This is a genomic window from Enterobacter cloacae complex sp. IR5412 (assembly GCF_049237385.1).
Classification (GTDB): Bacteria; Pseudomonadota; Gammaproteobacteria; order Enterobacterales; family Enterobacteriaceae; genus Enterobacter; species Enterobacter intestinihominis.
The window spans coordinates 56141-97026 of sequence record NZ_JBMKHQ010000009.1; the positions used below are offsets into that span (position 1 = coordinate 56141).

At 55.9% G+C, this 40886-nt stretch carries 40 protein-coding genes; 26 read left to right on the forward strand and 14 right to left on the reverse strand.

The genetic code is table 11. From position 1 onward, the window contains the following. The first annotated feature begins 41 nt into the window (after nucleotides 1-41). Nucleotides 42-764, forward strand: coding sequence for an esterase (gene yjfP, locus ACOTX2_RS16480; RefSeq protein ID WP_063148057.1), 723 nt, complete (start codon nucleotides 42-44; stop codon nucleotides 762-764). Here yjfP and ulaR read toward each other — a convergent pair. Continuing rightward, nucleotides 761-1516: an HTH-type transcriptional regulator UlaR gene (gene ulaR / locus ACOTX2_RS16485; RefSeq protein WP_003856014.1), complete on the reverse strand. Its 756-nt coding sequence runs from the start codon at nucleotides 1514-1516 to the stop codon at nucleotides 761-763. The two genes, yjfP and ulaR, sit on opposite strands and share 4 nt — an antisense overlap. A gap of 110 nt (nucleotides 1517-1626) precedes the next feature. Further along, nucleotides 1627-2691: an L-ascorbate 6-phosphate lactonase gene (ulaG, locus tag ACOTX2_RS16490; RefSeq protein WP_058647072.1), complete on the reverse strand. Its 1065-nt coding sequence runs from the start codon at nucleotides 2689-2691 to the stop codon at nucleotides 1627-1629. Nucleotides 2692-3050: 359 nt separating this feature from the next. Between ulaG and ulaA the strand changes: the two genes are divergently transcribed. The 6 genes from ulaA to ACOTX2_RS16520 are packed head-to-tail and all read left to right on the forward strand — an operon-like array spanning nucleotide 3051 to nucleotide 7458. Beyond that, the gene (gene ulaA / locus ACOTX2_RS16495; RefSeq protein ID WP_063148058.1) at nucleotides 3051-4451 is read left to right on the forward strand and encodes a PTS ascorbate transporter subunit IIC; all 1401 of its coding nucleotides are present in this window, start codon (nucleotides 3051-3053) and stop codon (nucleotides 4449-4451) included. A 12-nt stretch (nucleotides 4452-4463) separates the two neighbouring features. Next, nucleotides 4464-4769, forward strand: a complete 306-nt coding sequence (gene ulaB / locus ACOTX2_RS16500) for a PTS ascorbate transporter subunit IIB (protein WP_003856022.1) — start codon at nucleotides 4464-4466, stop codon at nucleotides 4767-4769. A gap of 9 nt (nucleotides 4770-4778) precedes the next feature. Then, the gene (ulaC, locus tag ACOTX2_RS16505) at nucleotides 4779-5246 is read left to right on the forward strand and encodes a PTS ascorbate transporter subunit IIA (RefSeq protein WP_003856024.1); all 468 of its coding nucleotides are present in this window, start codon (nucleotides 4779-4781) and stop codon (nucleotides 5244-5246) included. A gap of 12 nt (nucleotides 5247-5258) precedes the next feature. Continuing rightward, nucleotides 5259-5909: a 3-keto-L-gulonate-6-phosphate decarboxylase UlaD gene (gene ulaD, locus ACOTX2_RS16510; RefSeq protein ID WP_022646832.1), complete on the forward strand. Its 651-nt coding sequence runs from the start codon at nucleotides 5259-5261 to the stop codon at nucleotides 5907-5909. Nucleotides 5910-5918: 9 nt separating this feature from the next. Then, complete coding sequence (locus tag ACOTX2_RS16515; protein ID WP_063146648.1) at nucleotides 5919-6779, forward strand: L-ribulose-5-phosphate 3-epimerase; 861 nt, start codon at nucleotides 5919-5921, stop codon at nucleotides 6777-6779. Beyond that, complete coding sequence (locus tag ACOTX2_RS16520; RefSeq protein ID WP_022646834.1) at nucleotides 6772-7458, forward strand: L-ribulose-5-phosphate 4-epimerase; 687 nt, start codon at nucleotides 6772-6774, stop codon at nucleotides 7456-7458. The genes ACOTX2_RS16515 and ACOTX2_RS16520 overlap by 8 nt, the downstream gene beginning before the upstream one ends. A gap of 133 nt (nucleotides 7459-7591) precedes the next feature. Here ACOTX2_RS16520 and yjfY read toward each other — a convergent pair whose 3' ends face one another. Further along, entirely contained in the window at nucleotides 7592-7867 is a 276-nt protein-coding gene (gene yjfY, locus ACOTX2_RS16525; protein ID WP_023299144.1) for a DUF1471 family protein YjfY, read from the reverse strand. Between the two features lie 340 nt (nucleotides 7868-8207). Between yjfY and rpsF the strand changes: the two genes are divergently transcribed. From rpsF to ACOTX2_RS16550, 5 genes are all read left to right on the forward strand, one after another. Beyond that, entirely contained in the window at nucleotides 8208-8603 is a 396-nt protein-coding gene (gene rpsF, locus ACOTX2_RS16530) for a 30S ribosomal protein S6 (RefSeq protein WP_003856034.1), read from the forward strand. Between the two features lie 6 nt (nucleotides 8604-8609). Continuing rightward, nucleotides 8610-8924 carry a primosomal replication protein N gene (gene priB, locus ACOTX2_RS16535; protein ID WP_022646836.1) on the forward strand — a complete coding sequence of 105 codons (315 nt, stop codon included), beginning with the start codon at nucleotides 8610-8612 and terminating at the stop codon, nucleotides 8922-8924. 4 nt (nucleotides 8925-8928) lie between these two features. Next, nucleotides 8929-9156: a 30S ribosomal protein S18 gene (gene rpsR / locus ACOTX2_RS16540; protein WP_000135199.1), complete on the forward strand. Its 228-nt coding sequence runs from the start codon at nucleotides 8929-8931 to the stop codon at nucleotides 9154-9156. A 41-nt stretch (nucleotides 9157-9197) separates the two neighbouring features. Then, nucleotides 9198-9647 carry a 50S ribosomal protein L9 gene (gene rplI / locus ACOTX2_RS16545; protein WP_006810372.1) on the forward strand — a complete coding sequence of 150 codons (450 nt, stop codon included), beginning with the start codon at nucleotides 9198-9200 and terminating at the stop codon, nucleotides 9645-9647. A 152-nt stretch (nucleotides 9648-9799) separates the two neighbouring features. After that, nucleotides 9800-10729: a DMT family transporter gene (locus tag ACOTX2_RS16550; protein WP_023299146.1), complete on the forward strand. Its 930-nt coding sequence runs from the start codon at nucleotides 9800-9802 to the stop codon at nucleotides 10727-10729. Between the two features lie 46 nt (nucleotides 10730-10775). Here ACOTX2_RS16550 and ACOTX2_RS16555 read toward each other — a convergent pair whose 3' ends face one another. After that, nucleotides 10776-11414, reverse strand: coding sequence for an OapA family protein (locus ACOTX2_RS16555; protein ID WP_022646838.1), 639 nt, complete (start codon nucleotides 11412-11414; stop codon nucleotides 10776-10778). 231 nt (nucleotides 11415-11645) lie between these two features. On the opposite strand from ACOTX2_RS16555, the gene fklB reads away from it, so the two are divergent. Both fklB and cycA read left to right on the forward strand, forming a co-directional pair. Next, nucleotides 11646-12266 carry an FKBP-type peptidyl-prolyl cis-trans isomerase gene (gene fklB, locus ACOTX2_RS16560; protein ID WP_022646839.1) on the forward strand — a complete coding sequence of 207 codons (621 nt, stop codon included), beginning with the start codon at nucleotides 11646-11648 and terminating at the stop codon, nucleotides 12264-12266. A gap of 314 nt (nucleotides 12267-12580) precedes the next feature. After that, entirely contained in the window at nucleotides 12581-13990 is a 1410-nt protein-coding gene (gene cycA / locus ACOTX2_RS16565) for a D-serine/D-alanine/glycine transporter (protein ID WP_022646840.1), read from the forward strand. Between the two features lie 86 nt (nucleotides 13991-14076). Here the strand turns inward: cycA and ytfE are convergent, their stop codons facing one another. Next, nucleotides 14077-14739, reverse strand: coding sequence for an iron-sulfur cluster repair protein YtfE (gene ytfE / locus ACOTX2_RS16570; protein ID WP_023299148.1), 663 nt, complete (start codon nucleotides 14737-14739; stop codon nucleotides 14077-14079). Nucleotides 14740-14984: 245 nt separating this feature from the next. On the opposite strand from ytfE, the gene ACOTX2_RS16575 reads away from it, so the two are divergent. Next, complete coding sequence (locus tag ACOTX2_RS16575; RefSeq protein ID WP_022646842.1) at nucleotides 14985-16631, forward strand: methyl-accepting chemotaxis protein; 1647 nt, start codon at nucleotides 14985-14987, stop codon at nucleotides 16629-16631. 80 nt (nucleotides 16632-16711) lie between these two features. Here ACOTX2_RS16575 and ACOTX2_RS16580 read toward each other — a convergent pair whose 3' ends face one another. The 3 genes from ACOTX2_RS16580 to ACOTX2_RS16590 form a co-directional block, all read right to left on the reverse strand. Then, complete coding sequence (locus ACOTX2_RS16580) at nucleotides 16712-17677, reverse strand: DMT family transporter (protein WP_063148059.1); 966 nt, start codon at nucleotides 17675-17677, stop codon at nucleotides 16712-16714. 75 nt (nucleotides 17678-17752) lie between these two features. Then, nucleotides 17753-18577 carry an AraC family transcriptional regulator gene (locus tag ACOTX2_RS16585; RefSeq protein ID WP_032621407.1) on the reverse strand — a complete coding sequence of 275 codons (825 nt, stop codon included), beginning with the start codon at nucleotides 18575-18577 and terminating at the stop codon, nucleotides 17753-17755. A gap of 81 nt (nucleotides 18578-18658) precedes the next feature. After that, on the reverse strand, nucleotides 18659-19507 hold the full coding sequence (locus ACOTX2_RS16590) for an SDR family oxidoreductase (protein ID WP_063148060.1): 849 nt from the start codon (nucleotides 19505-19507) through the stop codon (nucleotides 18659-18661). A gap of 84 nt (nucleotides 19508-19591) precedes the next feature. On the opposite strand from ACOTX2_RS16590, the gene ACOTX2_RS16595 reads away from it, so the two are divergent. Beyond that, the gene (locus ACOTX2_RS16595; RefSeq protein WP_022646846.1) at nucleotides 19592-19978 is read left to right on the forward strand and encodes a winged helix-turn-helix transcriptional regulator; all 387 of its coding nucleotides are present in this window, start codon (nucleotides 19592-19594) and stop codon (nucleotides 19976-19978) included. Between the two features lie 93 nt (nucleotides 19979-20071). Here ACOTX2_RS16595 and ACOTX2_RS16600 read toward each other — a convergent pair whose 3' ends face one another. Then, on the reverse strand, nucleotides 20072-22015 hold the full coding sequence (locus ACOTX2_RS16600) for a bifunctional 2',3'-cyclic-nucleotide 2'-phosphodiesterase/3'-nucleotidase (RefSeq protein WP_063948706.1): 1944 nt from the start codon (nucleotides 22013-22015) through the stop codon (nucleotides 20072-20074). Between the two features lie 190 nt (nucleotides 22016-22205). Between ACOTX2_RS16600 and cysQ the strand changes: the two genes are divergently transcribed. After that, entirely contained in the window at nucleotides 22206-22946 is a 741-nt protein-coding gene (cysQ, locus tag ACOTX2_RS16605; RefSeq protein ID WP_022646848.1) for a 3'(2'),5'-bisphosphate nucleotidase CysQ, read from the forward strand. On the opposite strand, the gene ACOTX2_RS16610 is transcribed toward cysQ, so the two are convergent. Beyond that, the gene (locus ACOTX2_RS16610; protein ID WP_063148062.1) at nucleotides 22940-23497 is read right to left on the reverse strand and encodes a YtfJ family protein; all 558 of its coding nucleotides are present in this window, start codon (nucleotides 23495-23497) and stop codon (nucleotides 22940-22942) included. The genes cysQ and ACOTX2_RS16610 overlap by 7 nt on opposite strands. Nucleotides 23498-23821: 324 nt before the next feature. Here ACOTX2_RS16610 and ACOTX2_RS16615 point away from each other — a divergent pair, with 324 nt between their 5' ends. Further along, entirely contained in the window at nucleotides 23822-24028 is a 207-nt protein-coding gene (locus ACOTX2_RS16615; protein WP_003856054.1) for a DUF1107 domain-containing protein, read from the forward strand. A 76-nt stretch (nucleotides 24029-24104) separates the two neighbouring features. Here ACOTX2_RS16615 and ACOTX2_RS16620 read toward each other — a convergent pair whose 3' ends face one another. After that, a complete protein-coding gene (locus tag ACOTX2_RS16620) occupies nucleotides 24105-25442 on the reverse strand; it encodes a hemolysin family protein (protein WP_022646849.1) in 1338 nt (445 codons plus the stop codon). A 250-nt stretch (nucleotides 25443-25692) separates the two neighbouring features. After that, nucleotides 25693-26334: a peptide-methionine (S)-S-oxide reductase MsrA gene (gene msrA, locus ACOTX2_RS16625; RefSeq protein ID WP_063148063.1), complete on the reverse strand. Its 642-nt coding sequence runs from the start codon at nucleotides 26332-26334 to the stop codon at nucleotides 25693-25695. Between the two features lie 224 nt (nucleotides 26335-26558). Here msrA and tamA point away from each other — a divergent pair, with 224 nt between their 5' ends. The 3 genes from tamA to ACOTX2_RS16640 are packed head-to-tail and all read left to right on the forward strand — an operon-like array spanning nucleotide 26559 to nucleotide 32412. After that, nucleotides 26559-28292, forward strand: a complete 1734-nt coding sequence (gene tamA, locus ACOTX2_RS16630) for an autotransporter assembly complex protein TamA (protein WP_421625946.1) — start codon at nucleotides 26559-26561, stop codon at nucleotides 28290-28292. After that, nucleotides 28289-32065: an autotransporter assembly complex protein TamB gene (gene tamB, locus ACOTX2_RS16635; RefSeq protein WP_100148643.1), complete on the forward strand. Its 3777-nt coding sequence runs from the start codon at nucleotides 28289-28291 to the stop codon at nucleotides 32063-32065. The genes tamA and tamB overlap by 4 nt, the downstream gene beginning before the upstream one ends. Before the next feature lie 2 nt (nucleotides 32066-32067). Next, nucleotides 32068-32412, forward strand: a complete 345-nt coding sequence (locus ACOTX2_RS16640) for a gamma-glutamylcyclotransferase family protein (protein ID WP_022646852.1) — start codon at nucleotides 32068-32070, stop codon at nucleotides 32410-32412. Nucleotides 32413-32553: 141 nt separating this feature from the next. Here the strand turns inward: ACOTX2_RS16640 and ppa are convergent, their stop codons facing one another. After that, on the reverse strand, nucleotides 32554-33084 hold the full coding sequence (gene ppa, locus ACOTX2_RS16645) for an inorganic diphosphatase (RefSeq protein WP_006810347.1): 531 nt from the start codon (nucleotides 33082-33084) through the stop codon (nucleotides 32554-32556). A 309-nt stretch (nucleotides 33085-33393) separates the two neighbouring features. On the opposite strand from ppa, the gene ytfQ reads away from it, so the two are divergent. From ytfQ to ACOTX2_RS16670, 5 genes are all read left to right on the forward strand, one after another. Next, nucleotides 33394-34350: a galactofuranose ABC transporter substrate-binding protein YtfQ gene (ytfQ, locus tag ACOTX2_RS16650; RefSeq protein ID WP_046621030.1), complete on the forward strand. Its 957-nt coding sequence runs from the start codon at nucleotides 33394-33396 to the stop codon at nucleotides 34348-34350. Nucleotides 34351-34480: 130 nt separating this feature from the next. Beyond that, nucleotides 34481-35983 carry a galactofuranose ABC transporter, ATP-binding protein YtfR gene (gene ytfR, locus ACOTX2_RS16655; RefSeq protein WP_063148066.1) on the forward strand — a complete coding sequence of 501 codons (1503 nt, stop codon included), beginning with the start codon at nucleotides 34481-34483 and terminating at the stop codon, nucleotides 35981-35983. Between the two features lie 10 nt (nucleotides 35984-35993). Beyond that, nucleotides 35994-37019 (forward strand): galactofuranose ABC transporter, ATP-binding protein YtfT, encoded by a 1026-nt coding sequence (gene ytfT, locus ACOTX2_RS16660; protein WP_161496795.1) that lies wholly within the window; start codon nucleotides 35994-35996, stop codon nucleotides 37017-37019. Continuing rightward, the gene (gene yjfF / locus ACOTX2_RS16665; RefSeq protein WP_063148067.1) at nucleotides 37006-38007 is read left to right on the forward strand and encodes a galactofuranose ABC transporter, permease protein YjfF; all 1002 of its coding nucleotides are present in this window, start codon (nucleotides 37006-37008) and stop codon (nucleotides 38005-38007) included. The genes ytfT and yjfF overlap by 14 nt, the downstream gene beginning before the upstream one ends. A gap of 93 nt (nucleotides 38008-38100) precedes the next feature. Then, nucleotides 38101-39669 (forward strand): methyl-accepting chemotaxis protein, encoded by a 1569-nt coding sequence (locus ACOTX2_RS16670; RefSeq protein ID WP_045307825.1) that lies wholly within the window; start codon nucleotides 38101-38103, stop codon nucleotides 39667-39669. Nucleotides 39670-39708: 39 nt separating this feature from the next. Here ACOTX2_RS16670 and fbp read toward each other — a convergent pair whose 3' ends face one another. After that, nucleotides 39709-40707: a class 1 fructose-bisphosphatase gene (gene fbp, locus ACOTX2_RS16675; RefSeq protein ID WP_022646858.1), complete on the reverse strand. Its 999-nt coding sequence runs from the start codon at nucleotides 40705-40707 to the stop codon at nucleotides 39709-39711. Between the last annotated feature and the right edge of the window lie 179 nt (nucleotides 40708-40886).

A 40886-nucleotide genomic window follows, 5' to 3' on the forward strand; every position in this document is an offset into this window, starting at 1 on the left:
GCTCTCAACATTATGAATCATTCATCAGCACAGGATCGACAATGATTGAAATTGAAACTCGCCTGCTTAGTGAGCATGAAATCATCCATGCTTTTCCGGCTGGTAAAGGTGAACAGCCGCTGCCGACGGTAGTTTTCTATCATGGCTTTCTCTCCTCAAAGCTGGTCTACAGCTATTTTTCCGTCGCGCTGGCGCAGGCCGGTTTCCGGGTGGTCATGCCTGATGCGCCGAATCATGGGGCACGCTTTACGGGCGATGAACAGGCGCGGCTGGGGCTGTTCTGGCAAACGCTGCACGGCAATCTGACCGAGTTCGCCGGGCTGCGTGACGCGCTTTTACAGGCCGGGCTGGTGGAGGGGAAACGGCTGGCGGTCGCAGGCGCATCAATGGGCGGAATGACGGCGCTGGGGCTCATGGCCAGGCATCCGGAGGTGACGTCCGTGGCTTGCCTGATGGGATCGGGCTACTTAATGTCACTGGCAAAGACGCTGTTCCCGCCGCAGGCACCTCAGGAGATTGAGGCCCTGTTGTCTGAATGGGACGTCAGCCATGCGCTTTCACAGCTGGCCGATCGTCCCCTGTTGCTGTGGCATGGGGATGCCGACGATGTCGTACCGCCCGGTGAAACGTTCCGTCTGCAACAGGCGCTACAGCGTGAAGGGCTGGACAGCAATCTGACCTGCCTGTGGGGTGCCGGTGTCCGGCACCGTATTACTCCGGCTGCGCTGGAAGCCACCGTGGAGTTTTTCCGTCAGCACCTTTAAACGCGCAGCACCGTGACACCCTGATCCTCAAGCTTGCTGAGGATCTCGGGGTTGGCGTTTTTGCCGGTGATCACCATGCTGATTTGCTCGGCGCGGCTGAAAAGCATGCCGGCGCGTTCACCGACCTTGCTGCTGTCGACCAGCACCACCAGTTTACCCACCACGTTGAGCATGTTCTGCTCTGCCATTGCGGTGAGCATATCGGTTTTATACAGGCCATCCGCCGTCAGGCCTTTGCCGCTGGTAAACATCCAGTGCCCGGCGTAGAGGCTGTTTTCACTGTCCTGCGGGCTCAGGGTTATGGACTGGCTCTTGTTATACTGGCCGCCCATGATCACCACGCTTTCATGTTCCTGGTCAATGAGATAGTTGGCCAGCGGCAGATAGTTGGTAATGATTTGCACCGGCTTGCCGCACATCTCTCGGCCCAGTAAAAACGCTGTCGAGCCGCAGTTAATCACCACGCTTTCCCCGGGATTCACCAGCTGTGATGCCGCTCTGGCAATCCGCACCTTTTCATCGTGATTCTGCGCCTGGTGAATATTCATCGGCGTCCAGCGTGGACGCTGCTGGCTGATGGCCTCTGCGCCGTTGCGGACTTTTTTCAGCTTGCCGCTTTCATCCAGCTTGTTAATGTCCCGCCGCGCGGTAGCAGGGGAGATCCCTAAACGTTCGATCACTTTCTCGACGGTGATAAACCCTGTTTGCGCCAGGAGTTCCAGTAAAATTTGATGCCGTTGCGCTTCCGTCATGAGCTATTCCGAAAAGAATTGATTTGAAAAGATGATATTTGAAATAGCATGAAATTACTAAATTAAATATGACATCGCCAGACACAGTGTCTGGCGATTGGGCTGCACAATCAGAGGAAGGACTTGAACGGCAGGTCTGGCTCAATGGTGAAGCAATCATCAAAACCACGCGGGTAGTGGTACTCGAGATTGTCTTTATCCAGCGGCCAGGTGAACTTGCCGCCAACCTGCCAGATGAACGGCTTGAAACCATACTTGAGTCGGTCTTTTTTCATCTCCCACAGGACGCGGATCTCTTGCGGATCGGCCTGGAAGTTTGACCAGATATCGTGGTGGAAGGGGATCACCACTTTGGTGTTCAGCGCTTCGGCCATGCGCAGCATGTCCGCGCTGGTCATTTTGTCGGTAATCCCGCGCGGGTTTTCACCGTAAGAGCCAAGCGCCACGTCAATCTGGTGCTCGTTACCGTGCTTCGCGTAGTAGTTGGAGTAGTGAGAGTCACCGCTGTGATACAGGGAACCGCCAGGCGTTTTGAACAGGTAGTTCACTGCGCGCTCGTCCATCCCGTCTGGCAGTACGCCTGCGGCTTTTTGGTCGGAAGGCAGGGTGATCAGCGCGGTGCGATCAAAGGCATCCAGCGCGTGAATTTCAACGTCTTTGATTTTCACCACGTCGCCCGGCTTCATCACAATGCAGCGCTCTTTTGGCACGCCCCAGCCAATCCACAAATCCACGCAGGTCTGCGGCCCGATAAAGGGTACGTCGTCCGCGCAGTTTTGCATTACCGCAGCCGCCACGTTCACGTCGATATGATCGTTGTGATCGTGGGTAGAGAGAACGGCGTCGATCTGGCGAATGGCGAAAGGATCAAGCACAAAAGGCGTGGTGCGCAGGTTCGGCTGGAGCTTTTCAACGCCGGCCATACGCTGCATCTGGTGGCCTTTTTTCATCAGTGGATTGCCGTGGCTCTGTTTGCCGGTGCCGCACCAGAAATCGACACAAATGTTGGCGCCGCCTTCTGATTTCAGCCAGATCCCGGTGCATCCCAGCCACCACATCGCAAATGTGCCAGGAGCAACCTGTTCCTGCTCGATCTCTTCGTTCAGCCAGCTACCCCACTCCGGAAAGGTACTCAAAATCCATGATTCACGGGTGATGGTTTTCACTTTACTCATCGTTTGACTCCTGGTTTTAATCAAAAGTAATCATACTGTGACTTGTTGTGATTAATGCTGGCACTGTTTGAATCGATTTGCAATGGCTGATTTGCGGAAAGTTCCCCTCGCCACATCACAGAAAATACACCTCGGCGTTGTTAAGATAACCGCTACATATAATTAATATATTGAAAATTAAGAATTTATTTATCTTTCTGGATCGGTAGTGAAAATCATTACTAACTCCATGGAAATAAATTGCGTGATCCGTCACAAATAATCAAATGCAATCTTGTGGTGATTATTTGTGATTAATAGAGTGATGACACCAACCACACAGGGATTGCCCCTCGTGTTCTCATTTTCTGGAGAGAGTTATGGAGATCCTCTACAACGTCTTTACCGTTTTCTTTAATCAGGTAATGACCAACGCCCCGCTGTTGCTGGGTATCGTGACGTGCCTGGGGTACATCCTGCTGCGCAAAAGCGTCAGCGTGATTATCAAAGGCACCATCAAAACCATCATTGGTTTTATGCTGTTGCAGGCGGGGTCTGGCATTCTGACCAGCACGTTTAAGCCGGTCGTTGCCAAAATGTCTGAGGTATATGGCATTAACGGCGCCATCTCTGACACTTACGCGTCCATGATGGCCACCATCGATCGCATGGGGGATGCGTACAGCTGGGTTGGGTATGCGGTACTGCTCGCGCTGGCGCTGAACATCATTTACGTACTCCTGCGCCGCATCACCGGTATTCGCACCATCATGCTCACCGGGCACATCATGTTCCAGCAGGCGGGGCTGATTGCCGTTTCTCTCTATATCTTCGGCTACCCAATGTGGACCACGGTCATCTGCACGGCAGTGCTGGTCTCGCTTTACTGGGGCATCACCTCCAACATGATGTATAAGCCAACGCAGGACGTTACTGACGGCTGCGGCTTCTCCATCGGTCACCAGCAGCAGTTCGCCTCCTGGATTGCGTACAAAGTTGCACCGTACCTGGGTAAAAAAGAGGAGAGTGTTGAAGACCTCAAATTGCCTGGCTGGTTGAATATCTTCCACGACAACATCGTCTCCACGGCGATTGTGATGACCCTTTTCTTCGGTGCCATCCTGCTCTCCTTTGGCATTGACGTGGTGCAGGCGATGGCGGGTAAAACCAACTGGACGGTCTATATCCTGCAAACCGGTTTCTCCTTTGCCGTGGCCATTTTCATCATCACTCAGGGCGTGCGTATGTTCGTCGCCGAGCTGTCGGAAGCGTTCAACGGTATCTCTCAGCGCCTGATCCCTGGCGCGGTGCTGGCGATTGACTGTGCGGCTATCTATAGCTTTGCGCCAAACGCCGTCGTCTGGGGCTTTATGTGGGGCACCATCGGCCAGCTGATTGCGGTCGGCATCCTGGTGGGCTGTGGCTCCTCAATCCTGATTATTCCTGGCTTTATCCCGATGTTCTTCTCCAACGCCACTATCGGCGTGTTTGCTAACCACTTCGGCGGATGGCGCGCCGCGCTCAAGATCTGCCTGGTGATGGGCATGGTTGAAATCTTCGGGTGCGTGTGGGCGGTCAAGCTCACCGGCATGAGCGCCTGGATGGGCATGGCGGACTGGTCAATTCTGGCGCCGCCGATGATGCAGGGCTTTGCGTCCGTCGGGCTGGTCTTTATGGCCGTCATCATCCTGATTGCACTGACTTATATGTTCTTCGCTGGCCGTTCGCTGCGAGCTGAAGAAGATGCGGAAAAACAAACAGCAGAAGTTTCTGCTCACTAAGGAGTTTCGATTATGACCGTACGTATCCTGGCTGTGTGTGGCAATGGGCAAGGAAGCTCCATGATCATGAAAATGAAAGTGGACCAGTTTTTAACCCAGTCAAACATTGACCACACGGTGAACAGCTGCGCAGTGGGTGAATACAAAAGTGAACTGAACGGCGCGGACATCATCATCGCTTCAACGCACATTGCCGGCGAGATTAGCGTGTCGGGCAACAAATACGTGGTAGGCGTGCGCAACATGCTATCGCCTGCGGATTTTGGGCCAAAACTGCTGGAAGTGATCAAAGAGCACTTCCCACAAGACGTGAAGTAAGGATGCCACATGAAACTACGTGATTCGCTGGCTGAGAATAACTCCATCCTTTTACAGGCCGAAGCCAGTACCTGGCAGGAAGCGGTGAAGCTGAGCGTGGACCTGCTGGTTAAGGCGGACGTTGTCGAGCCGCGTTATTACCAGGCCATCCTGGATGGCGTGGCGCAGCACGGCCCCTATTTTGTGATTGCCCCGGGGCTGGCAATGCCGCATGGCCGCCCGGAAGAGGGTGTCAAGAAAACCGGTTTTGCGCTGGTGACGCTGAAAACCCCGCTGGTGTTCAACCACGAAGATAACGACCCGGTCGACATTCTGATCACCATGGCAGCTGTCGATGCCAACACCCACCAGGAGGTGGGCATCATGCAGATCGTTAACCTGTTTGATGACGAAGCTAATTTTGACCGTTTACGTGCCTGCCGTACCGCGCAGGACGTGCTGGATTTAATTGATAACGCCACTGCGGCGGCCGTTTAAGAGGAATTGAAAATGTCATTACCAATGTTGCAGGTCGCGCTGGATAACCAGACGCTGTCTCACGCTTACGAAACCACCCGTCTGATTGCGGAAGAGGTGGACATCATCGAAGTCGGCACCATTCTGTGCGTGGGCGAAGGCGTTCGTGCGGTTCGTGACCTGAAGGCGCTCTATCCGCATAAAATCGTGCTGGCGGATGCCAAAATTGCCGATGCGGGCAAAATTCTCTCTCGCATGTGCTTTGAAGCCAACGCCGACTGGGTCACCGTGATCTGCTGTGCAGATATCAACACTGCGAAAGGCGCGCTGGACGTAGCGAAAGAGTTCAACGGCGACGTGCAGATTGAACTGACCGGCTTCTGGACCTGGGAGCAGGCACAGGAGTGGCGCGAAGCGGGTATCCAGCAGGTGGTTTATCACCGCAGCCGTGATGCGCAGGCCGCAGGTGTGGCGTGGGGCGAAGCTGATATCAACGCGATCAAACGCCTGGCCGATATGGGCTTCAAAGTGACCGTGACCGGTGGTCTGGCGCTGGAAGATCTGCCGCTGTTCAAGGGTATTCCAATCCACGTCTTTATTGCCGGTCGTAGCATTCGCGATGCGGAATCTCCGGTGGAAGCTGCGCGTCAGTTTAAACGCTCAATCGCTCAGCTTTGGGGTTAAGGAGCGGGTATGTTGTCAAAACAGGTTCCGCTTGGCATCTATGAAAAGGCACTCCCTGCGGGGGAGTGCTGGCTGGAGCGGTTACAGCTGGCGAAGCAGCTGGGTTTCGATTTTGTCGAAATGTCGGTGGATGAGACGGACGAGCGTCTTTCTCGCCTGGACTGGCGCCGCGACCAGCGTCTGGCGCTGGTGAGCGCCATTGCCGAAACCGGCGTGCGCGTGCCGTCCATGTGCCTGAGCGCTCACCGTCGTTTTCCGCTTGGCAACGAAGATGATGCCGTACGCGCCGAAGGGCTGGAGATCATGCGTAAAGCCATTCGCTTTGCACAGGATGTTGGCATCCGCGTGATCCAACTGGCGGGTTACGATGTTTACTATCAGGAAGCCAACGATGAGACGCGCCGTCGTTTCCGTGACGGCCTGAAAGAGAGCGTTGAGATGGCAAGCCGTGCGCAGGTGACGCTGGCGATGGAGATCATGGATTATCCATTGATGAACTCCATCAGCAAGGCGCTGGGCTACGCGCACTATCTGAACAATCCGTGGTTCCAGCTTTATCCGGATATCGGCAACCTGTCGGCATGGGATAACGACGTACAGATGGAGCTTCAGGCGGGCATCGGGCATATCGTGGCGGTGCACGTAAAAGATACCCGTCCCGGCGTGTTTAAAAACGTACCGTTCGGCACCGGGGTGGTGGATTTCGAACGGTGCTTCCAGACGCTCAAACAGACAGGTTATTGCGGACCTTACCTGATTGAGATGTGGAGCGAAACCGCGGACGACCCGGCGGCAGAAGTGGCGAAAGCCCGGGACTGGGTGCGCGAGCGCATGGCGCGGGCAGGCTTACTGGAGGCGGAACATGCTTAAGCTGAAACAGCAGGTCTTTGAGGCCAATATGGATCTCCCGCGCTATGGACTGGTGACGTTTACCTGGGGCAACGTAAGCGCCATCGATCGCGATCGGGGGCTGGTGGTGATTAAGCCGAGCGGCGTGGCCTATGACGCCATGAAAGTGGACGATATGGTGGTGGTTGACCTGGAAGGACACGTTGTTGAAGGCAAATGGCGTCCTTCTTCAGATACGGCAACCCATCTGGCGCTGTACCAGCGTTACCCGTCCCTGGGTGGTGTTGTGCATACCCATTCCACGCACGCCACCGCCTGGGCACAGGCCGGGCTGGCGATCCCTGCTTTGGGTACGACGCACGCGGACTACTTCTTCGGCGATATTCCCTGCACGCGGGCGTTAACGCAGGCTGAGGTCGAAGGCGAGTACGAACTTAACACCGGCAGGGTCATTATCGAAACGCTGGGTGAGACGGAACCACTGCATACGCCGGGTATTGTGGTGTACCAGCATGGTCCATTCTCCTGGGGTAAAGATGCGCATGACGCCGTGCATAACGCGGTGGTGATGGAAGAGGTGGCTCGAATGGCGTGGATTGCGCGCGGCATTAACCCACAGCTTCAGGGCATTGATGATTATCTGATGAACAAGCATTTCATGCGTAAGCACGGCCCGAATGCTTATTACGGGCAGAAGTGAATAAGTGCTCTGGAATACCGAAACAGTTGTAACCGGTGGTATTCCGGAGCCATTCATAAAAAAAGCCCCCGGCAGGGGGCAATCATATATAGCTATGATTTTCGTTGGCTTTCCTGGTGCTGGCGATAAAGCGTTACTGGTAAATATCTGCACTGGCGCGCATATTGCCGTTGCTGCCGGGCTCACGTGTCAGTATGACGTGATAGTATTTTGCGCCCTGCGCATCGGTTTCTTCATTAAGCGCCTGATCTGCTTCACTTTCAGTGGCGAAGTTATGATTGATGTAAATAACGCCTAAGCTCTGCACATCATCCATGTTTCTGGCCTGTCGGCTGTCTATCTTGATGGCTGCCATCGCGTTTGCACTGAGCAAAAGCGCAGCCAAAATGGCGAATGCGATTCTTTTCATGATATGCGCTCCACGACTGCGTGCTGTGATATGGGGTAATGCTCTCCTTCTCTGCTTAAGGCTTCTGATTAAAGTGTAATCGCTACTCGGGTTGCGATGGGTGACCATTTCTGATGGTGTTGTTCAAAAAAACAGCGTTTCTGATAAGTGAGATTTTAAATCACCCACTTAGAACAGCTTTACCCTTTGTGCGAATTATTTGTGCAATCACCTTGTGTTTAGCGGGGCGCGCAAGTATTATGACGCGTCAATTTTTCAGCCGACCTTTAACACGTTCCTTGCCTCCCCGGGCCTCGGCTGACCCAGACAGGAGGCTGAATAATCCGTAAGGAGCAATTCGATGCGTCATTACGAAATCGTTTTTATGGTCCATCCTGACCAGAGCGAACAGGTTCCGGGTATGATCGAGCGTTACTCTGCTGCCATCACTGGTGCAGAAGGCACGATCCACCGTCTGGAAGACTGGGGCCGCCGTCAGCTGGCTTACCCAATCAACAAACTGCACAAAGCTCACTACGTTCTGATGAACGTTGAAGCGCCGCAGGAAGTGATTGATGAGCTGGAAACTACCTTCCGCTTCAACGATGCCGTTATCCGCAGCATGGTTATGCGTACCAAACACGCAGTGACCGAAGCATCTCCGATGGTTAAAGCGAAAGACGAGCGCCGTGAGCGTCGCGATGATTTCGCAAACGAAACCGCAGATGATTCTGATGCTGGGGATTCTGAAGAGTAATTTCTGATGACCAACCGTCTGGTGTTGTCCGGCACCGTGTGCAGGACCCCCCTTCGAAAGGTCAGCCCATCAGGAATTCCGCATTGCCAGTTCGTGCTTGAGCATCGTTCTGTGCAAGAGGAAGCCGGGTTTCACCGGCAGGCGTGGTGCCAAATGCCCGTTATCATTAGCGGACACGAAAACCAGGCCATTACTCACAGTTTAACGGTCGGTAGTGCAGTAATCGTTCAGGGGTTCATCTCTTGCCACAAGGCAAAGAACGGCCTGAGCAAAATGGTTCTGCATGCCGAGCAGATTGATTTGATAGATACTGGAGACTAGCCAAATGGCACGTTATTTCCGTCGTCGCAAGTTCTGCCGTTTCACCGCGGAAGGCGTTCAAGAGATCGACTATAAAGATATCGCAACGCTGAAAAACTACATCACCGAAAGCGGTAAGATTGTCCCAAGCCGTATCACCGGTACTCGTGCAAAATATCAGCGTCAGCTGGCTCGCGCTATCAAACGCGCTCGCTACCTGTCTCTGCTGCCGTACACTGATCGTCATCAGTAATCGGGCACGGTCCATTAATACGACTTTAAGAGGATAAGGTAATGCAAGTTATTCTGCTTGATAAAGTAGCAAACCTGGGCAGCCTGGGTGATCAGGTAAACGTTAAAGCGGGTTACGCTCGTAACTTCCTGGTACCACAGGGTAAAGCTGTTCCAGCTACTAAGAAAAACGTAGAGTTTTTCGAAGCACGTCGTGCTGAACTGGAAGCCAAACTGGCTGACGTTCTGGCGGCTGCTAACGCTCGCGCTGAAGCAATCAACGCACTGGGCACCGTTACCATCGCGTCTAAAGCTGGCGACGAAGGTAAACTGTTCGGTTCCATCGGTACCCGCGATATCGCTGATGCAGTCACTGCAGCAGGCGTTAAAGTGGCTAAGAGCGAAGTTCGCATGCCGAACGGCGTTCTGCGTACCACTGGTGAGCACGAAGTTGACTTCCAGGTTCACAGCGAAGTGTTCGCTAAACTGGTTGTTAACGTAGTAGCTGAGTAATTTTTTACTCTGCTCACGTCGAAGCGCCGGCCTTGTGCCGGCGTTTTGCTTTTTAGCGTGACCCTACGTCATGTTTTGCGATTGTAAGGTCGCTATTCCTGATGCATTCTCTGATAATAAATTGAAACGCAATTTTATTTATGAGATTTGTCATGGATACCGCTCTGCCCACGCCCGTCTTTGCCCGTCGAAATGTTGCCTATGCCTGCGCCACGCTCTGCTGTCTGCTTTGGGGAAGCTCATACCCGGCCATTAAAAGCGGCTACGAACTCTTCCAGATCGCGACCGATGATATTCCGTCCAAAGTCGTCTTTGCTGGATACCGTTTTCTGTTTGCCGGTGCGTTGCTGCTGCTCTTTGCCCTGGCCCAACGTAAACCGATTGGCAGGCTCACACCCACGCAGTTTGGTCAGCTCACGATCCTCGGGCTGACCCAGACCACCATCCAGTACACCTTCTTTTATATCGGCCTTGCTTACACCACCGGGGTGAACGGCTCGATCATGAATGCCACCGGGACCTTCTTCAGCGTGCTGCTGGCGCACTTTATCTACCACAACGACAAACTCAGCTATAACAAAACGCTGGGCTGTGTTCTGGGCTTTACCGGTGTGATGCTGGTGAACTTCCACGGCGGGTTAAGTGATTTCCAGTTTGTCTGGCAAGGTGACGGATTTGTGGTGCTGGCGGCCTTTATTCTCTCTGCGGCCACGCTTTACGGGAAACGCATTTCCCAGACCGTTGACCCGACGGTGATGACGGGATGGCAGCTGGCGATAGGCGGGGCGGCACTGGTTGCGGGAGGCTATGCCACGGGCGGGGCGCTGGAGGTGCACAGCATGAAGGCCGTCGCCGTGCTGGGGTATCTGACGCTGCTCTCATCCGTGGCGTTCGCCCTGTGGAGCGCGCTGCTGAAAGTGAACCGCGTGAGTATGATTGCCCCGTTCAACTTTGTCATACCTGTAGCAGGAACAGTGCTCTCCGCCATATTCCTCGGCGAAGACATTCTGGACATCAAATACGCGATTGCGCTGGTGCTGGTCTGCTCGGGGATCTGGTGGGTGAATAAACGTCGTGCCTGAGAACAAAAGTGCCGGGGGGCGGCTTCGCCTTACCCGGCCTGGGCTATTAACGTGCTCTGATAAAACTGCCGTCCGGCTGGCGGGTAAACAGTACCTGCTGCCCGTTTCCGGTATCGATCGTTAACCCGGTCACCACCCCACTGGCATTCTGGCGGATCTGCACCATCTGACCATTTTGCAGGTTGCTGAGCGGCTTGCCAGCCCCCTCGACTTGCGCCATGGCATACACATCCGTTGCCGGCAGATTGTGGTCGCGGAACAGCTGAGCAAGGGTTTTCCCTGGCTCTACGCGATACGAACGCCACTGCTGCTCAATGCCGGTGGGCTGTTGCGCCTGTGGCTCTGAAGGGGCGGCGGCCTGCTCCTGATCTTCCTGAACAGGTTCAGGTTCAACCGGCGCAACCTGGCCCGGATCGTTAGACGGTGTGACCAGTTGCGTCTGCATCGGCTGTGAATCAGGCTGCGGCTGGCTTTGCGACTGGATATCCAGCTCAGCATTGCGGCTTACCGGACCGGTATCAACGTTGTCACTGCCGGAAGGAAGCAGGAAACCGATGACCATCAGCATCGCGCCGATGATAATGCCTCTGCGGTGCAAAGGCGGCAGCGGGTCCATGATGCGAAAGTTATCCGGCGCATGCCAGATTTTCGCCAGGGTAGGTTTCAGTTCAAATCGCCCGGGCATGGCTCTCCTCCTGCTCCGCGTCTTTTTATCCTGTCCTGAGAAGTGTAGTTTGCTAACTGCCTGATGGGCGTAACAAAGCCAGCTTTCGTGACATATATTAGGGAAAATCCTGACGGCTACTATTGTTTCCGTTTCGTCGCAGTTTGTCACCTTTACTTAAGACAAAGTTTTACCCATAAGGGCATGGCTGATATGCTGCCCGCTACTTTAAATGTGATGGAAGGAAAACCCATGACCACCCCGACTTTTGACACTATCGAAGCGCAGGCAAGCTACGGCATCGGCTTGCAGGTAGGACAGCAGCTGAGCGAATCCGGCCTGGAAGGTCTGTTACCGGAAGCGCTGGTGGCGGGTATCGCTGACGCGCTGGAAGGCAAGCAGCCCGCTGTGCCGGTTGACGTTGTGCACCGTGCGCTGCGTGAAATCCACGAACGTGCTGACACCGTACGTCGCGCGCGTTTCGAAGAGATGGCGGCAGAAGGCGTGAAATATCTGGAAGAGAACCGTGAGCGTGAAGGCGTGAACAGCACCGAGTCCGGCTTGCAGTTCCGCGTAATCAATCAGGGTGATGGCGCAATCCCGGCGCGTACCGACCACGTTCGCGTACACTACACCGGTAAGCTGATCGACGGCACCGTGTTCGACAGCTCCGTCGCGCGTGGCGAACCGGCTGAATTCCCGGTCAACGGCGTGATTGCAGGCTGGATCGAAGCCCTGACCCTGATGCCAGTAGGTTCAAAATGGGAACTGACTATCCCGCACAACCTGGCATACGGCGAGCGTGGCGCTGGCGCGTCCATTCCGCCATTCAGCACCCTGGTGTTTGAAGTCGAGCTGCTGGAAATCCTGTAATCGGTTTTTCTTATTTTCCTCTCTCCGATCGGGGAGAGGAAAATAGCGATAAAACCTGGAGTTACGACGGAATCAACATTTTGTATTGCAAACGAAACTGTTACGTGTATTTTTGTGAGCTGTTTCGCGCTGTATGAGTGATATGACACTCACTTTCAACATATTATTAACATAATATTCAAATCATAGTATTCATCCCGCCGATTCTTACCTACTATCGATAAGCCCTTACAAAGGGAACGTCATTTTTTTGGCGTATTTAAAGGCCAGAAGAGCCTTAACAACACAGACAGGCATAAACAGGAAAATATCACATGGTAGATCAGGTCAAAGTCGCCGCCGCAGAAGAGGCGACGTCTGAACAGTCGCTACGGCGAAATCTCACGAACCGTCACATTCAGCTTATTGCCATTGGCGGCGCCATCGGCACAGGGCTATTTATGGGCTCGGGCAAAACCATCAGTCTAGCAGGCCCGTCGATCATCTTCGTTTATATGATCATCGGTTTTATGCTCTTTTTCGTGATGCGTGCAATGGGTGAATTGCTGCTCTCGAACCTCGAATACAAATCCTTCAGCGACTTCGCTTCAGACCTGCTCGGCCCGTGGGCGGGCTATTTTACCGGCTGGACCTACTGGTTCTGCTGGGTGGTTACCGGCATGGCGGATGTTGTCGCTATTACGGCCTACGCCCAATTCTGGTTCCCCGGCCTGTCGGACTGGGTGGCCTCGCTGGCGGTGATTGTCCTGCTGCTGAGCCTCAACCTCGCGACCGTTAAAATGTTCGGTGAGATGGAGTTCTGGTTCGCGATGATCAAAATCGTCGCCATCATCGCGCTGATTGTCGTCGGGCTGGTAATGGTGCTGACGCACTTCCAGTCGCCAACTGGCGTTCAGGCCTCGTTTGCCCATCTGTGGAATGATGGCGGCTGGTTCCCGAAAGGCATCAGCGGCTTCTTCGCCGGTTTCCAGATTGCGGTGTTCGCGTTTGTCGGGATTGAGCTGGTGGGAACCACGGCGGCGGAAACTAAAGATCCGGAGAAATCCCTGCCGCGCGCGATCAACTCCATTCCGCTGCGTATCATCATGTTCTACGTGTTCGCGCTGATCATCATTATGTCCGTGACGCCATGGAGCTCAGTAGTGCCAACCAAGAGCCCGTTCGTCGAGCTGTTCGTGCTGGTGGGGCTGCCCGCTGCCGCGAGCCTGATTAACTTCGTGGTGCTGACCTCAGCGGCCTCTTCCGCGAACAGCGGCGTCTTCTCCACCAGCCGTATGCTGTTTGGTCTGGCGCAGGAGGGGGTTGCCCCGAGCGCGTTCGCCAAACTCTCAAAACGCGCGGTACCGGCGAAAGGGCTGACCTTCTCCTGCATCTGTCTGCTGGGCGGTGTGGTGATGCTCTACGTTAACCCGAGCGTAATCGGCGCGTTCACCATGATCACCACGGTGTCGGCGATCCTGTTTATGTTCGTCTGGACCATCATCCTCTGCTCATACCTGGTGTACCGCAAACAGCGTCCACATCTGCATGAGAAGTCGATCTACAAGATGCCACTGGGCAAGCTGATGTGCTGGGTGTGCATGGCGTTCTTCGTCTTCGTGCTGGTGCTACTGACGCTGGAAGAAGATACCCGTCAGGCGCTGATCGTCACGCCGCTGTGGTTTATCGCGCTGGGGCTGGGCTGGCTGTTTATCGGTAAGAAACGGATGGCAGGCATGCGTTAAGCATGTTGCCGGGTGGCGCTGACGCTTACCCGGCCTACGTTCGAGGACGTTGTAGGCCCGGTAAGCGCTAGCGCCACCGGGCTTTTTTATTTACCCGATAATGCACGCGGGAACAGAACGTTATTCTCAAGACTGATGTGTTCCATCAGATCGTCGATCATCTCGTTGATGCCGTTGTACATCGCTTTCCAGGTGGTGCACGCCTCTGGCGGCGGTGTGACATTGTGGGTGGTGTGTTTGATCACTTCCAGCAGTTCTCCGGCGTCATCATGTTCGCTTTCCATCACGCTGATGGGCCCCATTGCCTGGCTGCCCATGCCCTGTTTGATCATCGGGAAGAGGATCTGCTCCTCTTTCATCATGTGGCTGGATAGTTCTTCGTGCAGCATGGTCAGGTATTTTGCCAGGCCGCGCGGTACGGAAGGTTTATCGGCGTGAACGCGCTCAACTTTGGTGGCCTGTAAAATCAGCTCCGGCAGCTGTTCGCGGTGACGGTCGTGGTAACGCACAATGATATGGTCGATGATTTCAGCCAGCGGCGCGGTGCGCCAGTCTTTGTCGACAGGCTGTTCTGCCAGCTTAGCCAGCTCCGCTTCGATAGCTTCTACATCCAGCTCTTTACGCGACGCTGCGCGCGCCAGCGTTTGCTTACCGCCGCAGCAGTAATCCATATCGTATTTACGGAACAGCGCTGAAGCGCGAGGGATGGAGAGCGCCAGCTCGCCTAAGGGTTGGTCGCGGAAGGCCATAGCAGTTACCTCATCATCAGGAATATAAGATGCATTTTAAATGCATCTTTATGTGGATACTATAACCCTTTAGAGGCAAGGGTAAAAATGAGAAGGGGATCACAAAAAAAGCGTGCTTTTAACTTGCTGATTGAATGCAGAAAAGGGCTTTCGAAAGTTTTTAAAGGTGGAGAAACAGTAAACAACCTGCCGCGCGTGCCGATAGATACAGGTCAGACAATACCTGTATATAAAAAAGGCAACGCATGTTTAAACGTATAAAAGTCATTACTCTTTTGATTTCGGTGCTGCTTGTGCTCGGCATCATGCAACTGATCTCCGCTGGCATTTTCATTAATGCGCTCAATAACGACAAAGAGAACTTCACCGTTTCTCAGCTTTCCAGCCAGAACGTCGCGGAGTTTACCGACGCCTGGATCAGCCTGAATCAGGCGCGTGTCACCCTTAACCGCGGCATGCTGCGTCTGCAAAGCAGCATGGCGTCGCAGATTAACGGCGGGCAGCTGAACGAGCTGGTCAATACCGCGAAAAACCTGCTGGCTGATGCCCAGACACATTACGATAAATATTACGCGCTGCCGGAAACGCCGGGTATGGACGAGCACCTGGCCGACAGGCTGGAAGAGCACTACCGCATCTACTCCGCCACGCTGACGCAAATGAACGTTCTGCTGGGGCAGGGCAATCTGGAAGATATGTTCAAACAAAATGCCGAACAGAAGCAGACCGCGATGCAAAAGGTCTATCGCGAATGGCGCGAGGCGCAGGCCGCGCTCACCGACAAAGGCATCAAAGACAATGAAAGCGACTACAAACGCATTCTGTGGATCCTCTCTGCGGTGATGCTGCTGGTGATCGCGGTGATTATTTCCAGCTGGATTGCGATGCGCCGCGTGCTGCTGCTGCCGCTGGAAGAGGTGATCAGCCATATCCGCGCCATTGCGGCAGGGGATTTAACCCAGCCGATTCAGGCTGAGGGTAAAAATGAAATGGCGATCCTGGCGCGCAATGTCCAAGAGATGCAGACTGCGCTGGCCAACACGGTGGGCGTGGTGCGTGAAGGCGCAGATACCATTTACACCGGCGCGGGTGAAATCTCGGCGGGCAGCAACGATCTCTCGTCTCGCACAGAGCAGCAGGCCGCTTCTCTGGAAGAGACGGCAGCCAGCATGGAACAGTTAACCGCCACCGTGAAGCAAAACGCCGATAACGCGCGTCAGGCGTCGCGTCTGGCGCTGGACGCCTCCTCCACCGCGAAGAAGGGCGGAAATGTGGTAGAAGGCGTGGTGCGCACCATGGACGAAATCGCCACCAGTTCCAGCAAAATTGCGCAAATTACCAACGTAATCGATGGCATTGCCTTCCAGACCAATATTCTGGCGCTGAACGCGGCGGTAGAAGCGGCGCGTGCGGGCGAGCAGGGGCGTGGCTTCGCGGTTGTCGCGGGTGAGGTGCGTACCCTTGCCCAGCGCAGCGCTCAGGCGGCGAAAGAGATCAAAGCCCTGATCGATGATTCCGGCGAGCGCGTTAACGCGGGCTCTCAGCTGGTAAATGAAGCGGGCGCGACGATGGCAGAGATCGTCAATGCAGTTACGCGCGTGACTGACATCATGGGTGAGATTGCGTCGGCCTCCGACGAACAGAGCCGCGGTATCGACCAGGTGGGCCAGGCGGTGGCGGAGATGGATCGCGTTACCCAGCAGAACGCCTCGCTGGTGGAGGAGTCTGCGGCGGCGGCGGCGGCGCTGGAAGATCAGGCCGCGCGCCTGAACGACGCGGTGGCGGTGTTTAAGATCACCCGTAACCAGGCGGTGAAAGCCGCGCCGGTAAAGACCTATGTACCTAAAGCGCAGCCCGTAGCGGCGTCTGAAGCGAACTGGGAAACGTTCTGATACTGTGCCGGGTGGCGCTGACGCTTACCCGGCCTACGGTTTTGTAGGCCCTGCAAGCGAAGCGCCGCTGGTCGAAAAGCTCACCCCTCCGACGCCGGAACGACCATCGGTTTTTCCGGCTTCGCTCTCACCGCAATCACCACCCCAACGACCAGCAGCGCGATCCCGCAGGCCGTTAGCAGCGGCGGCACGCTCTGGCGAATCAGGAAGGTATAGAGCAGCCCGGCCAGCGTTTCAAAGACAATCAGTGGCCCCAGTATCACCGTCGGCAGCTTCTGGCTGGCAATGTTCCAGCACAGCGCGCCAACCCACGAACAGAGCACGGCAATGGCGACCATTAACCCGACGAATACCCACGGGCGCGGTCCGAAGGGCAGGGCGAAATCCGGATGCTGGCTACCCAGCCAGATACATGCACCCACATAGCCCAGCAACGAGACAGGAAGCGTGACCAGCGCCTGCGCCGTCGCCCACATCATCGGATGCTTATCCGGGTTTTCCCGCAGCCAGCGTGCGTTGCGCAGGGCATACCAGGCCCAGCAGACAACCGAAATAACCGCCAGAAAGATCCCAGAACCGTAACGCCACAAGCTGAAGTTTTCGAGGCCGTGGCGTAGCTCGGCAATATTCACGCACACCAGCCCCACGGCGATGCATACCAGCGCAGGCACCATCTTTGACCACGCCAGTTTCCCGTCTCGCTGGCTATAAAGCAGGTTTGCGAAAACCGGAATGACCACCGGCAGCGTGCCGATAATCATGGTCGACACCGGCGCACCGGTACGCTGAATGGCGCTGGCCAGGCAGACGTAGTAGATAAGATTACCCATCATGGTCAGCCACAGCGCGGTGAGCCAGTCCTGGCGACTCAGCTGGCGCAGACGCGCACGCCCCAGCCATGCCAGCGGCACGGCAATAAGCCCCAGCGCCAGATAGCGTCCGGTCGACTGCAATATTGCCGGGTACTCAGGCACAATCAGCGGGCCGACGAAAATCAGCCCCCACATCAACCCTGCAAGCAGGGCATACAACACGCCGCTAATCATCTTTTCGTCCACAGTAATACATGTTGTAGCCAGTGTAGGAGGCACAGATGCACGCGTATTGTATGAGGTTGCGCATTAGCGCGGCGAAACCTGCTTCTGGTAACGCACGGGCGTAATGCCGTAGCGGCGGGTAAAGGCGCGGGTCAGGTGAGACTGATCGGTCAGCCCCGTTGCGGCGGCCACCTCGGCGGCAGGCATGCCGTGGGTGAGGAATGCTTTGGCGCGCCACAGCCGGATGGCCATCAGCATCTGGTGTGGGGTGACGTGAAAATGGGCCTTAAACTGGCGCTGGAAATGGTACGGACTGAGCGACACAACGTTCGCCAGTTCGTCCAGCGTAAGGGCGCGCATATAGTTGTCGTGCAGATAGTCGCGAACGCGCTCGAAGCGGTGCGCGCCCTCCCGGGCTACCGGCGCGTGACGGGCCAGCGGCTGGAACGTCTCAATCAGATCCAGCAGCAACCCTTTTTGTGCCAGCGCATCGTTCGTATGCCAAAGGCCGTAAATCAGCTGGCCAATTTGCTGCGAGCGCAGCGGGTCGTGGCGGGTCACGTCGCTAAACCACCAGTGGCGAAGGCCGGTGACTTCTTCCAGCAGGTCGGGTTCGATATAGACCATCCGGTAGCGCCAGCCGCCTTCGGTGGCGGATTCGCCCGTGTGGATCTCGTCCGGGTTCATGGTCACGACCGATTTTTCAGCGGCTAAGTGTTGGGTTCCGCGGTAACGGAAGCGTTCGGCGCCGGTTTCAATGGTGCCGATACCGAAGGCTTCATGCGTGTGAGGCTCAAAGGCGTAGTCAGCAATATGCGCGTGATATAGCTCCAGACCCGGCAACTGCGCCAGATGGCGAAAGCGCGCGCTGTCTCTCTCATCAGTAAACTGTTCCGGTACGCCTTGCACGGTGAGCCTCCTTGTGGGTCATCGCTTCATTATCCGAGATGACCCGAAGGGATGCCACAAAAAATAACCAATTCTTAACAATTACAGAATGGCTTTGATGCTCTCCGCCAGCGGCGTGGTCGGACGGCCAATCAGTTTGCTCAGGGTACGGCTGTCGTCAAACAGGCCGCCTTTGGACGCGCCGGTATCGGAATCCGCCAGCATCTCCGCCAGCCCGGCAGGCAGACCAACGCCTTTCAGTGCGGCGGCATAATCGGCTTCGCTGAGGTTCTGATACGTTACCGGCTTACCGCTCTGCTTGCTCAGCTCCGCAGCCAGTTCGCTCAGCGTCCAGGCATTGTCACCTGCCAGTTCATACACCTTGCCGGCGTGACCCTCTTCAGAAATCACTTTTGCCGCAGCCGCCGCGTAATCCGCACGGGTCGCAGAGGCAATTTTGCCTTCGCCTGCGGCACCTATAAATACGCCGTGTTCCAGCGCTGGCGGCGCGCTTGCCAGGTAGTTTTCGGTGTACCAGCCGTTGCGCAGCAGGGCGTAAGGCACGCCTGAAGCCGCCAGTGCATTTTCGGTTTCGACGTGCTCAACGTGCAGACCCAGCGGGGATCTGTCCGCATGCAGCAGGCTGGTATAGGCGATGAATTTCACCCCGGCGGCTTTGGCGGCGTTTATCACGTTCTGGTGCTGTACGGCGCGCTGGCCCACTTCGCTGGAGGAGATAAGCAGCAGCTTATCCACGCCGTTCAGGGCGGTGGTGAACGCGGCCTGGTCGGTATAGTCCGCCTGACGTACCACAATTCCCCGCTGGCTTAAGGCGTCGGCTTTTGCCGGGTTACGCACAATAGCCACGATCTGGATGGCCGGAACGGTTTTCAGCAGTTCTTCAATAACGTGTTGGCCAAGCTGGCCGGTTGCGCCGGTAATCGCGATCATGATGAATCTCCTTCGTGTTTGTCTGGTGTTGTGGCACACTATCACCATAACTAACTTTTAGTAAGTACGCACAAAAAGGTAAGTATGAAAACACCGATACCGACGCTCAGCGAGCAAATGCGCGATGGCAATCTCTTTGCAGAACAGTGCCCGTCACGGGAAGTGCTCAAACATGTTACCAGCCGCTGGGGCGTGCTGATCCTGGTGGCGTTACGTCAGGGGACGCATCGTTTTAGCGATCTGCGCCGCAAGCTGGGCGGTGTGAGCGAGAAGATGCTGGCCCAGTCGCTTCAGGCGCTGGAGCAGGACGGGTTTGTCGATCGCGTTTCTTATCCGGTTGTGCCGCCGCACGTGGAATATAGCCTGACGCCGATGGGGCTGGAGGTGAGCGAGAAGGTGGCCGCGCTGGCTGACTGGATTGAGGTGAATACGCCGAAGGTGATGGCGAATCGGGACGATCGTGCGGCATGAAATGCCGGGTGGCGGCTTCGCCTTACCCGGCCTACCCGCAATCCTCGATCCCGTAGGCCGGGTAAGCGCAAGCGCCACCCGGCACAATCATCGCTACCTGCTCAAATCCACCTGATAAATCGCGAACCCAATATCATCCGTCGCGACCTGTTTCATCGGATACTGCGCCTTATCCTTGATAAACGCGGCTGCTTTATCGGACGGTGATGTCTCAAAGCGAATATCCAGCGTCGTGTCGCTGTTGATCGGCGCCAGACGCCAGTTGTTATCCACCGCCGGATGAATTTCACCCGCTTTTTTCGACTCCGCGCTAATCCACGCCGCCAGCACCGAACGGTTCTCATCCGGCGAGGCAAAGGCGATGTGGCTGTCACCCGTACCGGCAAACTTACCGCCATAGGCGCGGTAGTTGTTGGTCACCACCAGGAAAGTGGCATTCGGATCAATCGCTTTGCCGTTGAAGGTCAGGTGTTTAATGCGTTCTGCCTGCGGATTAATGGCCTGACATTCGCCGTCATATTTCGCGGGCTGGGTTACATCAATCTGATATTCCACGCCGTCGATCACGTCGAAGTTGTAGGTGCGGAAACCGTCCCAGTTTATCAGCGACTGCGGTTTGCTGCTGTGCGGATCGATCTGGTTGAACTGTCCGGCAGAGCACTCCAGCCACTCCTTCACCTCTTTCCCGGTGGCTTTCACCACCACGAGGGTGTTGGGATAGAGGTAAAGATCGGCGGCATTACGGAAGGTCAGCTGGCCTTTTTCCACCTCAACGTAGCTGGCCGGATCGTTCTTACGCCCGCCCACTTTGAATGGCGCCGCGGCAGACAGAACCGGCAGATTGGCCAGATCCGGATCGCCCTGAATATAGTGCTCGGCATAGGCTTTCTGCGCCATGTTGACTACCTGCACGGTCGGGTCATCCTGTACCAGCGCGAGGAAGCTGTACATGTTATCAGCCGATTTACCGATCGGCTTGCTGACAAATTCACGCGTTGCGTCGTGGTCATGCTTCAGGACGTCGACCAGCTTTTTATCTTCTTCGGCCAAGGATTTTTTTGCAGCGGCATCATAAATCGGACGCGCTTCCGCTTTCGACTGCGTGACTTTCCAGCTCCCGCTGTCGTTATTCAGCACCAGATCTACCACGCCAAGGTGGTCGCCCCACATGCCCGGCATCACCGATGGCACACCGTTGAGCGTCCCTTTTTCGATGTCCGCGCCTTTGATACTGGCGAAATCTTTGCCCGGGAAGACGGCGTGGGCGTGACCAAACAGGATCGCATCGACGCCCGGTACCTGGCTGAGGTAATACACGGAGTTCTCAGCCATCGCCTGATACGGGTCGGCCGAGAGGCCAGAGTGGGCCACAACGACCACCACATCTGCGCCTTTCGCCCGCATCTCCGGCACGTATTTGCGCGCCGTTTCGGTAATGTCGTTGACGGTTACTTTCCCGTCGAGGTTGGCTTTATCCCACGTCATGATCTGCGGCGGCACAAAGCCGATATAGCCGATTTTCAGTGTCTGTTTTCTACCGTCCTGGTCGACAACCTCGGTCTCTTTAATCAGGTAAGGGGTAAAGAGGGGCTTTTTCGTCTTAACGTCGATGATATTGGCATTAACGTACGGGAATTTTGCCCCTGCCAGCGCATCGTGCAGGTATTTCAGGCCGTAGTTAAATTCGTGGTTGCCCAGGTTGCCGACGGCATAGTCCAGCGTATTCATTGCCTTATAAACAGGATGGATCTCGCCTTTCTTCAGCCCCTTCGCCGCCATGTAGTCGCTGAGCGGGCTGCCCTGAATTAAGTCCCCGTTATCGACCAGCACGCTGTTTTTCACTTCACCGCGGGCGGCGTTGATCAAACTTGCCGTACGTACCAGTCCGAATTTTTCGACAGGCGTATCTTTGTAGTAATCGAAGTCCATCATGTTGCCGTGCAGATCGGTGGTTTCCAGAATGCGGAGATCCACCGTCGCTGCCTGAACGCTTGCCGCAATCAGCGTTGCCAGGAGCGTTGCGCTAAACTTAATCATCTGAGGAGTCCTTTTTTCGATCCAAGCCACAAAAGAGTATGTATGTAGTATTTGTTGCTTACAGAAGTGTGAATGCTGCCAGAAAAAAGAACGCTGAAACCAGAATTGCTTCACAGATAGCGGAATTGTTCACATTACGATATAACTAAAACAATAAGTTATGCCCACTGCGTTAACGAAGAGGTGGAGAATGTTAGATCAAATTTGTCAGCTCGCACGGGATGCGGGTGATGCCATTATGCAGGTGTACGACGGTGCGAAACCGATGGATGTTGTCAGCAAAGCGGACGACTCCCCGGTGACGGCGGCGGATATCGCGGCGCATACGGTGATCCTGAAAGGTTTGCAGACCCTGACTCCGGATATTCCGGTCCTTTCTGAAGAAGCGCCCCAGGGCTGGGACGAACGTCAGCACTGGCAGCGTTACTGGCTGGTGGACCCGCTGGACGGCACGAAAGAGTTCATCAAGCGTAACGGTGAATTTACCGTGAATATCGCCCTGATTGAAAAAGGAAAGGCGGTGCTTGGCGTGGTTTATGCCCCGGTGATGAAGGTGATGTACAGCGCGGCGGAAGGTAAAGCCTGGAAGGAAGAGTGCGGCGTGCGTAAGCAGATCCAGGTGCGAGATGCCCGTCCTCCGCTGGTGGTGATCAGCCGCTCGCACAGCGACAGCGAGCTGGAGGAGTACCTGCAACAGCTGGGGGAACACCAGACGACGTCGATCGGCTCGTCGCTGAAGTTCTGTCTGGTGGCGGAAGGGCAGGCGCAGTTGTACCCCCGTTTCGGGCCGACGAACGTCTGGGATACGGCGGCAGGGCATGCGGTGGCTGCGGCCGCAGGCGCGCATGTGCATGACTGGCAGGGTAAGCCACTGGACTACACCCCGCGCGAGTCGTTCCTCAACCCTGGCTTCAGGGTGTCACTTTACTGAGCTAGTAGCTTATGCAGCAGGGCTACTACCTGCTGCACCTCATCCTGCGTCAGCGCGCCGTCTTTAACCCACTGTACGCGACCGTTTTTGTCCAGCACAACAATCGCTGAACTCTCTTCTTCCAGCTGCCACGCCTTACGCGTCACGCCGTTGCTGTCGACAATAAACTGCGACCAGGGATAGAGCTTCTTATTGCTCTCAAGGCTTGAGCGCACAAACATCCCGGAGCCGGGAATCGCGTCGTCGGTATTCACGATGGTGGTGGTCTGGTAGCGATCGTGCGGGAGTTTTGCGGCCTTGATCGCTTCCACGAGGGTGGCGTTTTTCTCTTTAGCGGATGTACGTCCGGCAATATGCTGTACAACTCTCACTTTGCCCGCAAGCTGCGCGCTATTCCAGGCTTTATAGCTAAACTTATCACTGTCGAGAATCAATTCTCCCCGGTCAGCAATGCCGACCGGCGGGACACGTTGTCCTTTTTCAATGTTGTGTGCGGAAGCCATCAGCGGCAGCAACAGGCAAGCTGCTGCCAGGAGGTTACGTAGGGTCATGGTGTTTCCTTATTGTGAGCAGGTGATCCGACCACTTGGTCATGCGCTTTTAATCATAAGTGCGATCAATGGGCTTTTCCCGCAATCCCGATGCCAGTTTGCGGGCGAACGCACATATCCACGCAAAAACGACGGCATATACTGCTCTGTATCACGCTTTGCAAAGATTATTCTGAATAATTGTAATCAAACGGTAAATAAACTTATGCACACTGGGTAAGTACGAGGTTCTGGTCTATAGTCATTGGGCATCAAAATTTGCGCTCAGGACAGTCGGGCCGATTGTGGCACCGCAAGGGCGTATGATTCGCAGGAGATACAAGAATGAAAATTTTCCAACGCTACAACCCGCTTCAGGTGGCGAAGTACGTGAAGATCCTGTTCCGTGGACGGTTGTATATCAAGGATGTTGGCGCTTTTGAGTTCGATAAGGGCAAAATCCTTATCCCGAAAGTGAAGGACAAACAGCACTTGTCTGTGATGTCCGAAGTCAACCGTCAGGTTATGCGTCTGCAAACTGAGATGGCTTAACCAACGTGCTATGCAGTAGTAGTTAAAAAGACGGCTCCCGATGGGAGCCGTTGATGTTTGTGGGACATACAAAGGGTTACGCCGACACCTTATCTTCCGCATCTGGCAGCTTCGGTACCAGCACGGTCGGTTTACTATCAATGCGCGTTACCAGCAGTTGGTCGATGCGGTAGTTATCAATATCCACCACTTCAAACTTGAAGCCAGAGAATTTCACCGAGTCGGTACGTTTCGGGATCTTACGCAGCATAAACATCATAAAGCCGCCGATGGTCTCGTAGTTTCCGGACTGCGGGAACTCGTCGATGTCGAGCACGCGCATGACATCTTCAATCGGCGTACCACCATCGATCAGCCATGAGTTCTCATCACGCTGCACAATTTGCTCTTCCAGCCCCTGGCCGACCAGGTCGCCCATCAGCGTCGTCATGACGTCGTTGAGGGTGATAATGCCCACCACCAGCGCATATTCGTTCATGATCACCGCGAAGTCTTCACCGGCGGTTTTGAAACTTTCCAGCGCTTCGGAGAGCGTCAGGGTGTCCGGCACAATCAGGGTGTTGCGGATCTGCACGCCGCTGTTCAGCGCCAGGCTCTGGTTTGCCAGCACGCGGTTCAGCAGGTCTTTGGAGTCCACATAGCCGATGATATGGTCGATATCTTCGTTACAGACCAGGAACTTGGAGTGCGGATGCTGCGCCACTTTGGTCTTCAGGCTCTGCTCGTCTTCATGCAGATCGAACCAGATGATGTTCTCACGGCCGGTCATGGAGGACGGCACGGTACGGGATTCCAGTTCGAAAACGTTCTCGATCAGCTCGTGCTCCTGCTTGCGCAGCACGCCTGCCAGCGCCCCGGCTTCCACTACCGCATAAATATCGTCGGAGGTGATGTCGTCTTTACGCACCATCGGCAGCTTGAAGATGCGGAAAATGACGTTCGCCAGGCCGTTGAAGAACCACACCAGCGGACGGAAGACATACAGGCAGAAGCGCATCGGGTTGATGATACGCAAAGCCACAGCTTCTGGCGCAATCATACCGATGCGTTTCGGGGTCAGGTCCGCGAATAGAATGAACAAACCGGTGACCAGCGAGAAGGAGAGGATGAAGCTCAACTGCTCGGCCAGCTCTGCGGACATGTACTTTACAAACAGGCTATAAAACGCCGGAGAAAATGCTGCATCGCCCACGATACCGCCAAGAATGGCGACCGCGTTCAGGCCAATCTGCACCACGGTAAAGAACATGCCTGGGTTTTCCTGCATTTTCAGAATGCGTGATGCGTTGATGTTGCCCTCGTCGGCAAGCAGCTTCAGTTTGATTTTACGGGAGGCAGCCAGCGAGATCTCCGATATCGAGAAAAATGCACTGACGGCAATAAGACAAAGTATTACTAAAATACTGTTTAACATAGTTTATCCGGCTTCTCGCCAGATCCTCAGAAGGGGAGTTGATACCATTCGTGTGAAGACACATTGAACTCAGCTCGTAGCGTTGAGCCGATTATTTCAGCGGTAGTATAGCGTAAAGGCGTGTAAATCTGCCAGAGGTCACGTTTTCGGCAAAAAGTGGCCGGATGAAAGGGCAGAGAGTGGTTAAGTAATGAACTGACACTTTTGCTTACAGGCGCGCCACGCGGCTCGCGTGGCGCTGATGTTGTAATCAGTCCTGCTGTGGAGGCAGACAGACGCCGATGCCGCCAATGCCGCAGTAGCCGTACGGATTTTTATGCAGGTACTGCTGGTGGTCGTCTTCGGCATAGTAGAACGGTTTCGCAGTAGCGATTTCCGTCGTGACCTGACGTTTATCACCGGCTGCCTGCATCGCTTCCTGGAAACGCGTCAGGCTGGCGTGGGCCGCAGTCTCCTGCTCAGGGGTGAGCGGATAGATGGCCGAGCGGTATTGGGTGCCGTGATCGTTACCCTGACGCATGCCCTGCGCCGGGTCATGGTTTTCCCAGAACACCTGGAGCAGCTGTTCATAGCTGATGACGCTCGGGTCATACACCACACGCACCGCTTCAGCATGACCGGTCTCACCGGAACAGACTTCGCGGTAGGTTGGGTTAGGCGTATATCCTCCGGTGTAGCCCGCAGCGGTGCTGTACACGCCCGGCTGTTGCCAGAACAGGCGTTCTACGCCCCAGAAGCAGCCCATGGCAAACAGGGCGATCTCCATTCCATCAGGAACGTTTGTCATTGAATGGTTGTTTACGGCGTGTAATGTCGCCACTGGCATAGGGGTGTTGCGTCCCGGTAACGCATCGGCTTGTGATACCAGATGCTTTTTATCAAATAAACTCACGGTGGGGCCTCCGGGGTAGCGTTGTTTCGGTTAAGGTTGTCACGAAGCGTTTAATTGAACACAATAAATGCGATGAATGAGTCTAGATTTAATCATAAGAAATATTTGGGTGTTAGGCCCTTTTTCAACCCGTAATTTGGGTTTTTGGCTTTCAGGCCGTATTTTGCCGCGGAGCGGCACTGCATTTGCTTCCAGGGTGGAAACAGGGATATTCAGGAGAAAACGTGACAAAGATCCGCCAGTTATGTTTAGTCAGTTTAATGCTGACAAGCGGGATTGCCAGCGCGGCGAATGTCCGTTTGCAGGTTGAGGGGTTATCCGGGGCGCTGGAAAAAAACGTGCGTGCGCAGCTTTCCACCATCCAGAGCGATGAAGTCACGCCGGATCGGCGTTTTCGCGCGCGCGTGGATGACGCCATTCGCGAAGGCTTAAATGCGTTGGGGTACTACGAACCCACCATTGATTTCGATTTACGCCCGCCGCCGGCTAAAGGACGTCAGGTATTGATTGCCCGCGTCTCGCCGGGAGAACCCGTCCTGATTGGCGGCACGAACGTGGTGCTGCGCGGCGGTGCACGCACGGATCGTGACTACCTGGATCTGCTCAGCAACCGCCCGAAAGTGGGCACCGTGCTTAATCACGGGGATTACGATCGCTTTAAAAAATCCTTAACCAGCGTTTCGCTGCGCAAAGGCTACTTTGACAGCCAGTTCAACAAAAGCCAGCTGGGCGTTGCGCTTGAACGACGTCAGGCATTCTGGGATATCGATTACGACAGCGGCGAGCGCTATCGGTTTGGCGATGTAACCTTTGAAGGATCGCAAATCCGTGATGAGTATCTGCAAAACCTGGTGCCGTTTAAAAAGGGCGACTACTACCAGTCTAGCGACCTGGGCGAGCTGAACCGTCGTTTATCTGCCACCGGCTGGTTTAACTCCGTGGTGGTGGCACCGCAATTTGATAAATCCCGTAAAACGAAAGTGTTACCGCTGCATGGCGTGGTCTCACCGCGCACCGAGAACACCATTGAGACCGGTGTCGGCTACTCCACGGACGTCGGCCCGCGCGTGAAAGCCTCGTGGAAAAAACCGTGGATGAACTCCTACGGTCACAGCCTGACCACCAGCCTCAGCCTGTCTGCGCCTGAACAGCAGCTGGACTTCAGCTATAAAATGCCGCTGCTGAAAAATCCGCTTGAGCAATACTACCTCGTGCAGGGCGGCTTTAAACGTACCGATTTGAACGATACCGAGCAGGATTCGACGACGCTTGCGGTATCACGCTTCTGGGATCTCTCCAGCGGCTGGCAGCGCGCCATTAACCTGCGCTGGAGCCTTGACCACTTTACTCAGGCAAACGTCACCAACACCACCATGCTGCTTTATCCGGGAGTGATGATCAGCCGTACCCGCTCGCGCGGTGGCCTGATGCCGACCTGGGGCGATTCACAGCGCTACTCCATCGATTATTCCAACTCCGCCTGGGGCTCAGACGTGGATTTCTCCGTCGTGCAGGCGCAAAACGTCTGGATCCGTACCTTCTACGACAAGCACCGCTTTGTGGTTCGCGGCAACCTGGGCTGGATCGAAACCGGTGACTTCGAACGCGTTCCGCCAGATCTGCGTTTCTTCGCCGGGGGCGACCGCAGCATACGCGGCTATAAGTACAAATCGATCTCACCTGAAAACGAGAAAGGCCAATTGACCGGGGCCTCTAAACTGGCGACCGGCTCGCTGGAGTATCAGTACAACGTCAGCGGCAAATGGTGGGGCGCCATGTTTGTCGACAGCGGCGAGGCGGTGAACGACATCCGCCGCAGCGATTTCAAAACCGGCGCGGGTGTGGGTGTGCGCTGGCAGTCACCGGTCGGGCCGATCAAGCTCGATTTCGCCGTTCCGGTGGGCGACAAAGACGAACACGGTTTACAGTTTTACATCGGTCTGGGGCCTGAATTATGAGTTTATGGAAGAAGATAAGCCTCGGGGTGCTGATTTTTATCGTATTACTGCTCGGTACGGTGGCATTTCTGGTGGGTACCACCACGGGCCTGCATCTGCTGTTTAACGCCGCGAACCGCTGGGTGCCAGGGCTGGAAATCGGCCAGGTGACGGGCGGCTGGCGCGATCTGCGCCTGAAGAATATTCGTTATGAACAGCCCGGCGTGGCGGTGAACGCGGGCGAGTTTCATCTGGCGGTCAAGCTCGGCTGCCTGCGGGATAGCCAGCTGTGCGTAAACGATCTGTCGCTAAAAGATGTGAATGTGGCGATAGACTCCAAAAAAATGCCGAAGTCTGAGCCTGTCGAGGAAGAGGACAGCGGCCCGCTGAATCTCTCCACGCCGTACCCGATTGCGCTCTACCGGGTCGCGCTGGATAACGTCAATATCAAAATCGACGACACGACGGTATCCGTGATGGATTTCACCTCCGGTCTGCGCTGGCAGGAGAAAAACCTCACCCTGACCCCAACCTCCCTGCAAGGGCTGCTGATTGCGCTGCCGAAGGTGGCCGACGTGGCGCAGGAAGAGATCGTCGAGCCGAAGATCCAGAACCCGCAGCCGGAAGAAAAACCGCTGGGTGAAACGCTGAAAGATCTCTTCTCGAAACCGGTTCTGCCGGAGATGACCGACGTGCATCTGCCGCTGAACCTCAATATCGAAGAGTTTAAGGGCGAGCAGCTGCGTCTGACCGGCGATACCGATCTGACGGTCTTCAACATGCTGCTTAAAGTCAGCAGTATCGACGGCAACATGAAGCTCGACGCGCTGGATATCGATACCAACCAGGGGTCGGTAAACGCCTCAGGCAATGCGCTGCTGCGCGATAACTGGCCGGTAGATATTACCCTTAACAGCGCCCTGAACATCGATCCGCTGAAAGGCGAGAAGGTGAAGGTGAAAATCGGCGGCGCGCTGCGCGAGAAGCTGGAGTTCGGCGTGAACCTCTCCGGCCCTGTGGATATGGTACTGCGCGGGCAAACCCAGCTGGCAGAGGCCGGTCTACCGCTCAACCTTGAGATTGTCAGCAAGCAGCTTTACTGGCCGTTCACCGGTGAAAAGCAGTTCCAGGCCGACGATCTAAAGCTGAAGCTGAGTGGCAAAATGACCGACTACACGCTGTCGTTCCGTACGGCAGTGAAGGGGCAGGGAGTACCGCCCGCCGATATTACTCTGGATGCGAAGGGTAACGAGTTGCAGGTTAACCTCGACAAGCTGACCGTGGCGGCGCTGGAAGGGAAAACCGAGCTGATCGCGCTGCTCGACTGGCAGCAGGCGATCAGCTGGCGCGGCGAGCTGAAGCTGACCGGGATCAACACCGCTAAAGAAGTCCCGGACTGGCCGTCAAAACTGAATGGTCTGATCAAAACCCGCGGTAGCCTGTACGGCGGCACCTGGCAGATGGACGTGCCGGAACTCAAACTCACCGGTAATGTGAAGCAGAACAAAGTCAACGTAGAGGGCTCGCTTAAGGGCAACAGCTATCTCCAGTGGGTGATCCCGGGCCTGCACGTGGCGCTGGGCCGCAACACGGCAGATATCAAAGGCGAGCTGGGGGTGAAAGATCTCGATCTGGATGCCACCATCGACGCGCCAAATCTCGATAACGCCCTGCCGGGTCTTGGCGGGACGGCGAAGGGGTTAGTGAAGGTTCGCGGTACAGTGGAGGCGCCGCAGCTGCTGGCGGACATCACCGCCAATAACCTGCGCTGGCAGGAACTTTCCATTGCCCGCGTGCGCGTCGAAGGGGACGTGAAATCCACCGATCAGATCGGCGGAAACCTGGACCTGCGCGTGGAGCGTATCTCCCAGCCGGACGTGAACATCAGTCTGGTCACGCTGGCGGCAAAAGGTAACGAAAAGCAGCACGATCTCCAGCTGCGCGTGCAGGGCGAGCCGGTCTCCGGGCAGCTGCACCTGACGGGCAGTTTTGACCGCGAGGCAACGCGCTGGAAGGGAGTGCTGGATAACACCCGCTTCAGCACGCCGGTCGGCCCGCTGGTGCTGTCCCGATCCATCGCGCTGGACTACCGCAATGCGGAGCAAAAGATCAGCATTGGGCCACACTGCTGGACCAACCCGAATGCTGAGCTGTGCGTGCCGCAGACCATTGATGCGGGCGCGGAAGGACGCGCGCAGATCAACCTCAACCGTTTTGACCTGGCGATGCTGAAACCGTTTATGCCGGAAACCACCCAGGCAAGCGGGGTCTTCAGCGGTAAAGCGGACGTCGCGTGGGACACCACCAAAGAGGGACTGCCGCAGGGCAGCGTTACCCTCTCCGGGCGTAACGTGAAGGTGACGCAGGAGGTCAATGACGCGCCGCTGCCGGTGGCGTTCGACACCCTGAATGTGAACGCTGACCTGCGTAACAATCGTGCGGAACTGGGATGGCTTATTCGTCTGACCAACAACGGTCAGCTTGACGGACAGGTGCAAATTACCGATCCGCAAGGGCGGCGCAATCTCGGCGGCAACGTCAATATTCGCAACTTCAACCTGGCGATGGTGAATCCGATTTTCTCGCGGGGAGAAAAGGCGGCGGGGATGCTCAGCGCCAACCTGCGTCTGGCGGGGGATGCGCAAAGCCCGCAGCTATTTGGCCAGATGCGGTTAAACGGCGTGGACATTGACGGTAACTTTATGCCGTTCGATATGCAGCCAAGCCAGCTGACGATGAACTTTAACGGCCAAAGCTCAACCCTCAGTGGCTCAGTGCTGACACAGCAGGGACAAATCAACCTGACTGGTGACGCAGACTGGAGCCAGCTCGACAACTGGCGCGCCCGTATTGCGGCCAAGGGCAGCAGGGTGCGTATCACGGTACCGCCGATGGTGCGCCTGGACGTGTCGCCAGACGTGGTCTTTGAGGCAACGCCGAGTCTCTTCACCCTGGACGGCCGCGTCGACGTGCCCTGGGCGCGCATCGTGGTTCACGAAGTGCCGGAAAGCGCGGTTGGCGTCTCCAGTGATGAAGTTATGCTCAATGAAAATCTGAAACCTGTTGAACAGAAGAGCGCTGGCATACCGATCAATAGTAATCTTATTGTGCACGTGGGGAATAACGTGCGTTTGGACGCGTTTGGGCTGAAGGCGAGACTCACGGGTGACCTGAAGGTGGCGCAGGATCAACAGGGGCTTGGCCTCAATGGACAAATCAATATTCCTGAAGGGCGCTTCCATGCCTACGGTCAGGATTTGATTGTGCGTAAAGGTGAGCTGCTGTTCTCCGGCCCACCGGATCAGCCGGTACTCAATATCGAAGCGATCCGTAACCCGGAAGCCACCGAAGATGATGTGATTGCGGGCGTGCGCGTGACGGGCTCCGCCGATGAACCTAAGGCAGAGATCTTCTCTGACCCGGCCATGTCGCAGCAGGAAGCGCTCTCCTACCTGCTGCGCGGCCAGGGTCTGGATAGCCAACAGGGCGATGGTGCGGCAATGACATCGATGTTAGTCGGTCTGGGGGTTGCACAAAGTGGTCAGGTTGTGGGTAAAATCGGCGAGACGTTTGGCGTAAGCAATCTGGCGCTGGACACTCAGGGCGTGGGTGACTCCTCGCAGGTAGTGGTCAGCGGCTATGTACTGCCGGGTCTACAGGTAAAATATGGCGTGGGGATCTTTGACTCACTGGCTACACTCACGTTACGTTATCGCCTGATGCCTAAGCTATATCTGGAAGCAGTGTCCGGCGTAGACCAGGCACTTGATCTGCTCTATCAGTTTGAGTTTTAGCAATGCGAATATTTGTTTATGGCAGTTTACGAACCAAGCAAGGCAACAGCCACTGGATGACCAACGCCCAGTTGCTGGGAAATTACACAATCGAAAACTACCAGTTGTACAGTCTGGGCCACTATCCAGGCGCGGTTCCGGGGAACGGAACGGTACAGGGTGAGGTTTATCGTATTGATAATGCTACGCTGGCCGAACTTGATGCCTTGCGCACCAGGGGCGGTGAATACGCTCGCCAGTTGATCCAGACGCCTTACGGCAGTGCATGGATGTATGTGTACCAACGTTCGGTCAACGGGTTAACGCTGATTGAAAGCGGTAACTGGTTAGACAGAGACCAGTTCTGAAAAACGACAGCGCCACCGTAAGGTGGCGTTATCGTTTTGCGCCTCTTGCTGATTGTAGGCCCGTGCAAGCGTAGCGCCGCCGGGCGCATCGAAAGGCACAAAAAAGCCCCGACGCGCGGGGCTTAGTATCAGCAGTAAGAATTACTTCTTAGCAGCACGCTCGAAAGAGGCGATGATTTCTGCTTTCGCCGCTTCTGCGTTATCCCAGCCTTCAACTTTAACCCATTTGCCTTTTTCGAGATCTTTGTAGTGCTCGAAGAAGTGGGCGATCTGCGCTTTCAGCAGCTCTGGCAGGTCGTTCACATCTTTAATGTGATCGTACTCTTTGCTCAGCTTGGTGTGCGGTACGGCAACCAGTTTCGCATCTTCACCCGCTTCGTCAGTCATTTTCAGCACGCCAACAGGACGGCAGCGAATGACGGAGCCTGGCTGCAATGGGTATGGCGTTGGGACCAGTACGTCAACCGGATCACCGTCCAGAGACAGAGTGTGGTTGATGTAGCCGTAGTTGCACGGATAGAACATGGCGGTAGACATGAAACGGTCAACGAACAGCGCACCGGTGTCTTTGTCGATTTCGTATTTGATTGGATCTGCGTTGGCCGGGATTTCGATCACAACGTAGATGTCTTCTGGCAGTTCTTTACCCGCAGGGACGTTGAGTAAGCTCATGTCGGTGTCCTTTAAAATGGATGGTAAACAAGTGGCAGGTATTATAGCCAACTGGCGCTGAAAGTCTTCGCCTGTTTTCGTCTTATCTCCCTCGCGCTTTCACTTTTCAGACCGTTTCCATGACAGGATAATCCATAAACTCAGCCGCATTTTAAATGTAGAAATGAAAGCGATTACAAACTTGTGATTAACGTTTTATTCACTTTTCTGAAGTGTGATGTAACGCAATCCGTAACATATTCCATTGGCTATAGTTCATCCGCAGAACATCTTTTAACCAACAATAACCTACCCTACGAGGACGTTCATATGTGGAAGCGCTTACTTCTTGTTACAGCAGTTTCGGCAGCCATGTCGTCTATGGCGATGGCCGCACCGTTAACCGTTGGATTTTCGCAGGTCGGATCTGAATCCGGCTGGCGCGCCGCTGAAACGAACGTGGCGAAAAGTGAGGCCGAAAAGCGCGGTATTACCCTAAAAATCGCCGATGGTCAGCAAAAGCAAGAGAATCAGATTAAAGCGGTGCGCTCTTTTATCGCTCAGGGCGTTGATGCCATCTTTATCGCCCCGGTTGTTGCCACGGGCTGGGAGCCGGTGCTGAAGGAAGCTAAAGAGGCTGAAATTCCTGTGTTCTTGCTCGACCGTTCCATCGACGTTAAAGACAAATCTCTCTATATGACCACCGTCACCGCCGATAACGTGCTGGAAGGCAAACTGATTGGTGACTGGCTGGTGAAGCAGGTGGATGGCAAGCCGTGTAACGTGGTTGAGTTGCAGGGCACCGTCGGGGCGAGCGTGGCTATCGACCGTAAGAAAGGTTTCGCGGAGGCCATCGGCAAAGCACCAAACATCAAGATCATCCGTTCTCAGTCCGGCGACTTCACCCGCAGCAAGGGTAAAGAGGTCATGGAAAGCTTCATCAAGGCAGAAAATAACGGCAAAAATATCTGCATGGTTTACGCCCACAACGACGACATGGTGATCGGCGCCATCCAGGCCATCAAAGAAGCGGGCCTGAAGCCGGGCAAAGATATTCTCACCGGCTCGATCGACGGCGTACCGGACATCTACAAAGCGATGATTGACGGCGAAGCGAACGCCAGCGTGGAGCTGACGCCGAACATGGCGGGCCCGGCATTCGATGCGCTGGAGAAATTCAAGAAAGACGGCACCCAGCCTGAGAAGTTGACCATCACCAAATCCACGCTCTACCTGCCGGACACGGCGAAAGAAGAGTTAGAGAAGAAGAAAAATATGGGCTACTAAGCTCAGCCCCCCTCACCCTAGCCCTCTCCCCGGAGGGGAGAGGGAAAAGGGCAGTTTGGGCAGAAAATTAAAGACTGGCACGAATAGTCCCCTCTCCCCTCCGGGGAGAGGGTCAGGGTGAGGGGAAACCATGACCACAGAACAACACCAGGAAATCCTCCGCACAGAGGGCCTGAGTAAATTTTTCCCTGGCGTTAAGGCGCTGGATAACGTTGATTTCAGCCTGCGGCGTGGGGAGATCATGGCGTTGCTCGGCGAAAACGGGGCGGGGAAGTCGACGCTGATTAAAACCCTGACCGGGGTCTATCACGCCGATCGCGGCGCTATCTGGCTGGAAGGTAATGCTATTTCGCCCAAAAATACCGCGCATGCGCAGCAACTGGGGATCGGCACGGTCTACCAGGAAGTGAACCTGCTGCCAAACATGTCGGTAGCGGATAACCTGTTTATTGGCCGCGAGCCCAGACGTTTTGGCCTGCTGCGCCGTAAAGAGATGGAAGCGCGCGCCGCGAGGCTGATGGAATCGTATGGCTTCTCTCTCGACGTGCGCGAACCGCTGAACCGTTTTTCCGTGGCGATGCAGCAGATCGTGGCGATCTGTCGCGCTATCGATCTCTCGGCGAAAGTGCTGATCCTCGATGAACCCACCGCCAGCCTCGATACCCAGGAAGTGGAGATGCTTTTTACCCTGATGCGTCAGCTGCGCGATCAGGGTGTGAGCCTGATCTTTGTTACGCACTTCCTCGATCAGGTTTACGAGGTGAGCGACCGTATTACGGTGCTGCGCAACGGCGGCTTTGTCGGCTGCCGGGAAACCCGCGAGCTGCCGCAGATTGAGCTGGTCAAAATGATGCTGGGCCGCGAGCTGGAGACCAACGCACTCCAGCGTGCGGGCCGCACGCTGCTGAGCGAAAAACCGATCGCCGCGTTTCACGATTACGGCAAAAAAGGGACCATCGCGCCGTTTAACCTCGAGGTACGCCCCGGTGAAATTGTGGGTCTGGCGGGGCTGTTAGGCTCCGGGCGCACCGAAACCGCCGAAGTGATCTTCGGGATCAAACCTGCCGACAGCGGAACGGCGCTGATCAAAGGCAAACCGCAAACGCTACGTTCACCGCATCAGGCGTCGTGCCTCGGCGTGGGCTTCTGCCCGGAGGACAGAAAAACGGACGGGATTATTGCCGCCGCCTCGGTGCGGGAAAACATCATTCTGGCGCTACAGGCCCAGCGCGGCTGGCTGCGTCCGATCCCTAAGCGCGAGCAGAACGCGATTGCCGAGCGCTTCATCCGCCAGCTCGGTATCCGTACCCCGAGCGCGGAACAGCCCATCGAGTTCCTTTCGGGCGGTAATCAGCAGAAGGTGTTGCTCTCGCGCTGGCTGCTGACCAAACCGCAGTTCCTGATCCTCGACGAGCCCACGCGCGGTATCGACGTGGGCGCGCATGCCGAAATCATCCGGCTTATCGAAACGCTGTGCGCCGACGGTCTGGCGCTGCTGGTGATCTCGTCTGAGCTGGAGGAGCTGGTTGGCTATGCCGATCGCGTCATCATCATGCGCGATCGCAGGCAGGTGGCAGAGATCCCGCTGGATAAACTGTCGGTTCCGGCGATCATGAATGCCATCGCGGCGTAAGGAGTCATATGTGATGTCCCGTTCTCTTTCGCAAACTGGCGAAGCGAAGCGCCGCTTCAGCTGGCCGACCGGCACGCCGCAAATCGTGGCGCTGCTGCTGGTGCTGCTGGTGGATAGCCTGGTAGCTCCGCATTTCTTCCAGATCGTCGTGCAGGATGGCCGCCTGTTTGGTAGCCCGATCGACATCTTAAACCGTGCCGCGCCCGTGGCGCTGCTGGCGATTGGCATGACGCTGGTCATTGCCACCGGCGGGATCGACCTCTCCGTCGGTGCGGTAATGGCGATTGCAGGCGCCACCGCCGCCTCGATGACCGTTGCCGGGCACAGCCTGCCGGTGGTTCTGCTGGCCGCGCTGGGCTCCGGTGTATTAGCCGGGCTGTGGAACGGCATTCTGGTCGCGGTGCTCAAGATCCAGCCGTTTGTCGCGACGTTGATTTTGATGGTGGCCGGGCGCGGTGTGGCGCAGCTTATCACCTCCGGTCAAATCGTCACCTTTACCTCCCCGAATCTTGCGTGGATCGGCAGCGGTAATTTTCTGTTCTTCCCGACCCCGGTGATCGTCGCGCTGGTGACGCTGGTGGTGTTCTGGCTTTTCACCCGCAAAACGGCGCTCGGGATGTTCATCGAAGCGGTGGGGATTAACATTCGGGCCGCGAAAAACGCCGGGGTAAATACACGGCTGATGGTGATGCTGACCTATGTGCTGAGCGGCGTCTGTGCTGCGATTGCCGGGGTGATTGTGGCGGCCGACATTCGCGGGGCGGATGCCAACAACGCCGGACTCTGGCTGGAGCTTGATGCGATCCTCGCGGTGGTTATCGGCGGTGGGTCGCTGATGGGCGGACGTTTTAATCTGCTGCTCTCGGTGGTGGGGGCGTTAATTATTCAGGGTATGAATACCGGTATTTTGCTCTCCGGGTTCCAGCCGGAGCTTAATCAGGTCGTCAAAGCGGTCGTGGTGCTTATCGTACTTATCGTGCAGTCGCCGCGCTTTATCACTCTCATTAAGGGGTTCCGCGGTCATGATAAAACGTAATTTGCCGTTAATGATCACGCTGGGCGTGTTCGTGCTGGGATACCTTTACTGCCTGACCCAGTTCCCGGGCTTCGCCTCCACGCGGGTGATTTGCAACATCCTGACCGACAACGCCTTTTTAGGCATTATCGCCGTTGGCATGACGTTTGTGATCCTCTCCGGCGGGATCGATCTCTCCGTTGGGTCGGTGATCGCCTTTACCGGCGTTTTCCTTGCCAAGGCGATTGGCTTTTGGGGCATTTCGCCGTTGCTGGCGTTCCCGCTGGTGCTGATTATGGGCTGTGCGTTCGGCGCCTTTATGGGGCTTTTGATCGACGCGCTGAAAATCCCGGCGTTTATCATCACCCTCGCCGGGATGTTCTTCCTGCGCGGCGTGAGCTATCTGGTGTCGGAGGAGTCAATTCCGATTAACCATCCGATCTACGACACGCTCTCCAGCCTGGCGTGGAAAATTCCCGGCGGAGGGCGCCTGAGCGCAATGGGGCTGCTGATGCTGGGCGTGGTGGTGATCGGGATCTTCCTCGCTCACCGTACCCGGTTTGGTAACCAGGTTTATGCCATTGGCGGCAGCGCCACGTCCGCGAACCTGATGGGGATTTCCACGCGCAGCACCACCATCCGCATCTATATGCTTTCGACCGGCCTTGCCACGCTCGCGGGGATTGTGTTTTCGGTATACACCCAGGCAGGCTATGCCCTGGCGGGGGTGGGCGTTGAGCTTGACGCCATTGCCTCGGTGGTGATTGGCGGTACGCTGCTCAGCGGCGGGGTAGGGACGGTGCTCGGTACGCTGTTTGGCGTGGCGATCCAGGGGCTGATTCAGACCTATATCAACTTCGACGGCACGCTCAGCTCCTGGTGGACCAAAATCGCCATCGGTATTCTGCTGTTTCTTTTTATCGCGCTCCAGCGCGGCCTGACGGTGCTGTGGGAGAACCGCCAGAGCTCGCCTGTTACCCGTGTGAATACATCTTTAACAGGGCGATAACATGCTGAAATTGCTTAAACTCTAAACATTTTCCGGTAGCGGTCGATACTCTTTTTTTATGCCCAGAAATATCTCGCTACCGGAAATAACATCATGCTTAAAACGCTATCGATTCGTACCGGCTTGCTCTCTTTACTGGCCGTTATGACCCTTCTGCTGCTGATTGTCAGCGGCATTGGCATTTATGCCCTTACGCAAAGTTCCGCTTCTCTCCAGCGCATCAATCATCTTCAGGGTGAACAGATGGTGCAGCTGAATGCCGGCTATACGCTGATCCTGCGCGCGCGTAACGAAGCGGGACAGGCCGTCCGCATGATGGAGGTCGGCCTGCTGGACGATGCGGCCAGGGCGGTCAAAACCATTAACCAGGAAGTGGCGCTGGCACAGAAAACGCTGAAGGGCGTGATCGGCGGCGGCGTGGCGGATGAGCAGGGGCAAAAGCTGCTGGATAACGTCGCCTCGAGCCTGGCGGTGTACAACCAGCAGGGTATCAGCCCGATGCTGAAAGCCCTGAACGAGCAAAGCGCGGACGGCTATTACGATCTGCTGGAAAGCAAGCTGGTCCCGGTGGCGAAGCAGTTTGATAACGATATGCAGGCGTTCCAGACGTGGAGCGAGGCGCGCGGCAAAGCGGAGGTGAGCGCCGTGCAGGCGAGTAAAACCCGTGTGCTGATCCTGATTATCGTCGCGGCGCTGCTGACGGCAGGCATTATCGTGCTGGCCTGGCTGGTGCTGCGCCATATGCTGCTCAAGCCGCTTTCAGCCTCAATTGCCCAGCTGGAGCACGTAGCGGCCGGGGATTTAACCCACACCCTGAACGCGCCGGCGAGCCAGGAATTTAATCGCCTCAACGCGGTCATCGAAGAGATGCGCCAGTCGCTGATGAACTCCGTTCTGCGGGTGCGTGACGCCAGCTCGCAGATTGATACCGGCAGCCGCGAGCTGACGGCAGGGAACCTGAACCTGGCCCAGCGCACGGAATCCACCGCCACCTCGCTGGAGCAGACGGCCGCCAGCATGGAAGAGATCACCGCCACGGTGAAACTTAACGCCGATAACGCCGGGCAGGCGCACCAGCTGGCGCAGTCGGTCTCCGATACCGCCGATCATGGCAGCGAAATGGTCTGCTACGTCATTGAGAAGATGCGCGACATCGCCGGCAGCTCGGCGCGCATCGCCGATATCCTGAGCGTCATCGACGGCATTGCCTTCCAGACCAATATTCTGGCGCTGAACGCCTCCGTGGAAGCGGCGCGCGCGGGCGAGCAGGGACGGGGTTTTGCGGTCGTGGCGGGTGAGGTGCGTAATCTCGCCAGCCGCAGTGCTGATGCGGCGAAAGAGATCCGCTCGCTGATCAGCGATTCGCAAACCCACGTGAACGAGGGCAGCGAGCTGGCGCAACAGGCCGGTGAGACGATGGACGAGATCGCTACCGAAGTGCTGCGTATGACCAAACTGATGCGAGAAATTGCGACGGCGTCTCAGGAGCAGAGCCGCGGTATTGAGCAGGTTAACATTGCCGTCAATCAGATGGATGAAACGGCGCAACAAAACGCGGCGCTGGTTCAGCAATCCTCTGCGGCAACGCGTTCCCTGGAGGAACAATCGCGCGAGCTGATGGAGGCGATGGCATCCTTCAAACTGACGGCGCAAACGGCATGATAAAAATAGGGGAGCCTGTCGGGCTCCCCTTTTAACGCGTTACGCGTCCGGGAATTCGCGGATCATGCGTTCAACGTCTTCCACCATGTGGTCGTTGCCGACAAAGAACGAACGGCGCTGGTGCAGGCTTTCCGGCACGATATCCAGAATACGCTCTTTACCGTCACTCGCTTTGCCGCCTGCCTGTTCGGCCAGGAATGCCATCGGATTGCACTCGTACAGCAGACGCAGTTTTCCGTCCGGGTGGCTGGCGGTGCTTGGGTAGAGGTAAATACCACCCTTCAGCAGGTTACGGTGGAAATCCGCCACCAGCGAGCCGATATAGCGCGAGGTGTACGGGCGCTGGGTGGCTTTATCCTCTTCCTGGCAGAATTTGATGTACTTCTTCACGCCATTCGGGAATCGGATGTAGTTGCCTTCGTTGATGGAGTAGGTATTGCCCTTCTCCGGGAAGCGCATGCGCTCCTGGCTCAGACAGAAAACGCCCAGCGACGGATCGTAGGTAAAGGCGTGCACGCCGCAGCCGGTGGTGTACACCAGCATGGTGGATGAGCCATACACCACGTAACCGGCAGCAACCTGCTTGCTGCCCGGCTGCAGGAAGTCTTCTTCCGTCACCGGTGTGCCAACCGGGGTGACGCGACGGTAGATGGAGAAAATGGTACCGACAGAAACGTTAACGTCGATGTTGGAGGAGCCGTCCAGCGGATCCATCAGAACAACGTATTTTGCGTGTTCACACCCTTCGAATACGACGATCTCATCTTCTTCTTCAGAGGCGATACCCGCAACGATGTCGCGCGCGCGCAGTGCTGCTTTCAGTTTTTCATTGGCGAACAGGTCGAGTTTCTGCTGAACCTCACCCTGAACGTTCTCGGCACCGCTGGCACCCAAGATATCGACCAGACCGGCCTTGTTGATATCGCGGTGGATGATCTTAGCGCCCAGCTTTATTGCCGACAGCAAAGCAGTGAGCTCACCCGTAGCATGAGAGAACTCGTGCTGCTTTTCGACAATAAATTCACCTAACGTTTTCATAACACTTTCCCTGCATCTTATGTTGAGTAAAGCGGTTGATGTCCAACAATCTTAACAAACATTCAAATATTAGCGCAGAGGTGAATCGCGCCAGCAAAATACGGATTTACCTGAAATGCGTTTCACAGCCGCTGACATGTGAGTAAAATGTGCGCCACATTGAAGAAGGATAGTGACGT

Bases quoted from the DNA above. Each gene is read 5' to 3' on its own strand.
- yjfP (WP_063148057.1), top strand. From the start codon at position 42: ATGATTGAAATTGAAACTCGCCTGCTTAGTGAGCATGAAATCATCCAT.
- ulaR (WP_003856014.1), bottom strand. From the start codon at position 1,516: ATGACGGAAGCGCAACGGCATCAAATTTTACTGGAACTCCTGGCGCAA.
- ulaG (WP_058647072.1), bottom strand. From the start codon at position 2,691: ATGAGTAAAGTGAAAACCATCACCCGTGAATCATGGATTTTGAGTACC.
- ulaA (WP_063148058.1), top strand. From the start codon at position 3,051: ATGGAGATCCTCTACAACGTCTTTACCGTTTTCTTTAATCAGGTAATG.
- ulaB (WP_003856022.1), top strand. From the start codon at position 4,464: ATGACCGTACGTATCCTGGCTGTGTGTGGCAATGGGCAAGGAAGCTCC.
- ulaC (WP_003856024.1), top strand. From the start codon at position 4,779: ATGAAACTACGTGATTCGCTGGCTGAGAATAACTCCATCCTTTTACAG.
- ulaD (WP_022646832.1), top strand. From the start codon at position 5,259: ATGTCATTACCAATGTTGCAGGTCGCGCTGGATAACCAGACGCTGTCT.
- ACOTX2_RS16515 (WP_063146648.1), top strand. From the start codon at position 5,919: ATGTTGTCAAAACAGGTTCCGCTTGGCATCTATGAAAAGGCACTCCCT.
- ACOTX2_RS16520 (WP_022646834.1), top strand. From the start codon at position 6,772: ATGCTTAAGCTGAAACAGCAGGTCTTTGAGGCCAATATGGATCTCCCG.
- yjfY (WP_023299144.1), bottom strand. From the start codon at position 7,867: ATGAAAAGAATCGCATTCGCCATTTTGGCTGCGCTTTTGCTCAGTGCA.
- rpsF (WP_003856034.1), top strand. From the start codon at position 8,208: ATGCGTCATTACGAAATCGTTTTTATGGTCCATCCTGACCAGAGCGAA.
- priB (WP_022646836.1), top strand. From the start codon at position 8,610: ATGACCAACCGTCTGGTGTTGTCCGGCACCGTGTGCAGGACCCCCCTT.
- rpsR (WP_000135199.1), top strand. From the start codon at position 8,929: ATGGCACGTTATTTCCGTCGTCGCAAGTTCTGCCGTTTCACCGCGGAA.
- rplI (WP_006810372.1), top strand. From the start codon at position 9,198: ATGCAAGTTATTCTGCTTGATAAAGTAGCAAACCTGGGCAGCCTGGGT.
- ACOTX2_RS16550 (WP_023299146.1), top strand. From the start codon at position 9,800: ATGGATACCGCTCTGCCCACGCCCGTCTTTGCCCGTCGAAATGTTGCC.
- ACOTX2_RS16555 (WP_022646838.1), bottom strand. From the start codon at position 11,414: ATGCCCGGGCGATTTGAACTGAAACCTACCCTGGCGAAAATCTGGCAT.
- fklB (WP_022646839.1), top strand. From the start codon at position 11,646: ATGACCACCCCGACTTTTGACACTATCGAAGCGCAGGCAAGCTACGGC.
- cycA (WP_022646840.1), top strand. From the start codon at position 12,581: ATGGTAGATCAGGTCAAAGTCGCCGCCGCAGAAGAGGCGACGTCTGAA.
- ytfE (WP_023299148.1), bottom strand. From the start codon at position 14,739: ATGGCCTTCCGCGACCAACCCTTAGGCGAGCTGGCGCTCTCCATCCCT.
- ACOTX2_RS16575 (WP_022646842.1), top strand. From the start codon at position 14,985: ATGTTTAAACGTATAAAAGTCATTACTCTTTTGATTTCGGTGCTGCTT.
- ACOTX2_RS16580 (WP_063148059.1), bottom strand. From the start codon at position 17,677: ATGATTAGCGGCGTGTTGTATGCCCTGCTTGCAGGGTTGATGTGGGGG.
- ACOTX2_RS16590 (WP_063148060.1), bottom strand. From the start codon at position 19,507: ATGATCGCGATTACCGGCGCAACCGGCCAGCTTGGCCAACACGTTATT.
- ACOTX2_RS16595 (WP_022646846.1), top strand. From the start codon at position 19,592: ATGAAAACACCGATACCGACGCTCAGCGAGCAAATGCGCGATGGCAAT.
- ACOTX2_RS16600 (WP_063948706.1), bottom strand. From the start codon at position 22,015: ATGATTAAGTTTAGCGCAACGCTCCTGGCAACGCTGATTGCGGCAAGC.
- cysQ (WP_022646848.1), top strand. From the start codon at position 22,206: ATGTTAGATCAAATTTGTCAGCTCGCACGGGATGCGGGTGATGCCATT.
- ACOTX2_RS16610 (WP_063148062.1), bottom strand. From the start codon at position 23,497: ATGACCCTACGTAACCTCCTGGCAGCAGCTTGCCTGTTGCTGCCGCTG.
- ACOTX2_RS16615 (WP_003856054.1), top strand. From the start codon at position 23,822: ATGAAAATTTTCCAACGCTACAACCCGCTTCAGGTGGCGAAGTACGTG.
- ACOTX2_RS16620 (WP_022646849.1), bottom strand. From the start codon at position 25,442: ATGTTAAACAGTATTTTAGTAATACTTTGTCTTATTGCCGTCAGTGCA.
- tamB (WP_100148643.1), top strand. From the start codon at position 28,289: ATGAGTTTATGGAAGAAGATAAGCCTCGGGGTGCTGATTTTTATCGTA.
- ACOTX2_RS16640 (WP_022646852.1), top strand. From the start codon at position 32,068: ATGCGAATATTTGTTTATGGCAGTTTACGAACCAAGCAAGGCAACAGC.
- ppa (WP_006810347.1), bottom strand. From the start codon at position 33,084: ATGAGCTTACTCAACGTCCCTGCGGGTAAAGAACTGCCAGAAGACATC.
- ytfQ (WP_046621030.1), top strand. From the start codon at position 33,394: ATGTGGAAGCGCTTACTTCTTGTTACAGCAGTTTCGGCAGCCATGTCG.
- ytfR (WP_063148066.1), top strand. From the start codon at position 34,481: ATGACCACAGAACAACACCAGGAAATCCTCCGCACAGAGGGCCTGAGT.
- yjfF (WP_063148067.1), top strand. From the start codon at position 37,006: ATGATAAAACGTAATTTGCCGTTAATGATCACGCTGGGCGTGTTCGTG.
- ACOTX2_RS16670 (WP_045307825.1), top strand. From the start codon at position 38,101: ATGCTTAAAACGCTATCGATTCGTACCGGCTTGCTCTCTTTACTGGCC.
- fbp (WP_022646858.1), bottom strand. From the start codon at position 40,707: ATGAAAACGTTAGGTGAATTTATTGTCGAAAAGCAGCACGAGTTCTCT.